The organism is Streptomyces sp. H27-H1 (assembly GCF_026627445.1).
Taxonomy (GTDB): domain Bacteria; phylum Actinomycetota; class Actinomycetes; order Streptomycetales; family Streptomycetaceae; genus Streptomyces.
On the sequence record NZ_JAPNLJ010000054.1, the window covers coordinates 1 to 44,792 of the forward strand.

The 44,792-nt window shown below is 71.4% G+C and carries 43 protein-coding genes and 1 pseudogene; 21 read left to right on the top strand and 23 right to left on the bottom strand.

What is annotated here, in order from left to right:
- Positions 1-228: 228 nt before the first annotated feature.
- The gene (locus OTB20_RS35505) at positions 229-1,074 is read right to left on the bottom strand and encodes a hypothetical protein (protein WP_267823971.1); all 846 of its coding nucleotides are present in this window, start codon (positions 1,072-1,074) and stop codon (positions 229-231) included.
- 176 nt (positions 1,075-1,250) lie between these two features.
- Here OTB20_RS35505 and OTB20_RS35510 point away from each other — a divergent pair, with 176 nt between their 5' ends.
- From OTB20_RS35510 to OTB20_RS35520, 3 genes are all read left to right on the top strand, one after another.
- Positions 1,251-2,474 carry a PLP-dependent aminotransferase family protein gene (locus OTB20_RS35510; RefSeq protein WP_267824046.1) on the top strand — a complete coding sequence of 408 codons (1,224 nt, stop codon included), beginning with the start codon at positions 1,251-1,253 and terminating at the stop codon, positions 2,472-2,474.
- Between the two features lie 323 nt (positions 2,475-2,797).
- Positions 2,798-3,589, top strand: coding sequence for an SDR family oxidoreductase (locus OTB20_RS35515; protein WP_267760100.1), 792 nt, complete (start codon positions 2,798-2,800; stop codon positions 3,587-3,589).
- A gap of 40 nt (positions 3,590-3,629) precedes the next feature.
- Positions 3,630-6,221, top strand: coding sequence for a bifunctional FO biosynthesis protein CofGH (locus OTB20_RS35520; RefSeq protein ID WP_267823973.1), 2,592 nt, complete (start codon positions 3,630-3,632; stop codon positions 6,219-6,221).
- 57 nt (positions 6,222-6,278) lie between these two features.
- Here OTB20_RS35520 and OTB20_RS35525 read toward each other — a convergent pair whose 3' ends face one another.
- Positions 6,279-7,370: a tyrosine-protein phosphatase gene (locus OTB20_RS35525; protein WP_267823975.1), complete on the bottom strand. Its 1,092-nt coding sequence runs from the start codon at positions 7,368-7,370 to the stop codon at positions 6,279-6,281.
- A gap of 701 nt (positions 7,371-8,071) precedes the next feature.
- On the opposite strand from OTB20_RS35525, the gene OTB20_RS35530 reads away from it, so the two are divergent.
- The gene (locus tag OTB20_RS35530) at positions 8,072-9,337 is read left to right on the top strand and encodes an ADP-ribosylglycohydrolase family protein (RefSeq protein WP_267823977.1); all 1,266 of its coding nucleotides are present in this window, start codon (positions 8,072-8,074) and stop codon (positions 9,335-9,337) included.
- 161 nt (positions 9,338-9,498) lie between these two features.
- Positions 9,499-10,359, top strand: a complete 861-nt coding sequence (locus OTB20_RS35535) for a TIGR03619 family F420-dependent LLM class oxidoreductase (protein WP_267823979.1) — start codon at positions 9,499-9,501, stop codon at positions 10,357-10,359.
- Positions 10,360-10,386: 27 nt separating this feature from the next.
- Here the strand turns inward: OTB20_RS35535 and OTB20_RS35540 are convergent, their stop codons facing one another.
- Positions 10,387-12,108, bottom strand: coding sequence for a hypothetical protein (locus OTB20_RS35540; protein ID WP_267823981.1), 1,722 nt, complete (start codon positions 12,106-12,108; stop codon positions 10,387-10,389).
- Positions 12,109-12,238: 130 nt separating this feature from the next.
- Positions 12,239-12,691, bottom strand: a complete 453-nt coding sequence (locus tag OTB20_RS35545; protein WP_267823983.1) for an ATP-binding protein — start codon at positions 12,689-12,691, stop codon at positions 12,239-12,241.
- Here OTB20_RS35545 and OTB20_RS35550 point away from each other — a divergent pair.
- Together OTB20_RS35550 and OTB20_RS35555 are read left to right on the top strand one after the other, a co-directional pair.
- The gene (locus OTB20_RS35550; protein ID WP_324290455.1) at positions 12,690-12,872 is read left to right on the top strand and encodes a DUF397 domain-containing protein; all 183 of its coding nucleotides are present in this window, start codon (positions 12,690-12,692) and stop codon (positions 12,870-12,872) included. The genes OTB20_RS35545 and OTB20_RS35550 overlap by 2 nt on opposite strands.
- 98 nt (positions 12,873-12,970) lie before the next feature.
- Positions 12,971-13,465, top strand: a complete 495-nt coding sequence (locus tag OTB20_RS35555; RefSeq protein ID WP_267823985.1) for a lamin tail domain-containing protein — start codon at positions 12,971-12,973, stop codon at positions 13,463-13,465.
- Between the two features lie 126 nt (positions 13,466-13,591).
- Here OTB20_RS35555 and OTB20_RS35560 read toward each other — a convergent pair whose 3' ends face one another.
- Both OTB20_RS35560 and OTB20_RS35565 read right to left on the bottom strand, forming a co-directional pair.
- Entirely contained in the window at positions 13,592-14,209 is a 618-nt protein-coding gene (locus OTB20_RS35560) for a pyridoxamine 5'-phosphate oxidase family protein (RefSeq protein WP_267823987.1), read from the bottom strand.
- 24 nt (positions 14,210-14,233) lie between these two features.
- Positions 14,234-15,328: a globin domain-containing protein gene (locus tag OTB20_RS35565; protein WP_267823989.1), complete on the bottom strand. Its 1,095-nt coding sequence runs from the start codon at positions 15,326-15,328 to the stop codon at positions 14,234-14,236.
- Positions 15,329-16,578: 1,250 nt separating this feature from the next.
- On the opposite strand from OTB20_RS35565, the gene OTB20_RS35570 reads away from it, so the two are divergent.
- Positions 16,579-17,040 carry a hypothetical protein gene (locus tag OTB20_RS35570; protein WP_267823991.1) on the top strand — a complete coding sequence of 154 codons (462 nt, stop codon included), beginning with the start codon at positions 16,579-16,581 and terminating at the stop codon, positions 17,038-17,040.
- 15 nt (positions 17,041-17,055) lie between these two features.
- On the opposite strand, the gene OTB20_RS35575 is transcribed toward OTB20_RS35570, so the two are convergent.
- Positions 17,056-17,223 carry a hypothetical protein gene (locus OTB20_RS35575; RefSeq protein ID WP_267823993.1) on the bottom strand — a complete coding sequence of 56 codons (168 nt, stop codon included), beginning with the start codon at positions 17,221-17,223 and terminating at the stop codon, positions 17,056-17,058.
- Between the two features lie 38 nt (positions 17,224-17,261).
- Here OTB20_RS35575 and OTB20_RS35580 point away from each other — a divergent pair, with 38 nt between their 5' ends.
- The 5 genes and pseudogenes from OTB20_RS35580 (at position 17,262) to OTB20_RS35600 (ending at position 20,262) form a co-directional block, all read left to right on the top strand.
- Positions 17,262-17,438, top strand: coding sequence for a hypothetical protein (locus tag OTB20_RS35580; protein ID WP_267823995.1), 177 nt, complete (start codon positions 17,262-17,264; stop codon positions 17,436-17,438).
- Between the two features lie 72 nt (positions 17,439-17,510).
- Complete coding sequence (locus tag OTB20_RS35585; protein WP_267823997.1) at positions 17,511-18,149, top strand: LysE family translocator; 639 nt, start codon at positions 17,511-17,513, stop codon at positions 18,147-18,149.
- A gap of 36 nt (positions 18,150-18,185) precedes the next feature.
- On the top strand, positions 18,186-18,740 hold the full coding sequence (locus tag OTB20_RS35590; RefSeq protein WP_267823999.1) for a hypothetical protein: 555 nt from the start codon (positions 18,186-18,188) through the stop codon (positions 18,738-18,740).
- Positions 18,741-18,832: 92 nt separating this feature from the next.
- Positions 18,833-19,832, top strand: a pseudogene (locus OTB20_RS35595) (sigma-70 family RNA polymerase sigma factor).
- Between the two features lie 31 nt (positions 19,833-19,863).
- On the top strand, positions 19,864-20,262 hold the full coding sequence (locus OTB20_RS35600) for a VOC family protein (RefSeq protein WP_267824001.1): 399 nt from the start codon (positions 19,864-19,866) through the stop codon (positions 20,260-20,262).
- Positions 20,263-20,323: 61 nt separating this feature from the next.
- Here the strand turns inward: OTB20_RS35600 and OTB20_RS35605 are convergent, their stop codons facing one another.
- Entirely contained in the window at positions 20,324-21,112 is a 789-nt protein-coding gene (locus tag OTB20_RS35605) for a DUF4239 domain-containing protein (protein ID WP_267824002.1), read from the bottom strand.
- Between the two features lie 562 nt (positions 21,113-21,674).
- Entirely contained in the window at positions 21,675-22,094 is a 420-nt protein-coding gene (locus OTB20_RS35610) for a winged helix-turn-helix transcriptional regulator (RefSeq protein WP_267824004.1), read from the bottom strand.
- A 59-nt stretch (positions 22,095-22,153) separates the two neighbouring features.
- Between OTB20_RS35610 and OTB20_RS35615 the strand changes: the two genes are divergently transcribed.
- Together OTB20_RS35615 and OTB20_RS35620 are read left to right on the top strand one after the other, a co-directional pair.
- Positions 22,154-22,804 (top strand): NAD(P)-dependent oxidoreductase, encoded by a 651-nt coding sequence (locus OTB20_RS35615; protein WP_324290456.1) that lies wholly within the window; start codon positions 22,154-22,156, stop codon positions 22,802-22,804.
- A gap of 156 nt (positions 22,805-22,960) precedes the next feature.
- Entirely contained in the window at positions 22,961-23,086 is a 126-nt protein-coding gene (locus OTB20_RS35620) for a hypothetical protein (RefSeq protein ID WP_267824006.1), read from the top strand.
- A 2-nt stretch (positions 23,087-23,088) separates the two neighbouring features.
- On the opposite strand, the gene OTB20_RS35625 is transcribed toward OTB20_RS35620, so the two are convergent.
- Entirely contained in the window at positions 23,089-23,382 is a 294-nt protein-coding gene (locus tag OTB20_RS35625; protein ID WP_267824007.1) for a hypothetical protein, read from the bottom strand.
- Between the two features lie 133 nt (positions 23,383-23,515).
- On the bottom strand, positions 23,516-25,090 hold the full coding sequence (locus tag OTB20_RS35630; protein WP_267824009.1) for an APC family permease: 1,575 nt from the start codon (positions 25,088-25,090) through the stop codon (positions 23,516-23,518).
- A gap of 399 nt (positions 25,091-25,489) precedes the next feature.
- Between OTB20_RS35630 and OTB20_RS35635 the strand changes: the two genes are divergently transcribed.
- A complete protein-coding gene (locus OTB20_RS35635; RefSeq protein ID WP_267824011.1) occupies positions 25,490-26,095 on the top strand; it encodes a hypothetical protein in 606 nt (201 codons plus the stop codon).
- Between the two features lie 86 nt (positions 26,096-26,181).
- On the opposite strand, the gene OTB20_RS35640 is transcribed toward OTB20_RS35635, so the two are convergent.
- The 8 genes from OTB20_RS35640 to OTB20_RS35675 form a co-directional block, all read right to left on the bottom strand.
- On the bottom strand, positions 26,182-27,657 hold the full coding sequence (locus OTB20_RS35640) for an aldehyde dehydrogenase family protein (protein WP_267824013.1): 1,476 nt from the start codon (positions 27,655-27,657) through the stop codon (positions 26,182-26,184).
- Positions 27,654-29,393 (bottom strand): N-acyl-D-amino-acid deacylase family protein, encoded by a 1,740-nt coding sequence (locus OTB20_RS35645; protein WP_267824014.1) that lies wholly within the window; start codon positions 29,391-29,393, stop codon positions 27,654-27,656. Before OTB20_RS35645 ends, OTB20_RS35640 begins: the two co-directional genes overlap by 4 nt.
- A 356-nt stretch (positions 29,394-29,749) precedes the next feature.
- Positions 29,750-30,871, bottom strand: coding sequence for an LLM class flavin-dependent oxidoreductase (locus OTB20_RS35650; RefSeq protein WP_267824016.1), 1,122 nt, complete (start codon positions 30,869-30,871; stop codon positions 29,750-29,752).
- A gap of 116 nt (positions 30,872-30,987) precedes the next feature.
- Entirely contained in the window at positions 30,988-31,773 is a 786-nt protein-coding gene (locus OTB20_RS35655) for an SDR family NAD(P)-dependent oxidoreductase (RefSeq protein WP_267824018.1), read from the bottom strand.
- A gap of 17 nt (positions 31,774-31,790) precedes the next feature.
- Entirely contained in the window at positions 31,791-32,738 is a 948-nt protein-coding gene (locus OTB20_RS35660) for an LLM class F420-dependent oxidoreductase (RefSeq protein ID WP_267824020.1), read from the bottom strand.
- A gap of 423 nt (positions 32,739-33,161) precedes the next feature.
- Positions 33,162-34,406, bottom strand: a complete 1,245-nt coding sequence (locus tag OTB20_RS35665) for an FG-GAP-like repeat-containing protein (protein ID WP_267824022.1) — start codon at positions 34,404-34,406, stop codon at positions 33,162-33,164.
- Positions 34,407-34,524: 118 nt separating this feature from the next.
- The gene (locus OTB20_RS35670) at positions 34,525-35,148 is read right to left on the bottom strand and encodes an FG-GAP repeat domain-containing protein (protein ID WP_267824024.1); all 624 of its coding nucleotides are present in this window, start codon (positions 35,146-35,148) and stop codon (positions 34,525-34,527) included.
- Positions 35,145-35,756 carry a peptidase inhibitor family I36 protein gene (locus tag OTB20_RS35675; RefSeq protein WP_267824026.1) on the bottom strand — a complete coding sequence of 204 codons (612 nt, stop codon included), beginning with the start codon at positions 35,754-35,756 and terminating at the stop codon, positions 35,145-35,147. The genes OTB20_RS35670 and OTB20_RS35675 overlap by 4 nt, the downstream gene beginning before the upstream one ends.
- Before the next feature lie 212 nt (positions 35,757-35,968).
- Between OTB20_RS35675 and OTB20_RS35680 the strand changes: the two genes are divergently transcribed.
- On the top strand, positions 35,969-36,673 hold the full coding sequence (locus OTB20_RS35680) for a hypothetical protein (RefSeq protein WP_267824028.1): 705 nt from the start codon (positions 35,969-35,971) through the stop codon (positions 36,671-36,673).
- On the opposite strand, the gene OTB20_RS35685 is transcribed toward OTB20_RS35680, so the two are convergent.
- From OTB20_RS35685 to OTB20_RS35695, 3 genes are read right to left on the bottom strand one after another with little or no spacing between them, the layout of a single operon-like run.
- Positions 36,645-37,517 (bottom strand): hypothetical protein, encoded by an 873-nt coding sequence (locus OTB20_RS35685; protein WP_267824030.1) that lies wholly within the window; start codon positions 37,515-37,517, stop codon positions 36,645-36,647. The genes OTB20_RS35680 and OTB20_RS35685 overlap by 29 nt on opposite strands.
- 42 nt (positions 37,518-37,559) lie before the next feature.
- On the bottom strand, positions 37,560-38,786 hold the full coding sequence (locus tag OTB20_RS35690; protein ID WP_267824032.1) for a sensor histidine kinase: 1,227 nt from the start codon (positions 38,784-38,786) through the stop codon (positions 37,560-37,562).
- Positions 38,783-39,448 carry a response regulator transcription factor gene (locus tag OTB20_RS35695; RefSeq protein ID WP_267824034.1) on the bottom strand — a complete coding sequence of 222 codons (666 nt, stop codon included), beginning with the start codon at positions 39,446-39,448 and terminating at the stop codon, positions 38,783-38,785. The genes OTB20_RS35690 and OTB20_RS35695 overlap by 4 nt, the downstream gene beginning before the upstream one ends.
- Positions 39,449-39,538: 90 nt before the next feature.
- Between OTB20_RS35695 and OTB20_RS35700 the strand changes: the two genes are divergently transcribed.
- Genes OTB20_RS35700 through OTB20_RS35715 form a run of 4 tightly spaced genes read left to right on the top strand, consistent with a single transcriptional unit; the run spans position 39,539 to position 43,231 of the window.
- Positions 39,539-40,051, top strand: coding sequence for a hypothetical protein (locus tag OTB20_RS35700; protein WP_267824036.1), 513 nt, complete (start codon positions 39,539-39,541; stop codon positions 40,049-40,051).
- On the top strand, positions 40,048-41,238 hold the full coding sequence (locus OTB20_RS35705; RefSeq protein WP_267824038.1) for a peptidoglycan-binding protein: 1,191 nt from the start codon (positions 40,048-40,050) through the stop codon (positions 41,236-41,238). Before OTB20_RS35700 ends, OTB20_RS35705 begins: the two co-directional genes overlap by 4 nt.
- A complete protein-coding gene (locus OTB20_RS35710; protein ID WP_267824040.1) occupies positions 41,235-41,999 on the top strand; it encodes an ABC transporter ATP-binding protein in 765 nt (254 codons plus the stop codon). Before OTB20_RS35705 ends, OTB20_RS35710 begins: the two co-directional genes overlap by 4 nt.
- Complete coding sequence (locus OTB20_RS35715) at positions 41,999-43,231, top strand: ABC transporter permease (protein ID WP_267824042.1); 1,233 nt, start codon at positions 41,999-42,001, stop codon at positions 43,229-43,231. Before OTB20_RS35710 ends, OTB20_RS35715 begins: the two co-directional genes overlap by 1 nt.
- A 593-nt stretch (positions 43,232-43,824) precedes the next feature.
- Here the strand turns inward: OTB20_RS35715 and OTB20_RS35720 are convergent.
- Positions 43,825-44,424 (bottom strand): putative immunity protein, encoded by a 600-nt coding sequence (locus OTB20_RS35720; protein ID WP_267824044.1) that lies wholly within the window; start codon positions 44,422-44,424, stop codon positions 43,825-43,827.
- Between the last annotated feature and the right edge of the window lie 368 nt (positions 44,425-44,792).

Below are 44,792 nucleotides of genomic sequence, written 5' to 3' on the forward strand. Positions count from 1 at the left end.
CTACCACCAGAAAGGTGCCCCGCCCCTGCGTTTACGATTCGACCTAGACACTCGAATCCTTGCAGGTCAGGGCACCTTTCGTGTTGCCAGCTCCACCTCAGCGATCAATTCGGCTGAACAGCCGAGGCTGACTGAAGCCCTCTCGACCGGCCCGCCGTCGCCTGCCGAGGGGGCTCGGCCATGTCCGGCCGCCCGGCCGCCCGCCCGCCCCCCGAGCCTCCGGACGGGCTACCTGAGCTGATCGACGTAGCGGTCCGTCCCCGGCACCGTCGGGATGAACGGCGCCACCAGTTCCACCCGCCCGAGCCCCGCCTCCGCGACCTCCGCGTCCAGCCCCTGGAACCGGTCCCAGCAGGTGCGCGGGTCGGCCTCCAGGAACCACAGCAGGGTCAGCCGGGTATCGACCCCCTCGACCTGCTTGACGTACGTCATCCGGTCCCCGGGCAGCGGCGTCGGCCGGAAGACCGTGACCATCGCCGCCGGTGACCCGGCCAGCCGCTTCGGCAGGGCGCGCGAGCGCAGCCACTCCAGCAGCTCGGCCCGCTGAGCCGGACCCTCCGCGTCGATGACCTGCACCACGAGCCCGGCGTACGGGTGGTCGAGGGCGTGGAAGTCGCGGGGGCCGGCGGCGCCGTCCCGGTAGACGGTGGCCTCGTGGTCCTGGAACGCGGTGAAGACGTGGGTGCGGTCCTGGTAGACGCGGCCGTCGCGGTTGAGGCGCTTGTTGATGCCGACGGTCCACTTCATGTGCTCGTCGTAGCGGCCCTCGGTGACCCAGTACGTGGAGATGTAGCACCCGGCGCCGACGGGCTGGGCGACGGCCGACTTCTCCGGGTAGCGCAGCTCCTGGAGCTCGCGGGTGGCGACCCAGCGGCGGCCGGCGAACATCCAGGGCATGGCCATGGCGCCGGCGTAGTAGTGATCGTCCTCGTACCAGCGGTTGTACGCGAACTCGTGGCCCGGGTGCGGTTCGACCATGGTGATCAGCGCGTGGCCGGGGTGGACTCCGTAGGGGCCGACCGAGGCGAGCTCGGCGTAGTCGTCGGCCCGGGTGTTCCGCTCGTCTGCTGTCATGGGAGACGGTCTAGCTGATGCGACGTCAGATGGGGAGTCCCTGGGGGCCGTTCAGCATCCGATACATAGATGCCGTCTACACGTTCCTGCGGCTACGATGCGCGCACCCGCCTCCCGAAGGAGCTTCCGTGCCCGCCTCCGCGCCCGCCTCCGCACCCTCGGCCCCGACCGAGACCGTGCCCACGACCTCGCCCACGCCCACGTCGCCCACGGCCGGGGCCGTCCCCGCCTCCGCCCCTCCGCCGCCCTTCGCCGCTCGGATCCGTACGACCGCCCCCTCCGCCGTGCGCGAGATCCTTGCCGTCACCTCCCAGCCCGGCATGATCTCCTTCGCCGGCGGCCTGCCCGCGCCCGAGCTGTTCGACACGGAGGGGATGCGGGCCGCGTACAACGCCGCCTTCGCGCAGTCCGCCCGCCGGGCCCTCCAGTACTCGACCACCGAGGGCACCCCCGAGCTGCGCGCGGCGGTGGCGGCCCGGCTCGACGGGCGGGGGCTGGCGACGACCGGGGACGACGTGCTGATCACCACCGGCTCCCAGCAGGGGCTGGGCCTGATCACGACCGCGCTGATCGAGCCGGGCGACGTGGTGCTCGTCGAGAACCCCACCTACCTGGCGGCGCTCCAGGGGTTCGCGCTCGCCGGCGCCCGGGTGATCCCCGTGCCGTGCGACGAGGAGGGCATGCTCCCGGACGCGCTGGCGGAGCTCGTCGCCCGCGAGCGCCCGAAGTTGCTCTACACGATCCCCACCTTCCAGAACCCGACCGGCCGCACCCTCCCCGCCGCCCGCCGCGCGGAGATCGCGGCGATCGCGGCCCGGCTCGGGCTGTGGCTGCTGGAGGACGACCCGTACGGAGACCTCCGCTACGAGGGCCGCGAACTGCCCTGGCTCGCCGCGCACCCTGGGGCGGAGGACCGCACCGCGCTCCTCGGCAGCTTCTCCAAGGTGATGGCCCCCGGGCTCCGGCTCGGCTGGCTGCGCGCCCCGGCCGCGCTCCTGCGCGGGGCGGTGCTGGCGAAGCAGTCGGCGGACCTGCACACCTCGACGGTGGACCAGCTGGCGGCGGCGCAGTACCTGCGGGCGGTGGACCTGGACGCGCATGTCGACCGGGTCCGCGGCGCGTACCGGATCCGGCGCGACGCCCTCCTGTCGGGCCTGGCCGACGCGCTCCCGCCGGGCTCCACGTGGAACCGCCCGGAGGGCGGCATGTTCGTCTGGGCCCGCCTCCCGGAGGGCCACGACGCGACGGCCCTGCTCCGCGCGGCGACCGCCCGCGGGGTCGCCTTCGTCCCCGGCGCCCCCTTCTACACCCACGACCCGGACCCCCGGACCCTGCGCCTGTCGTTCACGACGCACACGTCGACGGAGATCGAGGAGGGCCTGCGACGCCTGGCCGGCTAGCCGCCTGGCTGCCTGGCTGCCTGGCTGCCTGGCCGACCCTGCGGGGGCCGTCCCCTGCCCGCCTTCCACCATCCCCCAGACTCCGTCCGGGGGGCCCCAGCTGGGGCTCCGCCCCTGGCCGCCAGGTGCACGCCGGCGCCCGCCCCATCCAGCCTCGCCGGCGTTTGAGGCGCCGGGGTCCGGGGGCTGGTCCCCGGCAATGGCGCCGCACCCGGTCACCCGCACCCCCGGTCACCGCACACCCGTCCCGCCCCTTCCCTCTCCGCGCCCCGCGCCGTAGCCTGACGCCCCGTCAGATTTCTGGGTCGTCAGGAGGCCGCACCGTGGCGCCGCTACTGCTGCAGGGCAAGACCGTCATCGTCTCCGGCGTGGGTGCCGGACTCGGGCACCAGGTGGCCGCCACCGTGGTCCGTGACGGCGGCAACGCCGTGCTCGGGGCGCGGACCGAGGCCAACCTCGCCAAGTCCGCCGCCGAGATCGACCCCGACGGCGCGCACACCGCGTACCTGCCGACCGACATCTCCGACGAGCGTCAGTGCGAGGCCCTCGCCGCCCTCGCCCAGGAGCGCTTCGGCGGGGTCGACGCCGTCGTCCACGTCGCCGCCTGGGACTCGTACTTCGGCGGCCTCCAGGACGCCGACTTCGGCACCTGGCAGCAGATCCTCGACGTGAACCTGCTCGGCACCCTGCGCATGACCCGCGCCTGCCTGCCCGCCCTGAAGGCCGCCGGCGGCTCCGTCGTCATCATCGGCACCCAATCCGCCATCGCCTCCCCCAACGAGGTCCAGCAGGCCGCCTACGCCGCCTCCAAGGGCGCCCTGACCTCCGCCATGTACTCCATGGCCCGCGAGCTGGGCCCGCACCGCATCCGCGTGAACACCGTGCTCCCCGGCTGGATGTGGGGTCCCCCGGTGCAGGCCTTCGTCACCTTCACCGCGCACACCGAGGGCGTGCCCGAGGCCGAGGTCCACGCCCGGCTCACCGACCGCATGGCGCTGCCGGACCTGGCCACCGACGGGGACGTCGCCGACGCCGCCGCCTTCCTGGCGTCCGACCGGGCACGGGCGATAACCGGCCAGTCGCTGCTGGTCAACGCCGGTGAGCTGATGCGATGAGCCCCTCCGTGCGCGCTCGAGCGGATCGTATGCTCGGCCCATGACCACTCCGAGTGACGCTCCGACCGAGAACTCGATGCGCCGTGCGCTCCGCCGCGCCCGCGACGGCGTCGCGCTCGACGCGACCGAGGCGGCCGTACTCCTGCAGGCGCGCGGCGAGGCCCTGAAGGACCTCGCCGCCTCCGCCGCCCGGGTACGGGACTCCGGACTCGAAGCCGCCGGCCGGCCCGGCGTCATCACGTACTCGCGCAAGGTCTTCATCCCCCTCACCCGCCTGTGCCGTGACAAGTGCCACTACTGCACCTTCGTCACCGTCCCGGGCAAGCTCCGCCGTGACGGCCACGGCATGTACCTGTCCCCCGACGAGGTCCTCGACATAGCCCGCCGGGGCGCGGCCATGGGCTGCAAGGAAGCACTCTTCACGCTCGGCGACCGGCCCGAGGACCGCTGGCCCGAGGCCCGCGAGTGGCTCGACGCGCACGGCTACGACGACACCCTGGCCTACGTGCGCGCCATGGCCATCCGCGTCCTGGAGGAGACCGGCCTCCTGCCGCACCTCAACCCCGGCGTGCTGTCCTGGTCCGACCTGCAGCGCCTCAAGCCGGTGGCCCCGTCGATGGGCATGATGCTGGAGACCACCGCCACCCGGCTGTGGTCGGAGCCCGGCGGCCCGCACTACGGCTCGCCCGACAAGGACCCGGCCGTCCGGCTGCGCGTCCTCGAAGACGCCGGCCGCTCCAACGTCCCCTTCACCACCGGGGTGTTGATCGGCATCGGGGAGACCTACGGGGAGCGCGCGGAGGCGTTCTTCGAGCTGCGGCGGATCCAGCGCAGCTACCACGGCATCCAGGAAGTCATCGTCCAGAACTTCCGGGCCAAGCCCGATACGGCCATGCGGGGCATGCCCGACGCGGAGCTGGAGGAGCTCGCGGCGGCCATCGCCGTGGCCCGCCACGTCCTCGGCCCGAGCGCCCGCATCCAGGCCCCGCCGAACCTGGCGGACGCCCAGTACGCGCTGCTCATCGGCGCCGGCATCGACGACTGGGGCGGCGTCTCCCCGCTCACCCCCGACCACGTGAACCCCGAGCGTCCCTGGCCGCACATCGAGGAGCTGGCCGCACACACCGCCGCCGCCGGCTTCACCCTCCGTGAACGACTCACGATCTACCCGGAGTTCCTGCGGCGCGGCGAGCCCTGGCTGGACCCCCGGCTGCTGCCGCACGTACGGGCGCTGGCCGATGCGGACAGCGGGCTGGCGGACGAGTCCGCGAACGTCGAGGGCCGGCCGTGGCAGGAACCGGACGAGGGCTTCACCGCCTACGGCCGCACCGACCTGCACACCACCATCGACACCCAGGGCCGCAGCTCCGACCGGCGCGACGACTTCGACGAGGTCTACGGCGACTGGGAGGCTCTTCGCGAAGCCGCGGCCCCCGGCATGGTCCCCGAGCGCATCGACACCGACGTACGGGCGGCGCTCGCGCAGGCCGCCGACGACCCGACGCGCCTCACCGACGAGCAGGCGCTCGCCCTGCTGCACGCGGACGGCCCGGCGCTGGACGCGCTGTGCAGGATCGCGGACGACCTGCGCAAGTCGGTGGTGGGCGACGAGGTCACGTACATCGTGACCCGCAACATCAACTTCACCAACGTCTGTTACACCGGCTGCCGCTTCTGCGCCTTCGCTCAGCGCCGCACGGACGCGGACGCGTACACCCTCTCGCTCGACCAGGTCGCCGACCGGGCCGCCCAGGCGTGGGACGTGGGCGCGGTCGAGGTGTGCATGCAGGGCGGCATCCACCCCGACCTGCCCGGAACGGCCTACTTCGACATCGCGCGGGCGGTGAAGCAGCGGGTCCCCGGCATGCACGTGCACGCCTTCTCCCCCATGGAGGTCGTCAACGGCGCGACGCGCACGGGGATGTCGGTACGGGACTGGCTGACGGCGGCCAAGGAAGCGGGCCTCGACTCGATCCCGGGCACGGCGGCGGAGATCCTGGACGACGAGGTCCGCTGGATCCTCACCAAGGGCAAACTGCCGACGGCGGACTGGATCGACGTCGTCACGACGGCGCACGAGCTCGGCATCCGCTCCTCCTCCACCATGATGTACGGGCACGTGGACCAGCCGAGGCACTGGCTGGGGCACTTCCGCACGCTGGCGCGCATGCAGCAGGACGCGCGGGCGAAGGGCGTCGAGGGCTTCACGGAGTTCGTGACACTCCCCTTCATCCACACCAACGCCCCCGTCTACCTGGCGGGCATCGCCCGCCCCGGCCCAACGGTGCGCGACAACCGCGCGGTGACGGCGATGGCCCGCATCCTGCTCCACCCGCACATCACCAACATCCAGACCAGCTGGGTGAAGCTGGGCTCGGAGGGCGCGGCCGAGATGCTCCGCTCGGGCGCCAACGACCTGGGCGGAACCCTGATGGAGGAGACCATCTCCCGTATGGCAGGCTCCAGTTACGGCTCGTACAAGTCGGTCCAGGACCTGATCGCCGTCGCCGAAGCGGCCGGCCGGCCGGCGAAGGCCCGTACGACCCTCTACGGCGAGGTCCCGGAGGAACGCCAGGCCGCGGCCCGCGCTTCGGACGGCCACCTGCCGGAGCTGCTGCCGGTCCTGGACTGAACGCGTGCGGGCCCGGCCGGGGGGCAGCCCGGTCGGGCCCGCACGTCCGGGGGCGGGTCAGCCCACCAGGAGGTCCTTCTTCAGCTGCTTCAGCTCGCGGCCGTCGATGCCGAGGCCGCTCTTGAGGTAGTTGTCGAAGGTGCCGTACGTGGCGGTGACCTCGTCGTACCCGGCGTTGAGGTACTCGGGGCGCACGTCGAGCATCGGCTTGTAGACGGCGGCCTGGGCGGCCGGCAGGTGCGAGAGGATCGCGTCGTTGGCGGCCTTGCGGTAGTCGTTGCTGGCCAGGTAGTCGGCCATCACGGTCTCGCTCGGCACGCCGAGGGCGGTCAGCAGGGAGGCGTTCGCCCAGCCCGTACGGTCCTTGCCCGCAGTGCAGTGGAACAGGACGGCGCGGTCGCGGTCGCGCTCGATGCCCTCGAAGACCTGGGTGTAGGCCTTCTTCCCGCCTTCCCCGCTGACCATGGCCCTCTCGGCGTCGACCATGGCCTTGACGGCGGTCTCGGGCGAGGTGGGCATGGCCTGGAAGGAACCGGAGCCCGCGAAGACGTCGGCGACGACGTACCTGGCGCCGGCCGGGACCTTGTCCGCGTCCTTGGTGCGCTCGCTCTCCATACGGAGGTCGAAGACCGTCTTGACGCGCAGGCGCTGGAGCTTGGCGAGGTCGTTGCCGGTCAGCTTGTCGAGGGCGTCGGAGCGGTAGACCTCGCCCATCCTGACCCACTGGCCGGTGGTGGTGCGGTAGCCGCCGGCGTCACGGAAGTTGGCGGTGCCCTCCAGCGTGATCAGCCGGTCGGCGAGGCGCAGGCCCTGGCCGCGCTGGGGCTGGAACTCGAACCACTGCCGGTCGGCGGCGGGCAGCCCCCGGACCACGGCCTCACCCCGGGCGCCGCCCTTGGCGACGACCTTGCCGTTCGCCTCGATCTCCACGCGCTGGGTGCCCCGGGCGTTCCACTTCAGGATGTACGCCCCGTCGGCACCGGCGGTGACGGTGGCCTCGGTGAAGGGGATGACGGAGCGGCCGTGGCCGTGCCCGCCCCAGGGGAAGCCCCAGCCGGCGGCGGCGGAGGCGGCGGCGGCCGGGGCCGCGACGAGGGCGAGGGTGAACGTGGAGGCGACGACGGTCGCGGCGAGCAGTGCCTTCTTCATGCCCCGAGGCTCTTGGCCTGCGGCCAACGCCATGTGAACAGGGCATGGCCGAAACCGACCGGGCGGAAGGCAAGTGTCAAAACGTGCCACCCGCCTGGCCGGCGCAGTAACCCCCCGACCTGCGGCACCCGCCGCGTGGGGCTCCACCCCGGACCCCCGCGCCTCAATCGCCGGCGGGGCTGGAGGGTCGCCTCAAACGCCGGCGGGGCTGAGGGAGTCGCCTCAAACGCCGGCGGGGCTGGAATTGGCTGATGTCCGGCCTGCATGTGCAGGCCCTGGCGGGGGTGGAGTCCGGCCGACTCCCAGCCCGCATGTGCAGGCCCTGGCGGGGTCGGATTCGGCCAACGCCCGGCCCGTACGTGCTCGCCTTGGCGGGGCTGGAATTGCCGTAGGGCAATTCAGCCACTGGCGTACAGCCTCGCCGGCGTTTGAGGCGCGGGGTCTGGGGCGGAGCCCCAGGGTCTTTCAGCCCGTCCGGCGTTTGAGGACCGGGGCAGGGCCCGGCCCTGGGAACGGTGGAAGGGCGGGGAGGGGGCAGAGGCCGCGCAGCGCAGGGGGGGCCGGCGGCGCCTATGGGCACCGGCTGGATTCGGCCGTTCCGGCTCCCGGTACCAGCCCTGTGACCGACTGCTTCCGGACCCGATCGGTCCTGTCCACTACAGTGCCGCCAGAGCACGCGCGGGCAGTCCGGGGGGATCAACATGGACACGGCGACGGAAACGTCCGGGGAGCAGCGAGAGCAGCGGGAGCAGCAGCCCCCCGCAGCCACACTCCCCACCGAACCGCACCGGACCTCCCTCGGCCCCGCCAGCGGCCCCGCCGCCGGTGCCACCATCGGCGGCCGCGCCGCGGTCACCACCGGTCTCTGGGGCCGCGCCGAGCAGCAGGATTTCCGTAGCCGCGTCAGGGGGACCCTCCTCGGCTCCGCCATCGGCGACGCCCTCGGCGCGCCCGTCAGCGGCTTCACTCTCGACGGCATCCTCGAGGCCCACGGCCCGGCCGGCCTGACGGAGCCCGCCGCCGGGGGCCGGGGCCGGCCCGGGCGGGTCACCGCCGCCACGCAGCTGGCCCTGTTCACGGTGGACGGCTTGATACGGGCCCACGTACGCCGGGACACCGGCGCCTGGCATCCGCCGACCGACGTGCACCGCGCGTACCTCCGCTGGGCGGCCACGCAGTCCGACTGGGGCCCCGACGAGCGCCGTGAGGACAACGGCTGGCTCGGGCAGGAGGAGTGGCTCTATGCCCGCCGCGACCCCGCCCGCGCCTGCCTCACCGGTTTCGCCGACGCGGTCCTCGGCACGCTCGACCAGCCGAAGAACCCGACCGCCCTGGACTCGGCCGCCACGACCCGTTCCTCGCCCTTCGGGCTGCTGGTCGGCTGGGAGCCGGCCCTCGTCCTCCAACTGGCCGTCGAGTGCGCCGCGCAGAGCCACGGGCACCCCACCGCGTACCTGTCGGCCGGCGCCCACGCCGTCATCGTCCACGGCCTCACCCGCGGTGAGTCCCTGGACTCCGCCGTCCAGCGCGCCCTGGGCCTGCTCGGTGTCCGCCCCGGGCACCAGCCCGTCACGGACGCCCTGCAGCGCGCGCTCGCCGCCGTCACCACCGGCGCCCCGTCGCCGAAGGCGGTCGAGGCCCTGTCCCCCGGCCACGGCCGCAACGCGGAGGAGGTCCTCGCGGTCGCCGTGTACTGCGCCCTCGTCGCCGAGAACGTGGCGCACGGCATCCGCCTCGCCGTGAACCACGGCGGCGATTCCACGGCCGCCGGCGCCCTGTGCGGCGCCCTGCTCGGCGCCCAGCACGGTGAAACGGCCCTCCCGGCGGCCTGGTTGGCCGGTCTCGAGGGCCGCGCCTCGGTCCTGGAACTCGCCGACGACTTCGCCCTGGAGATGACCCAGGGCCCCGCTCTGCACGGCCCGGCGGCCGCTTCTCCCGCCTGGCTGACCCGCTACCCGCGCGACTGACACCCGGCGGGCCGACGCGGCCGCGCCGACACGGCCGCCCCGCCACGGCCGCGCCCGTACAACTCCCCGGCCGGCCCCGCGCCATGGCCGACGCATGCCCCTGCCCTCCGCGGGCGCGAAGCCTTACTTTGGCCCTCCCCACCACGGAGGTGTCAGCGCACATGCGGATCGCCACGACCGTCTTCCTCACCGACCGCACCATCCGCCCGGTAGTTCTCGCCCGGGCCCTGGAGGAACGGGGCTTCTCGGGGCTCTACCTCCCCGAGCACACCCACATCCCGGTCAGCCGCGTCACCCCCGCCCCCATGGGCGGCGAGCTCCCCGAGATGTACGGGCGCACCCTGGACCCCTTCGTCGCCCTCGGGCAGGCCTCCGCCGTCACCGAGCGGCTCCACCTGGGTACCGGCATCACCCTCGTCACCCAGCACGACCCCATCGACCTCGCGAAGCAGGTCGCCACGCTCGACCACCTGTCCGGCGGCCGGGTCACCCTGGGCATCGGCTACGGGTGGAACGTGGAGGAGGCCGCCGACCACGGGGTGGAGTGGAGCAGCCGCCGCGAACTGGTCCGCGACCGCATGGCCCTGATGCGGACCTTGTGGTCCCCGCAGCCCACGGCGTACGTCGGTCAGTTCTCCTCGGTCCAGGCCAGCTCGGCGTACCCCAAGCCGGTCCAGTCCCCGCGCGAACTCGCCCCGGGCGTGCCCCTGCACGGCCCGCGCACCCTGATCGGCGGGCAGGCCGGCCCGAAGCTGTTCGCGGCCATCGCCGACCACAGCGACGGCTGGCTCCCGATCGGCGGCGGCGGACTGACGGAGTCCCTGCCCGTCCTGCGCCAGGTCTGGGAGGCCGCCGGCCGCGACCCCAAGTCCCTCCAGGTGGTCCCGTACGCCGTCCAGCCCACCCCCGGGAAGATGAGCCACTACGCGGACCTGGGCATCGAGGAGGTCGTCCTCCAGCTCCCGTCACAGGGCGAGTCGGAGGTACTGGCCGTCCTGAACGGGTTCGCGCAGTACCTCTGACCCGCGGGGCCTCGGACCCTCGGCCCCTCAGCCGGTGACTTCGATGCGGCCTTCGACGCTGTTGTTGGCGAGGTGGACGGCGTCCGGGTCGATGAAGCGGATCCGCCAGTGGCCGCTGGTCTGTGCGGTGAACTTCTTGCCCACGGCTCCGTTGGACAGGGAGACGGAGGTGCCCATCTCCTTCCAGAGGGTGGAGCCGTCGGGCCGGAAGTAGTAGCGGACCTTCTGGCCCGGGTAGCGGACGTATCCCTCGGCGGAGGAGGTCCTGAGGACTCCGGTGACGTAGAGCTGCTCGCCCTTCTTCACGGCGCGCGGCCCGAACTTCATGTCGTCCGTCCGGGTCTGGACGACCCTGGAGTGACGGAGCACCTCGGTGCCCGTGCTGGGCCCGATGTTGCTGGTGCCCCTGGTCCGGAGCCGCCAGCCGGTGATCTCGTAGCCGGACACCGGGTTCACCGTCACGGTGAACGTCTCGTTGTAGGGCACCACGAGGTCCGAACGGGAGGTCCAACGGCCACCGGCCTGGAACTCGACCTCGAGCGGCGCCTTCTGGGTGGTGTAGCCGTCGACGAGGACCTTCCCGCTGATGGTCATCCTGCCGTAGACGTCGGTGGCGACCAGCTTCTCCTCCACGATCTTGGTCGTGTGGGTGACCTTCGCGACGGTCGCGGTACGCGTGCCGTCACCGGTCAGCCAGGAGTCGTTGACGGATACGGCCCAGGAGCCGGTAGCGACGATGCGGGGTGAAAGCGTATAGCTGCCGTCGGCGCCCGCCACCGCTTTCGTGTCCATGTAGCCGGCGGGTGAGCCCACGGCCTTTACCCCGCGCCCCGCCGCGGGCTTGATCGTGCCGTCGTCCGCCTGGCGGGTGAGCTTGCCTCGCAGGGCGATGGGGGTCGAGTACCGCACGGTGATGGGGGCCGTGGTGGTCATCGTCAGTGCGGCCTTCTGGACCCGGATCCGGGCCGGGGCCGTCGCGGCCAGCTCGGTGTTGCCCTCGGTCAGGGAGACGGAGAAGTTCAGGGAGCCTTCCGTACCGAGCGCGGCGACCGAGGTGGTGAACTTCCCCTGGTCGTCGGATATCACGTCGGATGTGCCGGCACCGAGTCGGGCACGGACCATGGCGCCCGCCAGCGGCTTGCGTTCCCCGGTGGTCGGGTCGACTGCGGTGACGGATCCGGTGACCGTGGTGTCGAGGTCGTCCAGCGAGAACTCCTGCTGGCCGGACTGTGCCTCGAACCTGGCGTCTAGGGCGTAGGTGAACCGGCCGGCGCCGCGTCTGCTCTGCTCCTTTCCGGCGCCGTCCTTGGTGACGATGTCCAGTTCGTAGTCCGCCATGGCGTCGAGGACGAACGGCTTCGCGCCGTAGTACCAACTCGGGTCGTCGGGGACGCCGGACTCACCGGTCCCCCCGTCGACGTACTCGAATTCGTCCACGACGGCGACGACCTCGTCGCTGCCCACCCGGCGCACCTCGACCCGGACCGGGTTGCCCCATTGGGCGTCGAGGTAGGCGATGAACTGGTTGGTCCCGGCGTTCCGGTAGGCGCCCGCCTTCGACTGCCAGGCGCCCTTCGTCTCCGGCTCCGCCGCCAGCTTCGCCAGCACCTCCGGCGGCGCGTCCGGTACGGCGGAGCCGCCCGGGGCGCCGGTCGCGGCAACGGCGGCCGGCGCCATCGTCGCCCCCACGGTCGCGAATACGACTGCCGTGGCCACGGCCGTCATGCGCCTCTTCAACCTGCTGTTCACGGTCCCCCCTCGTCTTGCCCGTCGGGCTACGGGAGGTGTGACGGCCGACCGGCCCCGATGGTTGTACGGCTCCCGGAACCGGCGCCACCCCCGCACGCGGGGAGGACGAGGAGCGGCTCGGGGTGCCCCTTCAGCCGGCGGGCCGCGCGCCATCCAGGGCGCACTCCGCCCACACCGTCTTCCCGATCACCCGGTCCCTGACCCCCCAGTCGGCGGCGACGGCGTCCACGATCCGCATCCCGTAGCCGCCCTCGGCCCCGCACTCGTGCGGACGCACCACCGGCCTGCGGTCCCGGCGGGCGTCGGACACCTCGATGCGCAGCGCACCCGGGAGGAGGCTCAGCCGGAGCTCGAAGTCCCGCCCGGGAACCCGCCCGTGGACGACGGCATTGCCCGCGAGCTCGGCGATGAGGAGCCCGGCGTCCTCGGAGAGCCCGCTGCGGTCGGGAATCCCCCAGTCGTGCAGCTCGACCAGCGCCAGCTGGCGGGCGAGACGGGCGCCGCGGCGGGTGCAGCTGAAACGCTGAGTGAACACGCGTACGAGCGCTTGGGGGGATCCCGCGGATTCTGAAGGCGCAGTCATGGGGAGCAACGTCCCTTGCGGGCGGGGGCTTTACATCGGCAGCCAGGGCGACAGCCGCGTCGAGGTGGCCGCCTGCGCCGACTCCGTCCACATCCGGGACTCGAAGGTGGCGGCGGGGCCGGAGCTGTCGGTGACGCCCGGTTCCTGGGCCGCGTTCGTGGGCGGGGTCACGGGGGCCTGAGCTGGGGCCGTCTCACAACTTGTCGGCCACGTCGGCGATTTCAACAAATTGTGTAATCTCCTGCCTGCCCCATCGGTACCCAGACAGGAGAATTCACCTTGCGCAAGCGCCCCGCCCTGGCCGTCGCCCTCGCCGCCGCCACTCTGGCCGTCCTCGGCGCCAGCCCCGCCCAGGCCGCCGAGTACTCCTCGGCCCTGAAGATCAGCGGTATCCAGTACGACGCGCCCGGCCGCGACTCCAACGCCTGCGCCACCGGCAACGCCGCCGCCGAGTACGTGACGATAAAGAACTACTCGTCGAGCGCCACCGTCAACCTCAAGGGTTACGTGGTCAAGGACGCGGCCGGAAACAGGTACACGTTCACGATGAACCACTACCTCCAGCCCGGCGACTTCGTTCGGCTGCGCGGAAACCGTGGCACCGAGTCCGACGCGAACAACGTGGCGTACCGCAACAACTGCAACTTCATCTGGAACAACGACCGCGACACGGTCTACCTGGTGAAGCCGACCGGTGCGGCGGCCGACAGTCACTCCTACACGAAGTCCGGCTCGGACAAGGACGGCAACGGCTACGTCACCTTCCACGGCTGATCCGCTGACCCACTGATCCACCACAGCTCCGGCCGTCCCGTCCGCGGAATCTCTCCGCGGGCGGGGCGGCCGGCTTCGTACGGCGGCGATCAGGCCGGCCGTCCGGGCCACCGTGGCGGCTCTCCGTCACGGAAGGCTCGGGCAGTGCGCCGGATGCGGTTCGGTGAAGTAGGCCGCGTCCTTGGGGCGGGCTGCGGTGGGGTTGGTGGGGCGGGGGGCCGGTTCCAGGTGGGGTATGTACTTGGAGCAGTGGATGTAGGCCTCCTCGACGGTGAGATGGACCCACATCTGCGGGCTGCGGCCGGGCGCGGTGTCGGTGGGCAGGGCGGGATGGACGAGGCGCAGGTCCCCGTCGCCGTAGAGGCGGGCGACGCCGTTGACGTGCAGCCCTATGTGGTGGTGGGTGAAGTCCACGAAGAGCATGCCGAGGTGGGGGTTCTCGAGCATGTTGCCGGCGCTGGCGAGCACGCCGTTCCCGCGGAACTCGGGGTAGGCCAGCGTGTGGTCGTCGATCACGTGGACGAATCCGGGTGGCCCGGCCCGGAAGCTGGAGTCGCACTCGCCGTGGGAGTCGGCGGTGGCCAGGAAGACCATGGCCTGGCGGCCGATGAAGTCCCGCATCTCGGCCGTGAGATGGGGGCGTACCTGGAGGTCGTAGAACCGGGCGGCCCGGTCGGCGGTTCCCAGGTGTTGCTGCAGATGGTGTTCACCTGCTGATCCGAAGGACGGTGGGGGTGAGGTCACAGGAGTTACTCCGGCCGGGGTGGTTCAGCGGGTGGACAGGACGGGGGTCTCGAACGGGTCGTGATGGATCCGCTCGAGCAGGGTTCCGGTGCGGGTCAGGGTCTCGGTGGCGGAGATGACCATCGGAGCCGGGCCGCTGAGGTAGACGTCGTGCCGGTACCACGGCCCGTACTCGGCCAGTACGTCCGGCAGCGACCCCCGGATCCCGGGGATGTACTCGTGGGAGACCGCGCCCCTGATGCTCAGCCAGTGGTGGCGCTGGGCCATGCGGAGCATGTCGTCGACCCCGTACAGCTCGGCGCCGGTGCGGGCGCCGAGGAACAGGTCCACTTGATGGCGTCCCCCGCGACGGGCAACCTCCTCGACGAGTGCGCGGATCGGGGCGAGACCGGTGCCGCCGGCGACACAGAGCAGCTCTCGGTGGACGGCCGCGTCGAGGACCATGTCGCCCATCGGGGGGCCCAGCCGGATGACATCGCCCACCACGGCCCGGTGCACCAGCGCATCACTGACCGAGCCGCCCGGCACGGCGCGCACGTGGAAGGTGAGGGAGCCGTCCTCACGCGGCGCGTTGGCCGGGGAGTAGTAGCGCCACAGCTTCGGCCACCACGGGGTCTCGACGCTCACGTACTGCCCGGCGGCGTACGCGTACGGCATGTGGGGACGCACGGTGATTTCGGCGATGCCGTGTCCGCGCGAGGCGCGGTGCACGATCGTGGCGGGCCACACGGCGGGCCGTACCGCCTCGTCCTCCTCGGCCGCGCTGATCATGACCCCGGCGATCGCGCCGTACGCCTTCGTCCAGGCGGCGGCGGTCTCCGCGGTCCATGCGGGGCCGGCGTAGCGGGCCAAAGCGGCGAGGAGGCACTCGCCCACGGCCGGGAAGTGTGCGGCGAGGGTACCGAACTTGCGGTGGTCGCGGCCGAGGTGGCCGCAGAAGCGGACCAGGCTCTCGGGGTCGTCGACCAGATCCACGATGCGCAGCAGCGCCCGCAGGAGTCGGCCGCGTTGGGCGTCCATCCCCGGCGGGAACATCGGACGGACTGCGGGGTAGCGGGCGAAGAGGATCGCGTAGAAGTAGACCGTCATCTCCTCCGCGAGGTGCTCGACCACGGACACGGAAGCCCTGATGAGGTGGATCTCGTGATCCGACAGAGGCGGTTCGGCAGTCTCCGGTTCCGCGGTCTCCACGGTGGGGAGGGGCGCCCGTTCCTCTGGGGACGGGCGAACGGACGGGTTGCTTGGACGGCTTATCCGAAATCTCAAGGCGTCAACCGTCCCCCGTTCACCGGTCGGGATGGCCGCCACAGGGCGGGGGCCGGAACTTCACCGGACCTCCGTACCGAGGGAGCGACTTGGGGGTCGAACGGGGAGAGCATGAGACCTCTTCGGGGTGCGGAGGCAAGAAAGTGGATGTACGAGTTCCACAAGCCACACGATCCTCGACCAGGTCGCCGAAGCAGGAAAGGGATGTATCCACTAGAACCCGGCTCGAGAACTTGTCACATCGCCCCTATCAGCGGGGGCCGGCGGAGCCCCGGGCGCGGATCCGGCAAGGGTCCGGAAGGAGGGCTCAAGGCCGGCAGGGGTCTCGCGAATGCCCTCTGATCAGCCAACTCGCGTCCGAAGTGACGGGCATGACGCCGAGTTGCGGAGCGCGATCGACCTTGGATGCCACCAGATCGGTCGATGACACCGGCACGCAGTTCTACTGCCGGGTAGCGGCCCGCCCCCTCGCGGACCGCACCTCGGGGCTGTTCTCGGCCACTTCGCGCAGCATCGCTTTCATAGTGGCGGCGGACTCCGCAAAGACCTGACGTCCGGGCGGCGTGAGCTGGACGTCGAAGCCTCTCCGGTCGTTGGAACACGGCTTTCGCTCGGCATAGCCGGCGCCGACCATCTGAGAGGGCGGTACGTGACCTGATGTCCGGTTCGGGTGTCGCCTGCTCGTGTGACTGCGGGGACTCCCGGCCGGTCGACGGGCTCACTGGGCGCTGATCGAGCCGGCGCCACCGCGTGGAAGGCGAAGCACCCGTCCGTCAGCGGCCACCACGACCGTGGTCGACCACGGCGCCGGCCTGGGCATCGCGGTGGAGATCGTCGAGCGCAACCCGGTCGACCGCGGGTTCGTCCCGCAGCCGATCCCCAGCTGGAATGAACCATAATCATAGAAATCTTCATGAAGGCCACACTAGGCTGGCCACCACCAGAAGTTGACGTAGCGTCACATGATCGTTTGCAACGGTCTGCTGGGCCCGGTGCGCCTCGGATCGACGACGCCCCGACGACCGACTCGACGAGAGGGGCCGGACATGACGCGTTCCCGGAGGCCAGCACGGTACAGCTTCTTACCGGGAGCCCTGGGCCTGGTGATCCTGTTCGCCCTGGGCGGCTGCGCAACCAGCTCCGGCGACTCCGCGCACGCCGAACCAACCAAACCGGCGCTGGACGTCTGCGCATTGGCGACCGAGGAGGAGGTCGGGGCGGTCCTCAGCCAACCGGCCAAGGGAAGGCGGGACGACACCACCCTGCCCGGCCTCACGCAGTGCACCTACGTGAACGCCGCCAAGGGCCGCACCGTCTTCATCACCCTGCTGCCCTACGAGGTCAGCCGACTCACCAAGCCCGGCACACCGGTGGCCGGAGTGGGCGACGTGGCCCTGTACGACGAAGCCTCGATCGGTGGCCATCTGTACGTGCGCAAGGGCTCGGTCAACTTCGCCGTCAACTACGCCTTCGACCCCCTTGCCCGGGAAATCCCCCACGAGCACTCCAGCCAGATCCGCGACCACCTCGAAACGCTGGCCCGCGCGATCGCGTCAAGGCTGTGAGCGGCCGCGCCCGCGTCAGCCCACCTCGATGACGGAGAACCGCCCGCCCCGCGGATCGGCGGGCCGGCCCGCCCGGCCGTACGGGGTCTCCTCCGAGCCGTCGAGTACCTGCCCGCCCAGCCCGGCGGTGACGGTGCCGCCGCACTCGTGGACGCGCTGTGACACCTCGTCGGCGCTGTCCACGGCGAAGTAGGTGGTCCACCTTCCAGCGGGCCCACAAGATGAGCGCCTTCGTCGACGGCATCCTCGACAACGGCGGTTCCGTCGCGGACGCCACCACCACGGGCGTCGGCAACGGCTTCCCGGCCCTGGCGGTGTGCTCCGGCATCGCGATCGTGGTCGCCCTCGTACTGCGGTCGCCGACCCGTACCCCCCAGGCCGGCCCGCCTCCCGCGTAGCGATCCACCGTGCCCTCCGGCCTCCGGAAAACCCCTTTCTCTCCCGTCCCCCCGTCCGGAACGATGACCCGCATGGTGTCCACTGACCGGCTGCTGGCCTTCGCCGCCATGTCGCTGCTGCTGATCCTCATCCCCGGGCCGAGCGTGCTCTTCGTCATCGGAAGAGCGCTGTCCCAGGGACGGCGGGCCGTGCTGACCACGGTGGCCGGGAACACGCTGGGTGCGTACGTGCTCGTCGTCGCCGTGGCCTTCGGTGTGGGGTCCGTGGTGGAACGCTCCGTGCTGGTGTTCACCGCGCTCAAGCTCGTGGGGGCCGCGTACCTCGTCCACCTCGGGGTCAAGGCCTTCCGCCGACGGCATTCGCTCCGTGCGGAGTTCGGGTCGGGGGCAGCCGAGTACGGCAACTGGCGGTCGCTGTGGGAAGGCTTCGCGGTCGGGGTGGCCAATCCGAAGACCATCGTGTTCTTCGCCGCCGTCCTGCCGCAGTTCGTGGACCGCGAGCAGGGACACGTCACGGGCCAGATGCTGCTGCTCGGGCTGGTGTTCAACCTCATCGCCGTGGTCTGCGACAGCGCCTGGGGCATGGTCGCCGCGACCGCCCGGACCTGGTTCTCGCGCTCCCCGCAACGGCTCTCCGCCATCGGCGGGGCCGGCGGGCTGGCGATGATCGGTCTGGGCGTAACCGTCGCCGCGACCGGCCGCAAGGACTAAATTCGAAGCCTGCCGAGAAGCCTCACAGGGGGATCCATGCGCATCCGCTTACCGCTCGCATCGGCCGCCGCCATCGGCGTCGTCCTGCTCACCGGATGCGCGGGGGAGCCCGAGATCTCCCCGCCCAAGACGAACGTGAGCTTCAAGCCCGCCCCGACCACCACCGCGCCGGAGCCGGTGAGGAGTGGTGCGGGGGTGATCCAGTGGTACCAGTCCGGGGGCTCCGAGCTGCTCAACGGGCTGATCTCCGCGGCGCGGAGCGCCCAGGCCGAACACAGGGACGACAAGGTCGTCATCGACCTGGGCTTTCTGTCCTCCCGGCTGGAAGAGGCCCGGGGCTACACCGTTGGCTACATCCCGGACCAGAAGACCCACGAGTCGTGGACCGCGGCCCGCCAACACCTCTCCAACGGGATGGAACGGGTGCTGAACGCCTCGGGCCTCGGAGTGTCGCCGACGGACAAGGAGGGGGCCGAGCAGGGGGCCGCCAACGGCTGGGCGGAGATCGACAAGGGGATCGAGGGACTCAAGGAGACCGACGACCGGCTCCGCGCGCTGGGCTGCGTACCCAGCAAAGACCCCTGGAAGTAGCGGGGCTCCGACACGGCCGGATGATCTACTGATCCGACCGGTCGGGGACTCAACGCGGGGGCATGGAAATGGACATGGGCGAGAGTGTGGAGATGGGCTCGGGGGTGGGCGTGGGCGTGGTGATGGGCTCGGGCGTGGGCGTGGCCGCCCAGGATCTTTTGGCCGCCCGCTTCGAGGAGCACCGTTCCCATCTGCGGGCCGTCGCCTACCGGATGCTGGGGTCGATCGGCGAGGCCGAGGACGCGGTCCAGGAAGCCTGGCTACGGCTGAGCCGCGCCGATGCCGGTGAAGTGGAGAACCTCGGCGGCTGGCTGACGACGGTCGTGGCGAGGCTGCCTGAACGGCCTGCGCGCCCGGACGACCCGCCGCGAGGACTCCCTGGACGACCGGTTGGAGAGGACTGGTGGGACGGGCGGGATCGGCGGGACGGGTGGGACGGGTGGGACGGGGCACGCACCCCGCGTCCCCGATCCCGTCCTCAGCCGGGAGGGCATGGTCGACCCCGAGGACCAGGTACTACTGGCCGATTCGGTCGGGCTGGCTCTGCTGGTGGTCCTCGAATCGCTGGCTCCCGCGGAGCGGCTGGCGTTCGTCCTGCACGACATGTTCTCGGTGCCCTTCGACGAGATCGCCCTGATGCTCGACAAGACCCCGGCGGCCACCCGGCAGCTCGCGAGCCGTGCGCGCCGCCGCGTCCAGGGGCAGGCGCCCGTGCCGGATCCGGACCTTTCCCGGCAGCGGGAGGCCGTCAGCGCGTTCTTCGCGGCCACCCGCGACGGCAATTTCGACGCGCTCCTCGCCCTGCTGCATCCCGATGTCGTCCTGCGTTCCGACGGAGGTGTCGCACGCGCCGGCCAGTCGGTGGTGCTGACCGGCGCCCGGACCGTGGGCTCCCAGGCGGCGCTCTACAGCGCCCTCGTCCCCTTCGTCCGCCCCGTGCTCGTCAACGGCGCCGCCGGGGTGCTGTGTGTCGTCGAGGGCCGGCTGATGTCGCTGATGGCCTTCACGGTCACCGACGGCCGGATTGCCGCCATCGACGTGCTGTCCGATCCCGACCGGCTGGACGTGATCGACCTCGCCCCCCTCCTGTGAGGCCCGGGCTCCCGTCCGTATCCTCTCCCCCATGATCGATTCACAGGCTCACGTCCGGATCGCCCGACCCTCCCTCGATCTCGCCGCCGCCGAGCGTTTCTACGTGGGAGGCCTCGGACTCCAAGTGCAGTGGCGTACCACCGAACGCGTCTCCGGGAAGCACGATTTGCTCATGGTCGGGCCCGCCGGGGGCGGCTGGCACTTCGAGCTGACCCACGACCCCGAGAACCTCGTGGCGCCCACCCCCACCGTCGAGGACCTCTTCGTCGTCTACCTCGGGGCGACCCCCGACGAGGCCCTCGTGGCCCGGCTCGTCGAGCACGGCGGGACCCGTACGCCCGCCCACAACCCGTACTGGGACACCTACGGGGTCACCGTCACCGACCCCGACGGCTACCAGCTCGTCCTGTCCTCCCGCACCTGGGGCTGAGACCGAGAGCCGGTCTGGCGCCGGGTCCGGCACCGGGTCCGGCACCGTGCCAGCGCTGCCGTTACTGCCAGAACTGCGCCAGCGCCGCTTCCTTGAACGGTGCCGGGCTCACGCTCAGTTCCCCGGCGAAGGGTCGGTCCAGCGCCATCACCAGCAGCAGGCTGAAGCCGATGAGTCCCGCGACCGCCGACACGAACAGCAGCTGCATCTTCAGGCTCCGCAGTCCGAAGAGGAGGGTGAGCGGCAGGATCACCAGCGCGCCGCCGTACACGAGTACTTGCAGCAGCGGCGGCAGCGAGGTCTCGGCCATCGTCACCCGCGCCCGCCGCTGCGCGGCCACGTCGTTGAGGTGGGCGACGGCCTCCCCGTAGAAGGTCTCGCTCCGGGGTCCGGCGGGCTCGTAGGCCTGAAGTGCCGTGTAGAGGGCGTGCGTCTGGTCGGCGGTGGCCTCGTAGCTGGGCCGTCCCTCGCGCATGAGGGGCCACTGGGTCTCCACGACGGCGTGGACGTAGTCGCTGACCGACCGCTCCACGCGGGCGCGTTCGGCCGCCGGGAAGACCTCCGCGCTGCGGACGACCAGGGCCAGATCGGTGGCCTCGGTCGCGACGATGCTCTGGGTGTTCTCCAACTGCGTCCACAGGGTGACGACGACGAACGCCAGGATGATGCCGTAGATCGCACCGAACATCCCGAGGGCCACCCCGACCATCTCGTTGTGGTCGCCGCCCGCGAGGTGCGGGAAGCGGCGCCGCGCGGCCACGCTGCCGCCGATGGCCAGGGCTACGAAGCCGCCTACGAGGAGCAGGCCGAGGAAGAACGTGCTGAGGTGATTGAGCAACCAGAGGATCATGTGCGGTCCAACGAGCGGTTGGCTTCGAAGGCAGGCCTTGGGGGTGGGGAACTGGGTGGGGGGGAACTGGGTGGGGGGGCTTGGGCTGCGGGGTCTGTCGGTGAGGGGTTCGGGGGGCGTCCCGGAAGTCCAGTGTCATTCCGTGCCGGGCCGGTCCCTCAAGGGCGCTCCTTCGTCGCGTCGCTACGCGATGGCCTTCGGCCACCCTTGACCGACCGACCCGTCCCGGAACAACACAAGACTCCCGGGAACCCCCCGGGGAATGGCCGGGAGGAAGTGAGGGGAGGGACGGGCATGTTGGCGATGCCTGCACCCTCTCCGGCCGGTCAGCCGGACCACCGGCAGGCGGGAGCGCCCTGTCGGACGGAATGGATGCGCGGGGCGCTCAGGGCATCCAGGAACGGGCGGTCGGCCGACCTTGGCGTGACGTCGACCGCCGACACGCGCGCGAGGACCACCACGTGCGCCTCAGGGTCGGTGGGCGCAACAGATCGCTACGCACTTCCGCTCGGTTTGGCGGCTGCCGGCCGTCTGTGGGGGTGGAGGACGGGGCGGGCGGGGGTCAGTGCGCAGTCTCGGTGTTGGTCGGCTGCGCACCTGCCTCCTGGGCGTCGAGCAGCTCGTCCCAGTGCTCGCGCGTCCAGTCGCAGGCCGTGTCCAGTGGGCCCAGGAGCCCCCTACCGAGGGGGGTGAGTGCGTACTCGACCCGGCGCGCCGGGGTTTCGTACGCCGTGCGCACCACGAAGCCGTCCCGTTCCAGGCCGCGCAGGGACTGGGTCAGGGACTTGGCTGTGATCTCGCGCAGCGGGATCTTGAGCTCCGAGAAGCGGCGGGGGGCGTCCTGGAGGCAGCGCAGGATGAGCGTGGCCCATTTGTCGCCGATCCGGAACGGCACCAGGGTCGAGGGGCAGACGGGGTCGAACATCTCCGGATCCAGGGGCGGCGGCGTGGGGGGAGGTGTGCGCGGCGGCGTCTGCGTCATGAGCCACACCGTAGGGCGGTATCCGATCGGTAACCACCCGTCCCCCTAGGGTCCGTGGCATGACGCAGCAGGAGAAGGAAATCGAGAAGGAAGTCGTGAAGGAGTCCGCGAAGGAGTCTGTGAAGTTCATCGTCTTCGGGGCGCGGGGGCGTGTCGGACGGGCCGTTGTGGCCGAGGCGCGGGCGCTTGGGTACGAGGTCACCGAGGTGGGGCGGGCGGACGGGGACGTCACCTCGGCGGTGGACGTGGCGCGGCTGGCCGCCGGGCACGACGTGGCGGTGGTGGCGGCGTACGACATGGGGGCCGTCCCGGGCGAGTTCTTCCCGGCGGCCGCCCGCGCCCTCGCGGCGGGTCTGCCCGGGGCCGGAGTGCGGCGCCTCGTCTGCGTCGGGCTGGCGTCGGTCCTGCCCACGGAGTCCGGAGCGCTGCTGATGGACACACCGGGGTACCCGCAGGAGTGGCGGCAGTTCTACGAGGGCCACGCGGCTGGAACCGAAGCCCTGCGGGCGGCCGTGCCGACTGGTCTGGACTGGGCGGTTCTGAGCCCGGCCGGAGACTTCGCCGCCGCGGCGGGCCCCCGGGGCGGCTACGCCTTCGCGGCGGCCGACGCCGAATCCCGCATCACGCACGCGGACTTCGCGCGGGCGGTCCTGGACGAGGCCCTGTCCCCGACCGTGCGCGCCGCCCATGCGGGGGTGACGGGCGCGTGACCGGCGCCTCGGCCCCGGCCCTCGTCGCCGCCAGCCCGGACCCCTGGGTCGCCGGGCACATCCGCCGCTTCGAGGAGACCGGCGGGCAGCCGCGGCCGGGGATCCGCGATCCCCCGGGCTCGCCCGCCCCGCCACCCGGGCGGAGGCGGAGCGGCTGTGGCCGGTGATCGTGGCCGCGATGCCTTCGTACGCGGCCTACCGGGACGCCGCCGCGCGGACGGCCGGCCGGGAGTCCCGCTGGTCCTGGTCACCCGTACCGGCGCGGCGCACCGGGCGGGCTGAGCTCAGCGGACCTTCGGCGGCTTCGGCAGGCCGGAGGAGAGCGCGGAGCCGGCTCCGCCGAGCGAGGCGTCGGTCGCCTTCGAGGCGGACCCGGCGGCCGAGGCCGTGACCTCCACCGCTGTTTTCGCGTCCTTCACGGCGCCCCCGGGGTGGTCGACGATGTCGCCGACGCGCTGGGTGATCGGGGGTCCCTGGATGGCGGGCTCGTCGGCGGCGTGCGCGACGGCGGGGCTGAGGGCGAGGGCCGCTCCCCCGGACAGGACGAGGGCGGCGAGGCTGCGCTTGATGGCGTTCATACCGACCAGAACGACCCGCCACGCCTCCGGGTCACTCGGGGGGCGACGCCCGTGGCCCCGGCCGCCTGGGAGGGGCGGGCCGGGGCCACGGGGATGACACGGCGGAGGCGCGGGGGCGCCGGGGGGGATGGGGTCAGTCCTGGACCACCAGGGACGGGGTGGACTTCGTCAGGACCTGGCCGCGGAAGAAGGCCGGGCTGCGGCGTTCGGTGACGAACATGACGACCAGGCCGAGGGCCAGCAGGCCGACGCCGATGATGAAGACGCTGCCGACGCCGAGGACCGTGGAGCCGGAGCCGTACGACGGGTTCCACATGTCGATCAGGGTCTTGAAGAAGACGGCCGCCAGGAGCAGGCCGCCCAGGACCGGGAAGACGCCCTTGAAGAACAGGTCGCGGGTGGAGTTGCGCAGCTCTCCGCGGAAGTACCAGGCGCAGGCGAAGGCCGTCAGCGAGTAGTAGAAGCAGATCATCAGGCCGAGCGCGAAGATCGTGTCGGTCAGGACGTTCTCGCTGAGCAGGGTCATCACGGTGTAGAAGACGCCGGTCGCGACGCCCGCCATGACGGTGGCGCGGCCGGGGGTCTTGAACTTCGGGTGGACCTTGGCGTAGGAGGGCGGCAGCGCCTCGTACGTGGACATGGCCAGGACCGTGCGGGCCACCGGGATGAAGGTGGTCTGCAGGGAGGCCGTAGCGGAGGCCAGGACGGCGACGAAGAGCAGGATGCCGAGCGCCGGGCCCATGACCGGGCCGGCGAGGGCGGCGAAGACGTTGTCGGAGGTCTCCGGGTTGCCGAGGCCGAAGCCGACCGTGCCGGAGCCGACGGCCATCTGGGCGGCGATGCCGGTGGCCAGGTACGAGCCGACGAGGACGACCATCGCGATGAGCGAGGCGCGGCCGGGGGTCTTCGCGGAGCCGGTGGTCTCCTCGTTGGTGGCCAGGCAGGCGTCCCAGCCCCAGTACATGAAGATCGAGAGCGAGAGTCCGGCGGTGAAGGCCGCCATGGACTCGACCGCGAAGGGGTTCATCCACTGCCAGGAGAAGTCCAGGCCGGTGTCGAAGGTGCCCGCGGAGGCCTTCTGGAAGGCCATCGCGACGAAGATGGCGAGCACCGCGAGCTGGAGGCCGACCAGGGCGTACTGGACGCCCTTGGTGGCGGTCATGCCGCGGTAGCTGACGGCGGTCGCGGCGGCGATCAGGGTGAGGCAGGTGGTGATGTGGACGAGCTTGTTGTCGTCCAGGGCGGAGATCGACGGGTTGTTCGTGATCTCGCCGGCCAGCAGCCAGAAGTAGGAGGTTGCGACGCCGGCCAGGTTGGACAGCACGATGATCGTGGCGATCACCAGGCCCCAGCCGCACATCCAGCCGATCCGCGGCCCGAAGGCCTTCACGGTCCAGGTGAAGGAGGTACCGCAGTCCGGCATCGCCTTGTTGAGCTCGCGGTACGCGAAGGCGACCAGCAGCATCGGGAGGAAGCCGGCCAGGAAGACGGCCGGCATCTGTATGCCGACCTCGCCGGCGGTGGAGCCGAGGGTCGAGGTCAGGCAGTAGACGGGGGCGACGGTGGAGATGCCGATGACGGCGCTTCCCACGAGGCCGACGGAGCCCTTCCCGAGGCCCTTCCCACGGACATCACCATCGGAGCCACCCCGGGGGGTGGCTCCGCTTCCCGTGTCTACGGCCTGGGGCCGAATGTCCAGCTGTGTCATGAGTCAGGACGTTAGACGGTGCGTTTTCCACATCCGGAGGACTTAAGTCCGCTAACGCTCAGGCCCAATTACCTTGAATTTCTAGGCCTCAGAAGTTCACGGGCCCCTATTGGAAGGTTAGCTTGGGCATCTATTCGCCGTTCCGCAGGCCATGAGTCAAAACTTCCGGAATGCGGAAACCGCAGCTGTGCCCGTTTTGTCCAGTTCAAAACTTTCCGACGCCAATTTTCCGGCCCGCCGAACCCGGGCGCCGTCCGCCCACCCGGCAGTGAACCCGGCCCGGAACCCGGGACGACCGGCCCGGACGCCCCCGCCGCGACGGATCGCGTCGCCGGGACCTTGTCGGGATCTTGTAAAGTCTCGCGAGCTCAAGATCATCCAATCGGGGGACCGGAAACCATGCGACTCGCACCACTGCACACGACGGCCGGAGCCCTCGTACTCCTGTTCGCGCTCACCGCCTGCGGAAGCGACGACCCCAGCTCGCTCCCCGCCGCCTTCGGCGGCGGCGCCATGCCCGAGAAGAAGCAGGAGTCCGGCTTCAAGGGACTGGCGAAGGCCGGTTCCATGGCCGGGGCCGCGCGCCTCGTCGGCGGCTACACCAGGTGCACCAACGTCAACCCGGGGGGCGACGACTCGGAGAGCGAGGAGGACGCCAAGTACGGGAAGACGTACTCCGTCACCGAACGCGGGACCTGCAACGACGAGGACGAGACCGGGATCTTCATGATCAAGGACCCGAAGACGTTCCAGGCCGCGATAAAGGCCGACATCGACAAGGAGTACGCCGAGCACCCCCACTCCAACGTCAACATGGGCCCCGTCATCGGCCAGGACTTCGCGTCCGGATCGCAGAGCTCCCAGGTCATGGCCGCCATGCTCGGCCCGGGGAGCGGGATGCGCGTGCTGAACTGCCACCCGGACTTCAACCCGCCGAGCGGCTACAGCAAGGAGCCCGCCCTGGTGAAGGGCTGCGTCCTCACGGACTACCTCTCGGAGGAGTGACCCGCCGGGAGCGAGGGGAGGGGCCGGGGCTCGGCCCCGGGCCCTCCCCTTACTCCCTACCGACGGCCAGCCAGTCGGTCAGCCGGTCAGCTCCACACGATCGACTGCATCTCGCTGTAGGCGTGCAGCGCGTACGAGCCCACGTCCCGGCCCACCCCGGACCGCTTGAAGCCGCCGAACGGCGCCTCCATGTTCCGGCCGATGGTGTTGACGCCGACCCCGCCCGACCGCAGCCGCCGCGCCACCCGGAAGGCGCGCGCCGCGTCCGCGGACCAGACGTAGCTGATCAGGCCGAAGTCGCTGTCGTTGGCCAGCGCCACCGCCTCGTCCTCACCCCCGGCGGCTCCATCGAAGGGAACGACGACGACGACCGGCCCGAAGATCTCCTCCCGGACCACGCGCATGTCGTTCGTGCAATCGACCAGCAGGGTCGGAGCCACGTAGAAGCCCTTGCCCTGCGTACCCACCACCGGGCGCTCGCCGCCGAAGGCGATCCGGGCACCCTCCTTGCGGCCCAGCTCGATGTACGACTCCACGCGGTCCCGGTGCGCCGCCGAGATGACCGGGCCCACCACGGTGCCCCGCACCGTCGGATCGCCGACCTTCATGAAGGCCAGGTAGCCCGTCAGCTTCTCGACCAGCTGCTCGTACACCGACCGGTGGACGAGCACCCGGGTCGGAGCCGTGCAGATCTGCCCGGAGTAGAAGGAGAAGGTGGTGCCGATCCCCATCACTGCCGCGTCCAGGTCCGCGTCCGCGAGGACGATCGCCGCGCCCTTGCCGCCCAGCTCCATCAGCTGCCGCTTCATCGTGCGGCCGCAGACCTCGGCGATGCGCTGCCCGACGCCCGTGGAGCCGGTGAAGGACACCATGTCCACGTCCGGGGAGTCCACGGCTGCCTCGCCGACCTCCACGGAGTTGCCTGAGACCACGTTCACCACGCCCGCCGGGACCCCGGCCTCGTGCAGCGCGTCCGCCATCCGGAACACCGACAGCGGGTCCTGCGGGGCCGGCTTGACGACGACCGTGTTGCCCATGGCCAGCGCCGGGGCCACCTTGCCCGCCGGATTGGCCCACGGGTTGTTGTAGGAGGTGATGCAGGTGACGACTCCGACCGGCTGGCGCACCTCCAGCGCGCCGAGCACGCTGGCCGCCCCCATCGGGCCCGCTTCGGTGACCTGCGGCGGCAGCCCGCGCTCCACCGGCTCCAGCGCGCCCCGCGCGTACCGGCGGAAGCGGGCCACCCCGACGCCGACCTGCATCCCGCGCGCGATCCCGGTGGGGGCTCCCGTCTCGGCCTGGGCCAGCGCCGACCAGGGCTCGTACTCCCGCTGGATGATGTCGGCGGCCCGGTCCAGGATCGCCGCCCGCTCCTCCGGCTTCGTACGGGACCAGCTCTCGAAGGCGGCGGCCGCGGCGCGCGCCGCGTCCTGGACCTGGCCGCGCGAGGCCTCGGGGGCCAGCCCGACGACGGATTCGTCCGCCGGGTTGACCACCTCGTAGTGCCCGCCGGCCGGCTCGACCCACTCGCCGCCGATGTAGAGCTTCTGCGCGCTGGTCACCTGGTGCTCACCGTCCTCGTGTCACGGCCCGAACGGAGCACGATCCCGGGGATCGCCCCCGTGATCTCGTCGTCGCGGATGGTTTCCACGCCGTTGACGCGTACGGAGACCATGCCGATCGCCCGCGCGTCGAGCCGCGGGCTGTCCCCGGGCAGGTCGTGTACGAGCGTCGCCGGTCCGGCCTCGATCCGCTCCGGGTCGAAGAGCACCAGGTCCGCGTGGAAGCCCTCGGTGATCCGGCCGCGCTCGCGCAGCCCGAACAGCTGGGCCGGGTCGTCCGTGAGCATCCGTACCGCCTGTTCCAGGGGCACCAGCTTGCGGCCGCGCAGGCAGTCCCCGAGGAACCGGGTCGTGTACGGGGCCCCGCACATGCGGTCCAGGTGGGCGCCGGCGTCGGAGCCGCCGAGCATGACGTCCTCGTGCTGCCAGGTCTCCGCGCGCAGGGCCCAGCTGGCCGGGTCGTTGTCGGTCGGCATGGGCCAGAGCACCGTACGCAGGTCGTCGTTGGCGCAGATCTCCACCAAGCAGTGGAAGGCGTCCTGGCCGCGTTCGGCCGCGATGTCGTTGACGACGCGGCCGGACAGGCCCTCGTTCGCCTCGCTGTAGGTGTCGCCGATGACGTAGCGCCCGAAGTTGGCGAGGCGCCGGAAGACCCCGGCCTCCTTGCTGTCCGCGCAGCGCAGTATCTCGGCGCGCACGTCGGCGTCGCGCAGCTTCGCGATGCGCTCGGCGACGGGCAGGGCGAGGACCTCGCCCCAGCCGGGGATGAGGTTGAGGGCGCAGAACGTGCCGAGCGACATGTTCATGGGGGTCAGGATCGGCATCGTCAGCGCGACGATCCGGCCGCCGGCCTTGCGGGCGCGCTCGCTCGGTATCAGCTGGCGCGGCACCCGCTCGGGTACGGAGGCGTCGATGGTCAGCACGTTCCAGTTCAGGGGCCGTCCGGCGGCCGCGCTCATCTCGACGAAGAGGTCGATCTCCTCGTCGGCGAACTGGTCGAGGCAGCCCGCGACGATGGCTTCGAGCTGGGTGCCCTCGTGTTCGGAGACCGCCCGGGAGAGGGCGAGGAGCTCCTCGGGCTTGGCGTGCCGGGAGGGGACGGGGGCGCCGGAGCCGTCGGAGTGGGTGGAGGACTGGGTGGTCGACAGGCCCCAGGCGCCGGCGTTCATGGCGTCGTGGAACAGGTCGAGCATCTGCCGCATCTGCTCCTCGGTGGGCTGGCCGCCGACGGCGGCCTCGCCCATCACGTGCCGGCGCAGCGCGCAGTGGCCGACCATGAAGCCGGCGTTGACGGCGATGCGGCCGTCGAGCGCGTCGAGGTACTGGCCGAAGGTGGACCAGGTCCAGTCGACGCCCTCTTCGAGTGCGGCCAGGGCCATGCCCTCGACCTTGCTCATCATGCGGCGGGTGTAGTCGGCGTCCTCGGGGCGGGCCGGGTTGAGGGGGGCCAGGGTGAATCCGCAGTTGCCGCCCGCGACGGTGGTCACTCCGTGGTTCATGGAGGGGGTCGCGTACGGGTCCCAGAAGAGCTGGGCGTCGTAGTGCGTGTGGGGGTCGATGAACCCGGGGGTCAGGACGAGGCCGGTCGCGTCCTCGGTGGTCCGGGCCTCTTCGGTGACGGTGCCGGGTGCGGCGATGACGGCTATGCGGCCGTCCCTGATGCCGACGTCTGCGACGCGGGCGGGGGTGCCGGTGCCGTCTACGACGGTGGCCCCCTTGATGAGGTGGTCGAGCATGACGTCCCTTCTCCTTGCCGGTGCGGAGTTCCGTGTGCGGTGTGCCGGTGCCCTGAGGGGCTGTCCCCTACCCGCCCTTCCACCGTTTCCCGGGGCTCCGCCCGGACTCCCGCGCCTCAAACGCCGGCGAGGCTGGATTTCGCCGTCCGCCGTCCAGAACCATCCCCGCCGGCGTTTGAGGCGCGGGGGTCCGGGGGCCGGACCCCCGTGGAGCGGCGCCGCACGGTGATCGCGGGACGGCACGGCCGAGAACCCCGGTCGGGGGTCCGGGGGGCCGCGGGCCTCCGTACGACCTCCGGCCGGGGCCGGTTGCGGGGCGGTGGTCCGGGAAGACGCCGCCCCCGTTCCCCCGCGGGCTACGCGCCTTCGCGGAAGCGCGTGGTGCGGTGCACCGGGTCGGTGTCGATGTGCGGGATCACGTGCTCGCCGATGAGCTTGATGCTGGTCATCGTGTCCTCGGGCGAGACGCCGGTCGGCAGACCGAAGGAGAGCTGGTCGGCGCCCGCATCCTCCCAGCGCTTGCACTGTGCGCGGACCTCGGAGGGGTCGCCGCAGATGAGCAGCTCTTCCTCGATGAGGAGTTCGACGATCTCCGCGTTGTACTCGGGCAGGATCTCGGGCCACTCGGGGATGATCTCGGGCCGCGGGAAGGTGTCGTGGTAGCGGAAGACCAGCGACTGGAAGCGGTTCATGTTCGCGTTGACGGCGATCTCGACGGCCTTGTCGTGGGTTTCGGCGCAGATCGCGGTCGAGGTGACCATGACGTTGTCGTTGACGAAGGCGCCGATGGCCTTCGCCTCCTGGATCGCGGTCTTGTACTGGTCCAGCACCCAGGCCATGTCCGAGACCTTCTGGACGCTGAAGCCGAGGACTCCGAGGCCCTTCTTGGCGGCCATGGCGTACGAGGCGGGGGAGCCGGCGGCGTACCACATGGCCGGGTGGGCCTTGCCGTACGGCTTGGGGAAGATCTTGCGCGGCGGGAGCGACCAGTGCTTGCCCTGGAACCCCTCGTACTCCTCCTGGAGGAACATCTTGGGGAACTCGGCGATGGTCTCTTCCCAGATCTCCTTGGTGCCGTTCATGTCCTCGATGCCGGGAAGGAAGCCGAGGATCTCGTGGCTGCCGGCGCCGCGGCCGGTGCCGAACTCGAAGCGCCCCTTGGAGAGGTGGTCGAGCATGGCGACCTTCTCGGCCACCTTGACCGGGTGGTTGACCGGGGCGAGGGGGTTGAAGATGCCGGAGCCGAGGTGGATGCGCTCGGTGGCGTGGGCGAGGTACCCGAGGAACACCTCGTTCGCCGAAAGGTGCGAGTACTCCTCCAGGAAGTGGTGCTCGGAGGCCCAGGCGTACTTGAACCCGGACTTGTCCGCCTGGATGACGTACTCGGTCTCCTCGATCAGCGCCTTGTGCTCTGCCTCGGGGTCGACCTTGGACCGTGCCTCAGGCACGTATCCCTGCACAAAGAGCCCGAATTCCAAGGGGATTCACCGTCCTTCTGTTTCTGACGTTGCGTCAGATTCGATGTCACGACTGTTCCATCGCGGAGGCCGGAGCGTCAATACCTGACGCTCCATCAGATCTGACCCGGGGGGTGCTAGAGGATGCTGACGCCGGCCATCCAGCCGCCGTCGATCACGAAGGGCTGGCCGGTGATGTAGGAGGAGTCCTCGCTGGTCAGGAACAGCGCCAGCTTGGCTATCTCCTCGGGCTGCCCCACCCGGCCCATCGGCACCACGCGCTTGTAGAGCTCCGCCATGGCGTCACGGGCCTCGTCGGTCATGTTCGCCGGGTCCAGCAGCCCCGGGTTGGCCATGGGGGTGTCCACGGCCCCCGGGCACATCGCGTTGACCCTGATGTTCTTCGCGGCCAGCTCCAGCGCGGCCACCCGGGTCAGGCCGAGGATCGCCGCCTTGGTCGCCGCGTAGGCGCCCACGTACGCCATGCCCGTCAGGCCCGTGTACGAGGAGGTGTTGACGATCGTGCCGCCGCCGGCCGCCTCGATCTCCGGGGCCACCGATTTGATGCCGAGGAAGGCGCCGACCTGGTTGACCTGGACCACCTGCTGGAACTCCTCCAGCGGGGTCGAGGTCAGCTCGTTGAAGCGCAGGATGCCCGCGTTGTTGACCAGGCCGTCGACCGGGCCGAAGGCCTCCTTCGCCGCCTCGATGGCCGCCGCCCAGTCCTCCTCCCGGCTCACGTCCATCCGTACGTACCGGGCCCGGTCCTCGCCGATGTCCTTGGCGACCGTCACGCCCTGCTCGTCCAGTACGTCGCCCAGGAGCACCTTGGCTCCCTCGGCGGCGAAGAGCCGGGCCTCCTGCTCGCCCTGACCGCGCGCCGCACCGGTGATGATGACGACGCGTCCGTCCAGCTTGCCCATGTGCTGCTCCCGAGTGGCTAGTCGTTGAGGAGGGGGCCCACTTCGGACCCGAAAGCCGTTATCTGGTCGATGAGTTCGGCCCGGTCGCGGTTGCGGAAGCGGACCTGGATCTGGTCGATGCCGGCCGCCCCGTACGCGCGCAGCGATTCGGCGAGCGACTCGGCCTTACCGGTGAGGGTCCGCCGGCCGGTGTCCCAGCCGGGCTCGCCCACGTACAGCGGGGCGGTGATCGCGCCGAACTCCAGCGGCCCGGCCACCCCGGCCTCGGCGCGAAGCTCCTTGATCCGGGCGATCTGCGCGGGGAGCTTGTCGAGGGGGTCTCCCTGCGGGAGCCAGCCGTCGCCGCGCACGGCGGCCCGGCGCAGGGCGGCGGGCGAGGAGCCGCCCACCCAGACGGGGATCCGGGCCTGGATGGGGCGGGGCAGCTGCCCGAGGTCCTTGAAGGAGAACAGCTCGCCCTCGAACTCCGGGTACTCCTCGGGGCCGAGCGCGGCGCGCAGCGCGTCGAGGGTCTCGTCGAGGACGGCCCCGCGGCGCTCGAAGTCCACGCCGAGCACCTCGAACTCCTCGCGCACGTGCCCGGCGCCGACGCCGAGGATCAGCCGGCCGCCGGAGAGGTGGTCGACGGTGGCGTACTGCTTGGCGCTGAGCAGCGGGTGGCGCAGGCCCAGGATCGCGACGTGGCTCAGCAGCCGTACGTTCTCGGTGATCCCGGCCAGGAAGGACAGGGTGGCCACCGGGTCGTACCAGATGGTGCTCATGGGGCCGGCCATCTGCCGCGGGATGGCCACGTGGTCGCAGGTGGCGACGTAGCCGAAGCCGGCCCGGTCGGCGGCCCGGGCGACCGCGGCGAGGTCCGCCGCGCCGGCCGTCGCCTCCCAGGGCTCGGCGTAGATGGTGCTCTGCGACTGGATCGGGAGCTGCATCCCGTAGACCAGCCGACCTTCCGGAAACACGCGCGCCATGGACCGTACCCGCCTCGTCCTCGTCTGCCGATTCGTCATATCGGTGCGGGGCCATCGTCGTAGCTGACGGTTCGTCAGGCAAGGGGTTGGCGCGAAGCCGGCAGCCCGGTCCGGGGGCGAAGAGACAATTGGGGCGCTCGAGGCGCGCACCGGCGGGGGCGGTGTGTCCGCTTACATCGAAACGGTCGTCCAGCGGCGGCAGCGGTGGCAGCAGCGGGACCGGCTCCGTGAGCTGATCACGGACTGCGAGTCCAGGAGCGGGCCCGCCGACTCGGCGGCCGTCGAAGCCGAGCCAGCGATATTGCGCGGCGGGTCAGCCGGACAGCTGTGCCGCAGCCGCGGAAGGCGGGCGGGCCCGGAGGGATGTCCGACCCCGCGCCTGGAGGCGCGGGGTCTCAAAGCTCGGGAACGCAGTCCACGGGGTCAGAAGACGCGAACCCGTTCGGCCGTGTCCCAGGACATGTTGGCCTCCGGGCCGCGCAGGCCGCCGGTCCCGGTGCCCGGGTAGACGAAGGCCTGGCTCCAGCCGACGGGCCGCAGCAGGTCGCTGATGCCGTCGGCGGTGGCATCACCGGTGGCCACGATCGGGGCGTCCGACGGCCAGGCGAACGGCAGCTGCTTGCGCGCGCCGAAACTGCCGGCGCCGTTGCCCGGGTAGAGCCACAGTCGTCGCGAGCCGTCACGCGCCAGGAGGTCGGCCCGGCCGTCGCCGGACAGGTCGCCCGGCGAGACGAGCTGGTTCATGGTGTTCCAGCCGCCGCCCAGGTTCTTGCGCGTACCGAACCATCCGTAGCCGTTGCCCGGGTACATCCACAGCACACCGGCCGTGTCGCGGGCGAGCAGGTCGCCGCGCCCGTCACCGGTCAGGTCGCCGGCCGCGCTGATCTCGCGCATGGTGTTCCAGCCGCCGCCCAGACTCAGCCGCGTACCGAAGGCGCCGGTACCGAGGCCCGGGTAGAACCACAGGACGCCGGCCTTGTCGCGGGCGTAGATGTCCTCCTTGCCGTCCGAGTTGTAGTCGCCGTGGCGGACGAGCTGGGTCATGACGTTCCAGCCTCCACCGAGGAACTTGCCCTGCGTACGCCCCTGGGCGTCCCTCTTGCCGGGCAGGAACCACAGGCGGCCGTCGTCGGCACGCTCCAGCAGGTCGGCTACGCGGTCGTTGTTGAGGTCCGCAAATTTCGCGACGGCCGGAACCGGCGCGGGCCGCGGCTGGTCGGGCCAGGCCACCCAGTCCATGTACGGGACACCCTGGGTGACCTCGTAGTTGGTGGTGGCCATCCGGATGGAGCTGATCACGTTGTCGAACCGGCCCATGATGGAGCCCGAGAGATCGTTGGGCCCGTTGTGCGGGCTCACGATGATGTAGTCACCCGAGAAGTTCACGTCCGGGTGCATGGTCGCCCACAGGCCGCTGTTGTTGACCAGCGAGGAAATCTTGTTGTCCCAGGTGCCGAGCGTGGCCTGGGGGGACGAGAAGGTCTTCATCTCGCCCGTGAAGTCGTCGCCGGCGAAGACGCAGAACTTGCCCGCCGGGCAGCGCGCGGAGTTGTCGGCCGCGGCGGCGGTGGGCGCGGCGGTGACCAGGGCGGCCATCGAGGCGGCCGCGGCGACGGCCGCGGCGAGTGCGCGACGCAGGGAACGGGATCGGGAACCGGGTCGGGTCATGAGGAAGGCAGCCTGTTCTGGACCGAAGTCCGAAGCGCGAGGACGGGAAGGGGTGGTGAGACCAGCGCGGCCGGCCCCCGGCCCGGAAGGACCGGGGGCCGCGGTCCGGGCCGCGGGATCAGAACACGAGGTGCGCGTCCGAGGCATTGCCGACGTCCCGCGCGGGGCCGATGCGGCCGTCTTTCGCACCCGTTCCGGGGTACAGGCGGGTGTAGTTGGAGACGTGCGAGTGCGCCAGGAGATCGGGGTGCCCGTCGCCGTTGTAGTCGCCGATACCCGCCAGCTCTTTGAGACCGTTCCAGCCACCGGTACCGATCAGGCTGCGCGCACCGAAGGCGCCGCGGCCGTTGCCCGGGTAGAACCAGAGCCGCCCGGAGGTGTCACGGGTTACGAGGTCGGAGAGGTGGTCGGAGTTCATGTCACCCGCGCCGACGAGCTCGTTCATCACTTGCCAGCCGCCACCGAGGCTCTTGCGCGTGCCGAACGAGCCCTTGCCGTTGCCGGGATACATCCACAGCGCACCGGCGGTGTCGACGGCGAGCAGGTCCCGCTTGCCGTCACCGGTGAGGTCGCCGGCCGCAGCGAGGTCCCGCATCCCGTTCCAGCCGCCGCCGAGCCCCGTTCGTGTACCGAGGGCCGAGCCGGTGCCCGGGTAGAACCACAGGGCGCCGGCCTTGTCGCGGGCGAAGACGTCTTCCTTGCCGTCCGCGTTGTAGTCGCCGTGGCGCAGCAGCTGGGTCATCTCTCGTTCCAGCCGGCGCCGAGGCGGTGATTGGCGGCGTGCTCATCCGCGGTCACGACCCACAGCGCGCCGTACCGGTTGCGGCCGACCAGGTCGGTGCGGCCGTCGCCATTGAAGTCACCGAAGGCGGACACGGCCTCCGTGGGCGCGGGACGCGTCCGGGGCTGCTCGCCGCCCGACCACCACGGGTAGGTGGCGAAGCTGCCGCAGTCCTCCGCGTCCGGCAGGAGCTCCACCGAGCTGATGGCGTCGTCCAGGTCCGGGCGCTGGCTCTCGTCGAAGGACACCTGGCCGCTGTAATAGTGAGTGGCGGTCTGCCAGTCGTAGTCGGGCTGGGCGCTGACGCACACCGTGTAGTCGCTGTAGTTGGCGAGCGAGCTTATGCGGTTGTCCCAGGTGCCGAGGCGGGCCAGGCTGTTCTTGACGATCTTCATGTCGCCGGTGCCGACGGGCCCGCTGAACACGCAGACCTGGCCCCAGGGGCAGCGGTCGTATCCGCCGGCCGCCTGGGCGGACGAGGCGGCGCCGAGCAGGCCGGCGGTGGTGGCGAGTGCTGTGGCGGCGGCGACGAGCGCACCGCGGACGGCGCGCGGAACGGAAAGGTGCACGGAATCCCCCGAATGTAAGTGGAACAGCCGCGTTCACACAGGCCCGCAGAAGCCGGCCCCCCTCTGGAACGCGGGTTCGAGTGCCTGGATCATAGCCATGGCCCCTTCCGCCGGGGCCCGCGGGCCGCCGCCATCGGGCTCTGCCGGCGGAGCCGCGGAAGGCGGAGCGCGAGGGGATGTGCGAGCGCGGGCCGACCGCTAGGGTGCCGCCCGTGGATCTGTTTCTGACCCTGGTCAGCGGGGTGGCGTGGACCGTCGTGTACGTCGAGGCGATCCGGGTGGGGCTGCGGGACCGGACGTACGCGATGCCGGTCGCGGCCCTCGCGCTGAACTTCGCGTGGGAGTCGACTTACGCCGTCAACGAGTTCCGCACCGGGTTCTCGGCCCAGGGCGTCGTCAACGTGGTGTGGGCCGTCGCCGACATCGTCATCGTGTACACGTACCTGCGCTGGGGGCGGGCCGAGCTGCCCGGCTTCGTGACCCGGCCGCTGTTCGCGCTCTGGAGCGTGCTCGTCTTCGGATGTGCCTTCGCCGTGCAGTGGCTCTTCCTCGCCCACCTCGGCACGCACGACGCGTCCCGCTACTCGGCGTTCCTGCAGAACCTGCTGATGTCCGGCCTCTTCATCGCCCTCTACGCGAGCCGGCGCGGCCGACAGGGGCAGTCCCTCGTCATCGCCGTGGCCAAATGGATCGGCACGCTCGCGCCGACCTTCCTGTTCGGGGTCGTCGAGGACGTGCCGTTCATCCTCGGGCTGGGGCTGCTGTGCGCCGTCTTCGACCTGGCCTACATCGCCCTGCTGGCCCGCGACCCGGCGGGGGCGGAACGGGCGGGGGCGGATCCGGCGGGAGCGGACCCGGCCGGTGTGGACCCGGCGGCGGACGGGTCCGTCAGAAGCCCTGCGGCCCCATCACGATGACCGGCTTGGCCGCCGGGTCGAGGGTCGCCAGGACCTTCTGCATCGCGGCCTTCGGGATGCCCACGCAGCCCTGAGAAGGACCGTCGTGGTCCACGTGGAGCCAGATGTTGCCACCCTTCTCCTCGCCCTCCGGCTTCGTCGGGTCCAGCGGGCTGACACCCGTCTTGCGGTTGAAGTCGATGGCCACGACATAGTCGAAGGAGCCGCGCAGCGACTCGCCGTTGACCCCGAGGCCCGAGGCCACGAAGGAGGCGTTCCGGTCGTACGGGAACTTCGTGCCCGGCGGCTTCGGCAGCAGCCCGCCCGCGTCGGTGAGCGGGTACACGCCCTCGGGGGAGGTCAGGTCCCCGTAGGTGCGCTCCGTGGACCAGCCCTTGGCGCCGTTGCGCGCGGGCCAGCTGTCGCTCTTCGCCCAGTCGGCCCCGGCCGCCGGACGGGTGTACAGGGCGGCCGTGGAGTCCGAGGAATCCCTCGCCTTGCCGGTGACCAGGATCAGCTGGCGGGAGTCCGCGGGGATCTTCGCGCGGGTCTGTTCGCTGACCTCGGGCAGACCCTGGAAGGGGTCGCGCTCGACTCCCCGCGCGGCCCGCTCGGCGGCCTTCGGCCGGGCGTCGGCGGCGGCCAGGGACGCGGCGTTGGCCGGGGGGTCCTGGGCGAGGTACAGCCAGCCGGCACCGAAGCCGAGCAGCCCGAGGACGGCTGCGAAGGCGACGGGGCGCGAACCGCGGGATGCGCGGTCGGCGCGCCGCGCACCGGCGGCGCGGTTGCGCCGGGTCGGGCGGGACGCACCGGGGGTGCGGGACGGACGGGGCGCGCGGGAGCCGGCTCGGGCGTGCTTGCTCATTGACCCGACCGTACACAGCCGATCTTCATTTTGGTTCACCGGTCAAACGCCGGGCGTTTCCTCACCCGGTGGCGCATCCGGGAACCAGACCCGGAGCGTCAGCCCGCCGCCCGGCGCCGGGTTGGCCCGCGCCGTCAGCTCCGCGCCGTGCGCCCGGGTGATCGACGAGACGATCGAGAGGCCCAACCCGGCCCCCTCACCTGCGGTGTGCTGCCGTTCGGCCCGCCGCCGGAACGGCTCCAGCAGCCTCGGCACATCCTGCGGATCGATCACCGGGCCCGTGTTGGAAACCGTCAGGACCCCGTCGGTGGAGGTCGCCACCTCCAGGCGGCCGCCCGCACGGTTGTGACGTACGGCATTGGCCAGCAGGTTCCGTACGAGGTGGCCGAGGAGGGTCCGGTCGCCCGTGACGCTCAGCGGCTCGAGGTCCCGTACGACCGTGAGGTCCTGAGGGGCCGTCGCCCCGATGGCCTCCAGTTCGACGGCCGCGATCGCCGCCAGGTCCACCGGTTCCGCGGCTTCCAGGCCCTCCTCCGAGACGGCCAGCAGGAGCAGCGACTCGACGAGGTGCTGGCTGGAGGCCGCGACCTCGATGAGCTTGGAGCGGATCCGGGCCACCTTCTCCGGCGGCGGATCCCCCGCGAGCCCGATCTCGGCGGCCGCCCGCTGCACGGCGAGCGGGGTGCGCAGCTCGTGGGCGGCGTTCGCGGCGAACCGGCGCTGCGCACCGACCAGGTCCTCCATCCGGTCGAGCATCCCGTCGAAGGTGTCGGCCAGCCGCTTGAGTTCGCCGGGCGGGGCCTGGAGGCCGATCCGCTCGTGGAGGGTGGCACCGGACAGGCGGGCCGTCTCGGTGATCACGGCTACGGGGCGCAGGACCCGGCCGGCCATCCACCAGGCGAGCCAGATGGACAGGACGGCGAAGGCGGCGAGGGCGATGACGGAGACGGTGAGGAGTTCCTGGACCGTGGCGCGTTCGACGGCGGTGGAAAGGCTCCGGGTGGCCTGCCACTGGTCCAGCTGTTCCTGGGTCGGCGCCATGCCGGGCGGCAGTGTCTGGGCGGGGACGGCCTCGACCTTCTCGCCCTCGTTCAGTTCTTCGCCCGGCTTCAGGACCACCGTGGAGGTGACCGCTCCGCTGATGCGTGCGTAGAGGCCGTTGCGGAGGAGGACGTTGATCAGGGTGATGAGGCCGCCGCCCGCCAGGAGGAGCAGCGAGCCGTAGAGGGCCGTGAGACGGGCACGCTCGGATCGGAGCACTGCTCTCATCGCGGATCACCGATCCGATAGCCCGCCCCCGGCACCGTTTCGATCAGCGGTGGCTCCCCCAGCTTGGCCCGCAGCTTGCTGAGGGTGACCCGTACCGCGTTGGTGCTGTAGGAGGTGTCCTCCTCCCACACCTGCTCGATCAGGTCGTCATTGCTCAGCACCGCCCCCTCCGCCCGCAGCAGCGCCTCCAGCACCGCGAACTCCTTCGGCGACAGGGCCAGCCTGCGCCCGTCCCGGCCGGCGCTGCGCCGCGCGGTGTCCAGGGCGACACCGGAGCGCTCCAGTACGGGCGGCAGGGCGGGCTGGACGCGCCGCCCCAGCGCCAGAACCCGGGCGAGGAGCTCGTCGTAGGCGAAGGGTTTGGTGAGGTAGTCGTCGGCGCCGAGGCCGAGCCCCTCCACCCGGTCCCGTACCGTCCCGGACGCCGTCAGCATCAGGACCCGGGTCAGCAGCCGCTCCCGCACCACCTGGCGGCAGACCTCGTCGCCGTGCAGGCCGGGCAAATCGCGGTCGAGGACCAGGACGTCGTACGCGCCCAGGCGCAGACGCCGCAGTGCCTCCAGGCCGTCGCCCGCCTCGTCCACGGCCAACGCGTCGCGCCGCAGCCCTTCGGCGATCATTTCGCGCAGGAACTCCTCGTCCTCCACCACCAGAACTCGCATGCCGTCCTCTTTACCCGAGAGGAACATTTCGCCGTTGTAAGCACGAGCCGTTAGAGAAACGAAACCCCCTCTCCGCGCACGCTCTGGCGCATGAAGCGATCCACGACCATGACCACGGCCGCGCTGCTCACCGGCCTGACCCTCTTCGTCACCGCGTGCACGGGCGGCGCCGACAGCTCCGACGGCAAGAAGGACGAGAAGAAGGACTCCTCCAGCTCGGCCGGCGGGAGCGGCGGCGGACCCAGCGGCGCGGACCTCGACGCGGCCCTCAAGACGCGCAAATGCCTGCGCGACAACGGCGTGGACGCGCCCGACCCGAAGCCCGGAGAGGACCCGCGCGGAATGACGCTGGGGGCCGGCGGTGACTCCGAGGTGCTGAAGAAGGCCTACGACAAGTGCGGGATCAAGGCCCCCGGGTCCGGCGGCGAGGTGTCCCAGGCGGACAAGGACAAGGCGCTGAAGACCGCCAAGTGCATGCGGGACAAGGGCTTCGACATGAAGGACCCGGAGTTCAACGGCGGCATGATGAGCGCCAACCAGATACCCGAGGGCGTTGACCAGCAGGCCTTCATGGACCAGCTGAACAAGTGCAGCAGCGAATGAGCCGCCGCGGGAAATGGCTGCTGGCGTCCGTGGCCGCCGTACTCGCCGTCTCGGGCGGCGGATACGCGGTGGTCGCCCAGGTCGGCACGGACGGCAAGGACACGGCCCGGGAACGGGCGAACGGACTGCCCCCGGCGACGACACCGGTGACGCTCGGCGATCTGAGCTCCGGATTCCAGATGGACGGGACGCTCGGGTACGACAAGGAGCACAAGCTCAACGCGGTGGGAGTCGGCGGTACGGGGGGATCCGGCGGTACAGGCGGTGGCGCGGGCTCCCCCGGCGCGGACGGGGCGGGCGCCGGAGCGGGCGCCGGGGCCGGCTCCGCGACCCTGACCTGGGTGGCGCCCGCCGGCTCCGCCGTGGAGCGCGACGGCAAGCTCTACGAGGTCAACGGCAAGCCGGTGCGCCTGATGTACGGCACCACCCCCATGTACCGGACCATGAAGTCCGGGGACAAGGGCGAGGACGTCGAGCAGCTCAAGCGCAATCTCCAGGCCCTCGGCTTCGGAACCGGCCTCGACCCTTCGGACGGCACCTTCACCGCGGGCACCGCCACCGGCGTCAAGCGCTGGCAGAAGTCCCACAAGATGAAGGAGACCGGCGAGGTCGGCAAGGACGACATCGCCTTCGCCTCCGGACCGCAGCGGGTGCAGAAGAACGACATGGCCGTCGGCGACGAGGCGGCCTCCGGCAAGCCCGTGCTGACCCTGACCGGCACCGAGCGGATGGTCCGGTTCCAGCTGGACGTGGCCAAGGCGGGCGCGGCCAAGGTCGGCGACCAGGTGACCGTGAGCCTGCCGGGCGGCGGCACGGCCAACGGCAAGATCGAGTCGGTGGGCAGCACCGCCAACCCCGACGACCCGCCCTCGGGGGGCGCGGGCGGCGGCGGCGAGAAGAAGCCGAAGGTCCAGGTCGATGTCACCCTCGACAACGCGGCCGAGGCCAAGGGCCCGGACCAGTCCCCGGTCACGGTGAACCTGACCGGCGAGACCCGCAAGGGCGTGCTCTCCGTCCCCGTCAACGCCCTCCTCGCCCTCGCGGAAGGCGGCTTCGGAGTCCAGGTCGTCGAGGACGGCGCGGTGCGCGAGGTCAAGGTCGAGCTCGGCATGTTCGGCAAGGGCCGGGTCGAGGTGAAGGGGGACGCCCTCAAGGAGGGCATGCAAGTGGGAGTCCCCAAGTCATGAGCGAGCCCACGGACGGGCCCGTGATCGGCCCCTCGACCGACCCCGCGATCCCCGACGCCCGGCACGCCCACGCCGTCGTCGAGCTGGCCGGCGTCACCAAGGAGTACCCCGGCGGGGTCGCGGCCCTGCGCGGCGTCGACCTCACCATCATGAACGGCGAACTCCTCGCCATCGTCGGCCCCTCGGGCTCGGGAAAGTCCACCCTGCTGCACATCGTGGGAACCCTGGACCGCCCGACCGCCGGCCGCGTCGCCATCGCCGGGTACGACATCGCGAGCCTCTCCGACCGCGCCCTGTCGGCCCTGCGCTCGCGCCACGTCGGCTTCGTGTTCCAGTCCTTCCACCTCGTACCGGGCATCAGCGCCCGGGCCAACGTCGCCGAGGGCCTGCTCTACTCCGGCCTCTCCCGGGCCGAACGCGGCCGCCGGGCGGAACGCGCCCTGCAGCGCGTAGGCCTCGGCGACCGCATGGACCACCGGCCCCACGAACTGTCCGGCGGGCAGAAACAGCGCGTGGCGATCGCCCGCGCCGTCGCGGGAGAACCCGACCTGCTGCTCGCCGACGAGCCCACGGGCGCGCTCGACACGGCGTCCGGCGAGTCGGTGCTGGAACTGCTGCACGAGCTCAACCAGGACGGGGCCACCATCGCCGTGATCACCCACGACAACGAGATCGCGGCGAGCCTGCCCCGGCAGATCCGCATCCGCGACGGCGAGATCGTGGCGGACGTGTGGAACGCCGACGCTCTGGGGGTGGCGTGATGGGTTCCCGTACGGAGGCCCGCGCCGCCCGCGCGAAGGCCCGCAAGCTGTCTCCGCCCCGCCTGGGCCCCCGCGACGTCTTCCACGTGGGCTCGGCGGGGCTGCGCTCCCGGCCCATGCGCGTGTTCCTGTCCGCGCTCGGGATCGCGATCGGCATCGCGACGATGATCGCGGTGGTCGGCATCTCCTCGTCCAGCCAGGCCAAGCTGCTCGAGGAGCTGGACAAGCTCGGCACGAACATGATGGTCGCGACCCCCAGCCCGCCGATGTTCTCGGGACAGGACACCAAGCTGTCCCCCGACGCCCCGGGCATGATCGCCCGGCTCGACGGGGTCGAATCGGTCGGCGCGACGGGGGACGTGAAGGAGACGGTCCGCCGCAGCGAGAACATCCCGAAGGAGGAGACCAGCGGCATCGCCCTCAAGGCCGCCAAGGACGACCTCCTCAAGACCCTGCGGGCCCGGATGGGCAGCGGCAGCTGGCTCAACGACGCGACGGGCCGCTACCCGTCCGTGGTCCTCGGGCACGTCTCCGCGGAGCGCCTGGGCATCACCGCGCCGGGCGGACAGGTCTTCATCGGCGGGCAGTACTTCACCGTCATCGGCATCCTGGACCCCATCCCGCTGGCACCGGAGATCGAGCGCGCGGCGCTGATCGGCTGGGATGCCGCACAGAGCCTGCTGGGCTTCGACGGCCACCCCACTTCCCTCTACGAACGCTCCGCGGACGACCGCGTACAGGAGGTCCGCGGCCTCATCGCCAAGGCGGCCAACCCTCAGAGCCCGAGCACGGTCGCGGTCACGGACCCGTCGGCAGCCCTGCAGGCCAAGGCCGCCACCGAGGGAGCCTTCAGCACCCTCCTCCTGGGCCTGGGCGGGATCGCCCTGCTGGTGGGCGGAGTCGGGGTCGCCAACACCATGATCATCTCGGTACTGGAACGCCGCCACGAGATCGGCCTGCGCCGCTCGCTCGGCGCCACGAAGGGCCAGATCCGCATCCAGTTCGTCACGGAGTCCCTGCTCCTGTCAGGCCTGGGCGGCCTCGCCGGCATCATCCTGGGCGGCGCAGCCACGGCGGTCTACGCCCAAGCCGGCGACCTCCCCTGGGTAGTCCCCCTCTGGGCCGTCACAGGCGGCTTCGCAGCCACCCTGGCCATCGGCACGGTGGCGGGCCTCTACCCGGCGGTCCGCGCGGCGGGACTGTCACCGACGCTGGCACTGCAGGCGGGGTAGGGGGTGGGGGTGGGGGTGGAGTTGGGGAGTTGGTGGGGTCGGGGGTGGTTTGGGCTGCGGGGTGGGCGGTGACTTTGACGAGTTCCGGGGGGCGTCCCGGCAGTCCAGTGTCATTCCGTGCCGGGCCGGTCCCTCAAGGGCGCTCCCTGCGGTCGCGTCGCTACGCGATGGCCTCCGGCCACCCTTGACCGACCAACCCGTCCCGGAACAACACAAGACTCCCGGGAACCCCCCGGGGAATGGCCGGGGGGAGGAATGGGGAGGGGCGGGCGGACTGGACAGCCCCATGCCCCTTCCTGCCGGTCAGCCGGACCACGGACGGACGGGATGGTCTTGCCGGACGGAATGGGGGCGCGGGGCAGTCAGGGCATCCAGGGACGGGCGGCCGCACACCCTCCCCGCGACGTCGAGACGCATCGGATCGCTACACAGTCTCTCTCGGCTTAGCGGCTACCGACCGTCTGTGGCTGGACATACGCGCCGCACACGACCACTTCCCGTCCCACCCGGCATAGCGACCGACCACCGTCCGTGGCTGGACATACGCCGCCCACGGCCACTCCCCCTCCCACCCGGGTTGGCGCGACCGACGATCAGTCCTCGGATCCAGAGGGGGAAATGGGCGTCGTAAGAGGACCCCAGGCCTTGATCTGGTCCTCTGGCGACCTCAGGGCGGTGTCGAGCTCGCGGATGAACTCTCCCACCTGCCCGCCTCCCGGGGGTGGGGCGGGCATGCGGCCGAGTACTTGGGAGACCGCTGGGGGTGCGTGATGGCGCGCCCATTCGAGGGTCTGCGCAGCGACCTGATCGCTCTCTCCGGACGCCAGGCCTTCCGCGCGGGCCGCATGCGCTGCCGCGCCGAGGATGTGTTTGATCTGATGAGCACTTGCCTTCGGGTGCAGGTACGCGGCGCCGGCCGCATGGCTCGCCGCTCGTGCCGCGTCGATCGCCGCAGGCGAATCGGCTTCCTGCGCCGCCTTGTAGGCCGCCCACGCGCACTGCCGCAAAGCAGCCGTGCGCCGGCCGCCCCCAGCGAAAGCATCTGCGGCCTCAATTGCCTCGCGGGGCCGGGCGTCGCCCGGAACATCCTGCTCAAAGACCGCCAGGACCCTGCGCGCGCAATCGGCCGCGTAAGCCGTGATCTCACGCAGTTCGCTCTCGCTCAGCTCGATCTCATCCGACTCACTTGGCATGACCCGATCCTCCCACCACCGCAACCACCCCTCCAGATCCCCAGAGACACCCGGCACCCGGCACCCGGCACCCGCTAAGCCGGGCGGGAGGGGAGGTGGTCGTGTTTGGCGCGTATGCCCAACCACATGCGGCTGGCGGCCGCTAAGCCGAGTGGGAAGGGAAGTGGGAGTAGGCGGCGCGTATGTCCAGCCACGGGCGGTCGATAGCCGCTAAGCCGAGTGGGAGTGTGTAGCGATCTGATGCGCCCACCGACCCTGAAGCCCTTGTGGTCGTCCTCGCACGCGTGTTGGCGGTCGAAGGCGCGGGGAGAGTGGATGTCCGCCCGTCCCTGGATGCCCTGACCGCCCCGCGCAACCATTCCGTCCGA

What these genes read in the sequence shown, in the direction of transcription:
- OTB20_RS35530 (WP_267823977.1), top strand. Translation starts at nt 8,072, where the DNA reads ATGGACACGGCGACGGAAACGTCCGGGGAGCAGCGAGAGCAGCGGGAG.
- OTB20_RS35705 (WP_267824038.1), top strand. Translation starts at nt 40,048, where the DNA reads ATGAGCCGCCGCGGGAAATGGCTGCTGGCGTCCGTGGCCGCCGTACTC.
- OTB20_RS35580 (WP_267823995.1), top strand. Translation starts at nt 17,262, where the DNA reads ATGAGCGCCTTCGTCGACGGCATCCTCGACAACGGCGGTTCCGTCGCG.
- OTB20_RS35590 (WP_267823999.1), top strand. Translation starts at nt 18,186, where the DNA reads ATGCGCATCCGCTTACCGCTCGCATCGGCCGCCGCCATCGGCGTCGTC.
- OTB20_RS35710 (WP_267824040.1), top strand. Translation starts at nt 41,235, where the DNA reads ATGAGCGAGCCCACGGACGGGCCCGTGATCGGCCCCTCGACCGACCCC.
- OTB20_RS35605 (WP_267824002.1), bottom strand. Translation starts at nt 21,112, where the DNA reads ATGATCCTCTGGTTGCTCAATCACCTCAGCACGTTCTTCCTCGGCCTG.
- OTB20_RS35615 (WP_324290456.1), top strand. Translation starts at nt 22,154, where the DNA reads ATGACGCAGCAGGAGAAGGAAATCGAGAAGGAAGTCGTGAAGGAGTCC.
- OTB20_RS35610 (WP_267824004.1), bottom strand. Translation starts at nt 22,094, where the DNA reads ATGACGCAGACGCCGCCGCGCACACCTCCCCCCACGCCGCCGCCCCTG.
- OTB20_RS35545 (WP_267823983.1), bottom strand. Translation starts at nt 12,691, where the DNA reads ATGACTGCGCCTTCAGAATCCGCGGGATCCCCCCAAGCGCTCGTACGC.
- OTB20_RS35535 (WP_267823979.1), top strand. Translation starts at nt 9,499, where the DNA reads ATGCGGATCGCCACGACCGTCTTCCTCACCGACCGCACCATCCGCCCG.
- OTB20_RS35655 (WP_267824018.1), bottom strand. Translation starts at nt 31,773, where the DNA reads ATGGGCAAGCTGGACGGACGCGTCGTCATCATCACCGGTGCGGCGCGC.
- OTB20_RS35625 (WP_267824007.1), bottom strand. Translation starts at nt 23,382, where the DNA reads ATGAACGCCATCAAGCGCAGCCTCGCCGCCCTCGTCCTGTCCGGGGGA.
- OTB20_RS35700 (WP_267824036.1), top strand. Translation starts at nt 39,539, where the DNA reads ATGAAGCGATCCACGACCATGACCACGGCCGCGCTGCTCACCGGCCTG.
- OTB20_RS35520 (WP_267823973.1), top strand. Translation starts at nt 3,630, where the DNA reads ATGACCACTCCGAGTGACGCTCCGACCGAGAACTCGATGCGCCGTGCG.
- OTB20_RS35550 (WP_324290455.1), top strand. Translation starts at nt 12,690, where the DNA reads ATGGGGAGCAACGTCCCTTGCGGGCGGGGGCTTTACATCGGCAGCCAG.
- OTB20_RS35720 (WP_267824044.1), bottom strand. Translation starts at nt 44,424, where the DNA reads ATGCCAAGTGAGTCGGATGAGATCGAGCTGAGCGAGAGCGAACTGCGT.
- OTB20_RS35600 (WP_267824001.1), top strand. Translation starts at nt 19,864, where the DNA reads ATGATCGATTCACAGGCTCACGTCCGGATCGCCCGACCCTCCCTCGAT.
- OTB20_RS35690 (WP_267824032.1), bottom strand. Translation starts at nt 38,786, where the DNA reads ATGAGAGCAGTGCTCCGATCCGAGCGTGCCCGTCTCACGGCCCTCTAC.
- OTB20_RS35715 (WP_267824042.1), top strand. Translation starts at nt 41,999, where the DNA reads ATGGGTTCCCGTACGGAGGCCCGCGCCGCCCGCGCGAAGGCCCGCAAG.
- OTB20_RS35645 (WP_267824014.1), bottom strand. Translation starts at nt 29,393, where the DNA reads ATGCTCGACCACCTCATCAAGGGGGCCACCGTCGTAGACGGCACCGGC.
- OTB20_RS35525 (WP_267823975.1), bottom strand. Translation starts at nt 7,370, where the DNA reads ATGAAGAAGGCACTGCTCGCCGCGACCGTCGTCGCCTCCACGTTCACC.
- OTB20_RS35635 (WP_267824011.1), top strand. Translation starts at nt 25,490, where the DNA reads ATGCGACTCGCACCACTGCACACGACGGCCGGAGCCCTCGTACTCCTG.
- OTB20_RS35695 (WP_267824034.1), bottom strand. Translation starts at nt 39,448, where the DNA reads ATGCGAGTTCTGGTGGTGGAGGACGAGGAGTTCCTGCGCGAAATGATC.
- OTB20_RS35670 (WP_267824024.1), bottom strand. Translation starts at nt 35,148, where the DNA reads ATGACCCAGCTGCTGCGCCACGGCGACTACAACGCGGACGGCAAGGAA.
- OTB20_RS35585 (WP_267823997.1), top strand. Translation starts at nt 17,511, where the DNA reads ATGGTGTCCACTGACCGGCTGCTGGCCTTCGCCGCCATGTCGCTGCTG.
- OTB20_RS35665 (WP_267824022.1), bottom strand. Translation starts at nt 34,406, where the DNA reads ATGACCCGACCCGGTTCCCGATCCCGTTCCCTGCGTCGCGCACTCGCC.
- OTB20_RS35685 (WP_267824030.1), bottom strand. Translation starts at nt 37,517, where the DNA reads ATGAGCAAGCACGCCCGAGCCGGCTCCCGCGCGCCCCGTCCGTCCCGC.
- OTB20_RS35505 (WP_267823971.1), bottom strand. Translation starts at nt 1,074, where the DNA reads ATGACAGCAGACGAGCGGAACACCCGGGCCGACGACTACGCCGAGCTC.
- OTB20_RS35630 (WP_267824009.1), bottom strand. Translation starts at nt 25,090, where the DNA reads ATGACACAGCTGGACATTCGGCCCCAGGCCGTAGACACGGGAAGCGGA.
- OTB20_RS35660 (WP_267824020.1), bottom strand. Translation starts at nt 32,738, where the DNA reads ATGGCGCGCGTGTTTCCGGAAGGTCGGCTGGTCTACGGGATGCAGCTC.